This is a genomic window from Dyella flagellata (genome assembly GCF_030160275.1).
Taxonomy (GTDB): Bacteria; Pseudomonadota; Gammaproteobacteria; order Xanthomonadales; family Rhodanobacteraceae; genus Dyella_B; species Dyella_B flagellata.
The window spans coordinates 327,937-383,880 of record NZ_BSOA01000003.1; the positions used below are offsets into that span (position 1 = coordinate 327,937).

Consider the following 55,944-nt stretch of genomic DNA (forward strand, 5'->3'; position numbering starts at 1 on the left):
ACCCCGGCATTAAAATTCAAAATGTTGGGGCCGCACTGTATGCGCGTCTGGCGGAGCGTAGGCTGGGATGATAATCCCAGCTTTCCATACGGTATCCCGGTGCTGGGATTGCTATCCCAGCCTACGCTCCGCCAGACGCGCATACAGTGTGGTGACGGGTACGCAGAATAGGTCAGAGCGTCCCTAATGGCGCAGAAACGAAAACGGCGCCCATGCGGCGCCGTTTTTTTACCGGTTTGGAATATCAGCCCGGCAGCAGTTCCTTCAGCACGGCGATCAGTTCCTCTTCCTTGATCGGCTTGGTGACATAGGCCTTCGCGCCCTGGCGCATGCCCCACACCTTGTCGGTTTCCTGGTCCTTGGTGGTGACCAGCACGATCGGAATATGTGCCGTTTCAGGATCCTTGCTGATGGTGCGCGTGGCCTGGAAGCCATTGAGGTTGGGCATCACCACGTCCATCAGGATCAGGGCGGGCTTTTCCTGCTTGGCCACGGTCACACCCGCGGCACCGTCTTCGGCGGTCAGCGTTTCATGGCCGAGCTTCTCGACGATGCGTTTGATACCGAGAAGCTGCGACGGAGAATCGTCGACGATCAAAATGCGTGCCATAAGGTGGGAATCCCCTAGTCGTTTCGTTAATTCTAAGTCGCCGTGGCGACGCTTCCAAGCATCAGATACTGTCGACGCGCACAATTGTGCGGCCGAACGACTCTCCTGTCAGCATACGCTCGAACACTTCCGGCAGCTGTTCCAGGCCGATTTCACGGGTGGCGATGCGGTCCAGATGGCGGGGCTTCCAAGCGCCGGCCAGCTGGCTCCACACCTGCCCGCGGATGGCGCGGGCCGTGCCGGCGGAGGCAATGCCGAGCAGGCTGACGCCACGAATGATGAATGGCATGACCGTGCTTTCCAGGCCGATGCCGCCGGCATTGCCGCAGACGGCCACGTTGCCGTAGGGCACGGTCAGCGGGAGCAGGCCGGCGAGCATGGCGCCGCCCACGTTGTCGAGCGCACCGCCAAAGCGTGCCGAGTCCATGGGCTTGCCACTGAAGGCCAGCTGGTGCCGGTCAATGCATTCGGTCGCACCGAGGCTGCGCAGGAAATCGAAATGGGCGGCCTTGCCGCTGATGGCATGCACCTCGTAGCCGGCCTGCGTGAAGATGTCGATGGCCAGCATGCCCACGCCACCGCTTGCGCCGCTGACCGCGATGGGGCCGAGCGCCGGTGTTTGACCGTTATCCTGCATGCGCAGCAGCGCCAGCGCAGCCGTAAAGCCGGCCGTTCCCAGGATCATGCTTTCACGCAGGCTCAAGCCATCGGGCAGAGGAATAGCCCATTGCGATGGCAAGCGGATGTATTGGGCGTAACCACCGTCGCGCGTTTCGGAAAGACCGCTGCCGGTGCACAGTACCTTGTCACCTTCCTTGAACAGCGTATCGGAGGAAGCCACTACCACGCCCGCCGCATCGATACCGCCGTTGAGCGGGTACTGGCGAAGGATCTTGCCCTTGCCGGTGCCGGCCAGCGCGTCTTTGTAATTGACCGAGGAATAGGCCACCTTCACCAGCACTTCGCCCTGGCTCAATGCATCGGCATGCATGGTTTCCATGCCGCTGCGATAACCGTTGGCGTCGTTGTGAATGCGAAACGCTTGAAATGTCGTCATGCCTGCCACCTCATGCCTTGATACTGGAGGCGTCGACACCGTGCGGCGCAACACCTGCGTGATACTGATTCATCCAGTCGAATAGTTCGCCGATCGAGTCGCCGAACCACACGCTGTCGCGCCGGCCTTGCGTGACGAAGCCTTCGGCGACCATGTGGTTCATCATGCTGCGCAAATGGCCGTAATAGCCCTGCGTGTCGAGAAACGCGCAAGGATGGCGATGCAGGCCCAGCTGTGCCCAGGTAAGCATCTCGAACATCTCGTCCATGGTGCCGAAACCGCCGGGCAGGGCGACGAAAGCCTGGGCGAGTTCATACATGCGTGTCTTGCGCTGGTGCATGGTATCGACCACCACCAGCTCGGTCAGGCCCGTATGGGCCACTTCACGCTCGACCAGCTGGCGCGGAATCACGCCGATGACCTCGCCGCCGCCGTTCAGGACGGCATTGGCGACTGTCCCCATCAAGCCGACCTTGCCGCCGCCGTACACCAGGGCAATGCCGCGACGCGCTAGTTCCAGGCCGAAGGCGCGGGCGGTCTCGGCGTAGATCGGGTGCTGGCCGCTTTGGGAGCCGCAGTAGACGCAGAGGGCTGAGGGTTGGGGCATGGGGAGTCTGAGTGAGGAGAAGTGAGAGGAAATCAGCATGCCGGCCTCGTAGGCTGGGATGCCAATCCCAGCTTGCCGGCGGCTTGCCGTGCTGGGATTGCCATCCCAGCCTACAACTCGACGCTAAAAACCAAACGGCCCGCTCATGTTGCCGCGAGCGGGCCGTATCTCATGATGGCACGAGGCCTCAATTTCCTTTGTGAATCGCGCGCTTGTCTACTGACAGCGCCGCTTCGTGCACGGCCTCGGAGAGCGTCGGGTGGGCGTGGACGATGCGCGCCAGATCCTCGGCCGAGCCCTTGAACTCCATCGTCACCACGGCCTCGGCGATCAGCTCGGATACGCCCGGGCCAACCATGTGCACGCCCAGCACGCGATCGGTTTCAGCGTGGGCGATCACCTTTACCTGGCCGATGGCCTCGTTCATCGCTACAGCACGGCCGATGGCGGCGAACGGGAAGCTGCCGACCTTGTACGGGACGCCGGCGTCCTTCAGTTCCTTTTCGGTCTTGCCGGCCCAGGCGATTTCCGGCTCGGTGTAGATCACCCACGGCACCGTGTCGAGGTTGATGTGACCGGCCTTGCCGGCGATCCACTCGGCCACCGCCACGCCTTCTTCGGAGCCCTTGTGCGCCAGCATCGGGCCGCGCACGGCATCGCCGATCGCCCATACGCCGTCCACGCCGGTGTGGTTGTGTTCGTCCACCACGATGCGACCGCGCTCGTCCAGCTTCACGCCAGTATCGTCGGCCAGCAGGCCTTCGGTGTAGGCGCGGCGGCCTACGGCCACCAGCAGCTTGTCGACGGTCAGTTCGTGCGCGCCGTCCTTGTCTTCGTAGGTAAGCGCCACTTCATTCTTCTTCACCTCGGCCTTGGTCAGCTTGGCGCCGAGCTTGATGGCGAGGCCCTGCTTCTCGAATTCCTTCTTGGCGACCTTGGCGACGTCTTGATCGGCGACGGCAAGGAAATCAGGCAGTGCTTCGAGGATGGTTACTTGCGCGCCCAGGCGGTTCCACACGCTGCCCAGCTCCAGGCCGATCACGCCGGCACCGATCACGCCCAGGCGCTTGGGTACTTCGTTGATGTCCAGTGCGCCAGCGTTGTCGATGATGTTCTTGCCGTCGAACTTGGCGAACGGCAACTCGATCGGCACCGAGCCGGAGGCGAGGATCACGTTGGTGGCGCTGATCGTCTGCTTGCTGCCGTCGTTACCGGTGATCTCAACGTTATTGCCCTTCAGCAGCTTGCCCTTGCCGAAGAACGGCGTGACCTTGTTGGCCTTGAACAGCTGGCCGATGCCGCCGGTGAACTGCTTGACGATCTTGTCCTTGCGGCCGATGAAGGTGGCCATGTCCACCTTGGCGTTTTCGACGCTGATGCCGTGCGCCGGCAGGTTGTGCGACAGGTTGTAGTACTGCTTGGACGAGTCCAGCAGCGCCTTGGAGGGAATGCAGCCCACGTTGAGGCAGGTGCCGCCGAGGGCCTGCTTGCCGTCCTTGCCGACGAAGGCATCCACGCAAGCGGTCTTCAGGCCGAGCTGCGCAGCTCGGATGGCAGCCACATAACCGGCAGGGCCGGCGCCGATGACGATGACGTCGAATTTGTCGCTCATGGTTCAAAGGTTCCTAGGGAGCGGAAACGTGCCGTATATGGCGGCGCGTGGGGGATTTCGAAAGGGGCATGCCGGCCGGGGCTGCCGCGATGGCGCCCCGGCCGGCGGGCGATTACATGCCCAGCAGCATGCGCTGCGGATTTTCCAGCTGGTTCTTGATGTCGACCAGGAACAGCACCGCGTCCTTGCCGTCGATGATGCGGTGGTCGTACGAGATCGCCAGGTACATCATCGGCGCGGCGATCACCTGGCCGTTCTCGACGATCGCACGCTCCTTGATGGTGTGCATGCCCAGAATCGCGCTTTGCGGCGGATTCACGATCGGCGTCGACAGCAGCGAACCGAAGGTGCCACCGTTGGTGATGGTGAAGGTGCCGCCCTGAAGGTCATCCAGGCCGAGTTTGCCTTCGCGCGCCTTCTTGGCGTAGTTGGCGATGCCCTTTTCGATATCGGCGAAGCTCATGCTCTGCGCGTCGCGCAGCACCGGCGTCACCAGGCCCTTGTCGGTGGCCACGGCGATGGAGATGTCCTGGTAGCCGTGATAGATGATGTCGTTACCGTCAACCGAGGCATTGATGATCGGATGACGCTTCAGCGCCTCGGCGGCTGCCTTGACGAAGAAGCTCATGAAACCGAGCTTCACGCCGTTGGCCTTTTCGAACTGCTCGCCCAGCGTCTTGCGCATCTTGGTGACTTCGGCGAGGTTCACTTCGTTGAACGAGGTGAGCATCGCGATCGAGTTCTTCGACTGCATCAAGCGTTCGGCGATGCGCGCGCGGATGCGCGTCATCGGTACGCGTTCTTCCGGGCGGGCGCCGGGCGTCGGCGCCACCGACGGCGCGGCGGCGGCTGGCGTGCCACCCTTGGAGTAGTTCACCAGGTCTTCCTTGGTGACGCGGCCATCGCGGCCGGTGCCGGCCACCTTGGAGACGTCGATCTTTTCTTCGGTAGCGACACGCAGGCCGGCTGGGGAAAGATTCTCCGTACCCTTGGCCGCAGCTTGCGGAGCCGCAGCGGCAGGCGCCGGGGCGGGAGCAGCAGCGGCGGGTGCAGGAGCCGGCGCAGCGGCCGCGGCGCCTTCTTCGATCACTGCGATCACCTGTTGGCTGGTCACCGTGTCGCCGGCCTGGAATTTCAGTTCTTTCAGCACGCCGTCGACCGGAGCCGGCACTTCGAGCACAACCTTGTCGGTTTCCAGGTCGACCAGGTTCTCGTCACGCTTCACAGCTTCGCCGGCCTTCTTGTGCCAGGTCGCGATGGTGGCGTCGGAGACGGACTCGGGCAGAACGGGGACTTTGACTTCGGTGGACATGATGTAATGAATCCTGGGTAGTTATTCTGCTGAGTGATCGGGGCCGACCGGCGCGACCAGTGCTTGTTCGACCAGCGAGGCCTGCTCGGCGACGTGATCGTTGAGGTGACCGGCTGCGGGCGCGGGCGAACGTGCGCGGCCGGCGTAGGAGAGGCTTTGCTTGGCTCCCACGCAGGCCTGCAGGTGATGGCGGATCTGGAACCAGGCGCCCTGGTTCATCGGCTCTTCCTGGCACCACACCACTTCCTTGACGGAAGGGTATTTCTCCAGTTCGGCCATGACTTCCGGACGCGGGAACGGGTAAAGCTGTTCCACGCGTACGATCGCCACGTCGGTGAGGCCGCGCTTTTCGGATTCTTCCAGCAGGTCGTAGTAGACCTTGCCTGCGCACAGCACCACGCGCTTGACCTTCTTCGCCGGCAGGTCGCGATGCTCGCCCAGCACCAGCTGGAAGCTGCCGTTGGCCAGTTCGTCCAGGGTGGACACGGCCAGCTTGTGGCGCAGCAGCGACTTGGGTGTCATCACGATCAGCGGCTTGCGCGCCGGGCGCAGCATCTGGCGGCGGATCATATGGAAATCCTGCGCCGGCGTGGTCGGTACGCACACTTGCATATTGTCCAGCGCGCACAGCTGCAGGAAGCGTTCCAGACGCGCGGAGGAATGCTCCGGACCCTGGCCTTCGTAGCCGTGCGGCAGGAACAGCGCCAGGCCGCACAGGCGGTCCCACTTCGATTCGCCGGAGCTGATGAACTGGTCGATCACCACCTGCGCCCCGTTGGCGAAGTCGCCGAACTGCGCTTCCCAGATATGCAGCGTATGCGGATCGGTGGTGGCGTGGCCGTACTCGAACGCCATCACCGCTTCTTCGCTGAGCAGCGAATCGATCACCTCGACGTCCGCATCCGGACGCAGCGAAGCCAGCGGCAGATAGCTATGGCCGTCCTTCTGGTCATGCAGCACGGCGTGGCGGTGGAAGAAGGTGCCGCGGCCGGCGTCCTGGCCGACCAGGCGCAGGTTGTGGCCTTCGTCGATCAGCGATGCATAAGCCAGGTTTTCGGCAAAGCCCCAATCACCAGGCTGCTCGCCGGCGGCCATCTTGCGACGGTCGTCGTAGATCTTGGACACGCGCGAATGCAGCGTCAGATCCTGCGGCAGGGACAGGATGCGATTGGCCAGTTCGACCAGCTTGTTCTTGTCCAGATTCGACGGGTAAGGCGTGGACAGCTTGCCGCCGATGAAGCGGCTCCAGTCCACTTCCACGTCCTTGGTCAGCGATGGATGCAAGTCGGTCATCGCCGCACCCGCTTCGAGGCGGTTGCGGTACTCCTCGGACAGCTTCTGCGCGTCGCCTTCGGCAAGCAGGCCTTCCTTCACCAGTTGCTGCGCGTACAGCTCGCGCGTGGTGGGGCGCTTGCGGATGATCTGGTACATCACCGGCTGGGTGGCGGCCGGTTCGTCCGCTTCGTTGTGGCCGTGGCGGCGGTAGCACACCAGGTCGATCATCACGTCCTTGCGGAACGTCTTGCGGAACTCGTAGGCGAGGCGGGTGACCTGGATCACCGCTTCCGGATCGTCGCCATTCACGTGGAACACCGGGCTGTTGATCATCTTGATCACGTCGGTGCAGTACAGCGTGGAGCGGGCGTCCTGGGGGTTGGAGGTGGTGAAACCCACCTGGTTGTTCACCGCGATGTGCAAGGTGCCGCCGATCTTGAAGCCGCGCGCCTGCGACATGTTGAACAGTTCCATGTTCACGCCCTGGCCGGCCAAGGCGGCATCGCCGTGGATCAGCACGGCAAACGACTTGGTGCGCTCGGTGTCGCGGCGGCGCACCTGGCGCGCATGCACGGATCCGGCCACCACCGGGTTGACGATTTCCAGGTGCGAAGGGTTGAACGCCAGCGCCACGTGCACGCCGCCCTTGGGGGTGCGTACATCGGCGGAGAAACCCATGTGGTACTTCACGTCGCCGGAATGGGCCGGGTCTTCGTCATGATGTTCGAAGATGCCTTCGAACTCGTTGAACAGCGTCTTCGGCGGCTTGCCGAGGATATTCACCAGCATATTCAGGCGGCCGCGGTGGGCCATGCCGATGACCATGTCGCGGATGCCGTTGTCGCCCGCGGCCTGCACGATGTCATCGACCATCGGGATCAGGCTGTCACCGCCTTCCAGCGAGAAGCGCTTCTGGCCCACGTACTTGGTGTGCAGGTAGCGTTCCAGACCTTCGGCCCCGGTCAGGCTGCCGAGCAGGCGCTGCTTGCCAGCCTTGTCCAGGCCGGCACTGCCGTTGGCCAGCTCAAGGCGGCTGTAGATCCAGTTGCGCTGCGCGTGATCGGAGATGTGCATGAACTCCACGCCGATCGTGCTGGTGTACACGCGCTTGAGGCGTGCAAACAGCTCGCGCAGCTTCATGCGCTGGCCGCCGCCGGCGAAGTTGCCGCAATCGAACTCGGTGTCCAGGTCGGCGTCGGACAGGCCATGGAAGGCCAGGTCCAGGTCCGGCGCATGGGTCTTGGAGGCAAGGCCCAGCGGGTCCAGGTCGGCGGCAAGGTGGCCGCGCGAACGGTAGGCCGTCAGGAGGCGCAGCACGCCGGCTTGCTTGCGTGCGTGCTCGTCGCTGACCGGAGCCGCCGCGGCGAAGCCGGGGCGCCGTTTTTGTGCCGCCTCAATACGTGCAATGGCCGCGGTATGGGAGGTGTCTCCCGACTCGCGGCCCTTGAAGGTCTGGAAGTAGCTGTTCCACTCGGTGGGTACCGATGCGGGATCGGCCAGCCAGGCGTCATACAACGATTCGACATAATCGGCGTTGCCGCCTGCGAGTTGCGAGGATTCAAAAAACTCGCGGATCAGGTTTGTGCTCACGTCACCACCGGCAGGGAAGGGAAGCTTCAGCGGACCGCCTTGTCGTAGGCCTTGGGTTCGCTGGCGAAAAATCCCGTTAATTATAGCCTGCCGCTTCCGCACTGCGGCAAGCTACAGGCCTCGCTGCGGGGAGCCGGCCGACCCTGACGCAGCTTGTGCTGGAGGCAGTCGGAACAAGGTCTTAGCCGTTTCCGGTCGCCCTATGAGGCGTGGAAGCAGAAGGCTGGCCATGCATGGGTGTTCAGCCCATGGTTTACAAGCCCAGCGCTTGCAGCTGGGTGGCGGGCAGGGCCCGTTGCCAGATTTGTTCGAATTGCAGCAGCAAGGGGGCTTGCCCCGGGCCATCCTTCAGGGCGGCGCGACCTTCCCAGCGCTCTGCATCGGGCAGGAACAAGTAGCCACCAGTGTCGTTGAGCAGCCAGCTGCTTGCGTCCGTCTGTGCGCCTTGATCTTCCTCGGCCAGCGCGCGGATCTGCAGCGCGCTGGGCAGCCGCTGGGCCAGATCCAGCAGGCGGTGTCCCGCGCGCATGGCTGCTGCCGGATCGGCAAGCACGATGCGGATTTCCGCGCCGCGCCCGGCAATGGCGATGCGGCGCAGTTCGGCCAGTTCGTCGGAGCTGCTCAGGATCGATGACGGCAATATCGGCAGATGGAAGGCCAGTTTGTAGCGGGTCGCAACCAGCAGTTGCAGGCGCATTGCGGTCACGGCCTCGGGGCCGCTCACGGCAAAGGCGCCATCGTCCGGTACTGCCGGTAAGGGGGAAAGCGTATTCATGCGTTGCGTCCGCGCAGGCGGCGAAGAATCAGGTGGCCATCGTTGATCAGGGCCAGTAGCAGGGAGATATCGTCTCGCGACCAGTCCAGTGGGGGCGATAGGGTACGTTGGGCGCAAAGTTGCACCACCCAGTGCGACGAAGCTGGGTAGGCATGGCCGTTGGCGTACAGCGTGCAACGCTTGCCGGCTTGCGCCCAGGCCATGCGCGACCACGGATGGCGCAGCAGCGAAGCGCCGCCCTCCAGTTGTTTGATCAGGGCCGCTTCGCCCAGCGGCTTGGCCGGCGGCATGGGCGCCTGCGCGGCGCGATAGCGCGTGATGAAGCGGCCAAACCAGTCGAGCAGGGTGGCATCATCCAGGGCTTGCGCGAACGGTAGGGCAACGCGTAGGCGCTGCAGCGCTGCCTTGTCGATTTCGCCGGCGCGCTTGACGGGGGCAAGATCCGGATCGGCATAGCGCTGGTCTTCGGCCAGATGCTCGGCCAGATAGTCGGCCAGGTCGCCTACCAGTTCACCCTGTGAGGGCGCGCGCATGCCCACCGAAAAGGTCATGCAGGGGCCGCCGAAGGCCACGCCATCGTGGGCAATGCCGGGTGGCAGGTACAGCATGTCGCCCGGATCGAGCAGCCATTCGTGGGTGGGCTCGAAGTGCACGAGCTGCTTGAGTTCGACGTCGTTGCGAAAGTCCTTCGGCGCGTGCGGATCGGTGCTGATCGCCCAGTGCCGTTGCCCCAGGCCTTGCAGCAGAAACACGTCGTACTGGTCAACGTGTGCGCCCACGCCACCGCCGGGTTCGGCATAGGAGATCATCACGTCGTCCACGCGCCAGCTGGGCAGGAACGAGAAGTGATCGAGCAGGGCGGCGACGTCCATGTCCCACTTGTCCACATCCTGCACCAGCAAGGTCCAGTTGGCGTTGCCGGTCTTGGCGAAATCGCTTTCGCTCAAGGGGCCGGTCTTCACCTTCCAGCGCTGGCGATCTTCATCGTGCTGGATGAGGCGTGAGAGCGCTCCTTCCTCGCAGGCCAGGCCGGCCAGGTCTTCTGGCGCGATAGGGGCCTGAAAGTCAGGAAAGGCATTGCGGACCAGCAGGGGCCGCTTCTGCCAGTAGTCGCGGAGGAACTGCGCCGCGGTCATGCCCAGCGGCTGGCTGGTCGAGCCATGCACTTCGATGGGCAGCGGCTTGCGGGAAGTGTGGGAAAGCGTCATGGGGCGGCATTGTATGGAATCGGAGGGTTGATAAGCGTAGGCTCCGCCGAACTGTCTACCCGGGTGACGCCGGAACAGGAGCAAGGCATGGCTGCATGGCGACAGGTTGCACCGCGGTTCCTCATAGGGTTAACGGCTGTGGCAGGGTCTTTCGGCATCGCTTTGCCGGTGGCTGCGGAGCAAGGCGCCGCCAACCCCACCGCAGTACTGGCCGGGCCGCAGCATGACGGCTCGCATGATTTCGACTTCCTGATCGGTGACTGGAAAGCCCATGTCCGCCGCCTGCCGGATCGGCTGGTGGGTTCCAACGCCTGGGTGGAATACGACGGAATCTCCAACCACCACAAGCTGCTGGACACCAACGCCAACTTCGAGCAGTTCGAGGTCACCAGCACCGATAAAAAGCAGCACCTCAGGGCGCAGACCCTGCGCATGTACAAGCCGCAAACGCAGCAATGGATCATTTACGGCCTGGACCTGGACAACGGCGACCTGGATCCCGCCGCGCCCGTGGTCGGTGAATTTCATGGCAATCGCGGCGAGTTCTACAACCGCATCACCTGGCAGGGCCGCGTGGTGCTGGTGCGCTGGATGTGGCTCAACATTTCGCCGCACGCGGCGCGGATGGAGCAATCGTTTTCGCCCGATGGCGGCAGAAACTGGGAAGTGAACTGGATCTGCGAGCTGTCGCGCTAGCCGTCGTCCAGGTACTGCATTGCTTGCAGCGTCATTACTAAGGGCCACTGCATGGCGCGGGCTGCTTTGAGCAAACCGGGTGCTTAGCGAGCGATAAAAGACGACAGGTTTTTCAGTGTTGGACTACGCTGGCGTACAAGGGACTCATCCTATCCTCGTCATCTTGACCGCTGGAAGGAGACTCCGTGCGCACGATCCTGACGCTTCTTCTCTCGTTGGCGCTTGCCGGTTTCGTCCACGCCGCCGATCGGATTCGTTTCTGGGACAAACCGCAGCACGGCGGCAACAGTTTCAATCGGCTGCCGCCCGATCAGGCTTACTTCGACGCGCTGCGGGGCTATGGCGCGACCTGGGTGAGACTTGTCTATGACAAATGGAAACCATCCGGTCGCGATTTCCTGATGGGGAGTGCGGACCATTATCAGGGTTTGGAGCAAAAGGACCTGGCAACGCTCAAGGCTGCGCTCGACAGAGCAGACAAAGCCGGGCTCAAAGTGGTGATCGCCCCACTGTCGCTACCTTATGCGCGGTGGTCACAAAACAATGGCGGCCGGTTTGACGACCGTCTGTGGCAGAGCAAGCAAGCCTGGGACGATGCGGCTCGCTTCTGGCGGGATCTGGCCAAAGCACTGAAAGATCATCCGGCCATCGCCGCCTACGACATCGTCAACGAGCCGGCTCCCGAGAAGAAAGGTGGGCTCGTTGAACATGCCGATCAAGCCGCTATGGCGAAATGGTACGGTGAACAACAGGGAGGCTCGCGCGATCTGAGGGCGTTTTACCAGAAGGTGATTGCCGCCATACGAGAGGTCGATCCTGACACGCCGATCATGGTGGAATCGGGTTGGTATGCCGCCGCCGATGCATTCGGGTACTGGCCGGCGCCGCTTGCCGACGGGCGTATCCTCTACAGTTTCCATATGTACGAGCCCTATTCGGCCACTAGCGCCCCCAACCTGAAGCGCAAGAAGCCTTATAGCTATCCCGGCGTAGTGCCTTTTGCGGACCACCAGGAGCGGTGGGATGCCAAACGCGTCGCGCAATACTTGAGCTTACCGACCCAATGGGCTCAGGTGCATGGCATACCGCCGAACAGAATGGTTGCCGGTGAATTCGGTTGTGTGAGGATGCTGAACAGTTGCACCGCTTATCTCAATGATGTGCTGACCGTTCTTGATCGCCAGGGACTGCACTGGGCCTTCTACAGTTTTCGCGAGGACAGCTGGGACGGGATGGATTACGAATTGGGGAAAGGCAAGGTGCCCTGGGCCTATTGGAAGGCGATGGAAAGGGGGTTGCCCGATCCCCTCAAACGGACAGCGACGCCCGAATTCGAGCTTATTGGCAAGCGCCTGTGAACGGCACATGCCGTGTCGCGCATGAGCCTGATCAGGGTGTTCAGCGCAGCAGGCGATAGAAGTTGTAGATACCCAGCGCCAAAACGGTGAGCCCCGCCATCAGCGTAGACGCGCGAGGCGGCAGGCGACGCACCAGCCAGGCGCCAAATGGCGCGGCGATCACTCCGCCCAGGATCAAGCCCAGCACCACATGTAATTTGCTTTGACCGATGCTGAGCAGAAAAGTGATGCTGGCGGCGAGGCTGACGACACACTTGGCCAGGTGCACGCTGCCGATCACCATGCGCGGTTCCTGTCCGCGCGCAACCATGGTGGTGACAGTGAGGGCACTCCACCCGCCACCCCCCGCCGCATCGAGCACGCCGGCTACGAATCCCAGCACACTGGTGCCACGCGGAACATCCTCCCGCCGATCCTTGCGCCGGGTGGTGCGCAAGACCAGAAACAGGCCCATCGCTAGCAGGTAGGGGGTGAGGAAATAGCGAATCCAGATCGGTGGCATGTGCGACAGCGCGGTGGCGCCAAGCACGGCGCCAATCACCCCAGGGATGACCAGTACCAGGAACAAGCGCCGTTGCACGTTGCCGGCCCACCAGTGGCTGAGTCCGGATGCGCCGCAGGTAAAGGTTTCCGCGTAGTGCACGCTGGCGCTGGCCAGGGCGGGCGGCATGCCGATGCCCAGCAGCATGCCAGCTGAAGTCACGCCGTACGCCATGCCCAATGCGCCGTCTACCAGCTGAGCCAGTGCGCCGATACCGGCGAAGATCAGGAATTGGGAAAGAGGCGCCATGATGCTCGTGCAAGCCGGGCAGATTGCATCATGACAAAAGCGACCCCGATTTGTCCGGCCTGGCGATCAGATCGATTGGGCCAGGTCGGCGGCCAGGCCGATATAGCTGGCCGGCGTAAGCTCAAGCAGGCGCTGCTTGGCCTCTTCCGGCAGCGCCAGGCCCGCAATGAACTGGCGCATGGAGTCGCGTGTGATGCCCTGGCCGCGCGTCAATGCTTTCAACTGTTCGTAAGGTTCGGGCAAACCGTAGCGGCGCATCACCGTCTGCACGGCTTCGGCCAGGACTTCCCAGCTCGCTTCGAGATCGGTGGCGAGGCGGTCGGCATTCACGTTGAGTTTGCCCAGGCCCTTCTGCAGAGACTCCAGTGCCACCAGCGCGTGGCCGAAGGCGGTGCCGAGTGCCCGCAGTACGGTGGAATCGGTGAGGTCGCGCTGCCAGCGACTGATCGGCAGCTTCTCGGCGAAATGGCCGAGCAACGCGTTGGCCAGGCCGAAATTGCCTTCGGCGTTTTCGAAATCGATCGGGTTGACCTTGTGCGGCATGGTGGACGAGCCCACTTCGCCGGCCTTCAGCGCCTGCTTGAAATAGCCGAGCGAAATGTAGCCCCAGACGTCGCGCGCCAGATCGATCAGGATGATGTTGGCGCGGCGCACGGCGTCGCAGTATTCGGCCACACCGTCATGCGGTTCGATCTGGGTGGTATACGGGTTGTAGTCCAGGCCCAGGCTGGTGACGAAACGCTCGGAGAAGCTACGCCAGTCCACTTCCGGATAGGCGATCGCATGCGCGTTGTAGTTGCCTACCGCACCGTTGATCTTGCCGGGAATTTCCACGTTCGCGAGCTGCTTGCGCTGGCGTTCCAGGCGCGCAACGACATTGGCCAGCTCTTTGCCCAGGGTGCTGGGCGAAGCGGTCTGGCCGTGCGTGCGCGAAAGCATCGGCAGCGCGGCATTCGCATGCGCGATTTCGCGCAGTTTGGCGATGATCTTGTCCAGCCAAGGGAGCAGCACTTGCGTGCGGGCGTCGCGCAGCATCAGGGCATAGGAAAGATTGTTGATATCCTCGCTGGTGCAGGCGAAATGCACGAATTCCTTGGCTTGCGCCAGGGCTGCATCGTTGCCGATGCGCTCCTTGATGAAGTACTCGATGGCCTTGACGTCGTGGTTGGTGGTGGCCTCGATGGTCTTGATGCGCGCACCGTCCTCGACGCTGAAATCGCCGGCGATGGCTTTGAGCCTGGCGACCTGTTCCGGCGTAAAGGGCGCCAGTTCGACGATGCCCTGTTCACCGGCCAGCGCCAGCAGCCATTCGATTTCCACCTGCACGCGCCGGTGCATCAGGCCGAATTCGCTGAAGATCGGGCGCAGCGCTTCGGTCTTGCCGGCGTAGCGGCCATCCAATGGCGAGAGGGCGGTGAGGGCGTGGGTGGACATCGGGGGGCTTCCAGGAGGATCAGAACCCGGCATTTTACATTGCCACTAACGTTGGCGGGCTTATAGTCGGCCCGGTCTTTCCATCCCGCATGAGGCGAACCATGGCCGACTTCCGTACCGAGCGCGATAGCATGGGCGAGCTGAAGGTGCCCGCCAAGGCGCTGTATGGCGCGCAGACCCAGCGCGCGATCGACAACTTCCCGATTTCCGGCCTGCACCTGCCCCGGGCCTTCATCCGCGCGCTTGGCCTGATCAAGGCCGCCGCGGCCGAGGCCAATCTCGCGCTGGGACATCTGAAGAAAGCGCAGGCGGCCGCCATTCGCAAGGCGGCGTTGGCCGTGGCCGAAGGGCAGCACGATGACCAGTTCCCGATCGATGTGTTCCAGACCGGCTCGGGCACCAGCACCAACATGAATGCCAATGAGGTGATCGCGCATCTTGCCGCCAAGGCCGGCAACAAGGTGCATCCGAACGATCATGTGAATTACGGGCAAAGCTCCAACGACGTGATCCCTACCGCCATTCACGTCAGCGCTATGCTCACCACGCACGAACAATTGCTGCCGGCGCTGAAGCATCTCAAGCGCATCATCGACCGCCGTGCCAGCGAGCTGCGCAATGTGCCCAAGACCGGACGCACGCACCTGATGGACGCCATGCCGGTGACCTTCGGGCAGGAATTGTCGGGCTGGTCGGCACAGATCGATTCGGCGATCGAACGCATCAACGACAGCTTGAAACGCACGCGGCAATTGCCACTCGGCGGCACGGCCGTGGGTACGGGTATCAATGCCGACCCGAAATTCGGGCCTGCAGTAGCTCGCGAACTGAAGAAGCTCACCGACGTGCGGTTCGACTCGGCGGCCAACTACTTCGAAGGCATGGCCGCGCAGGATGCCGCGGTGGAGCTTTCCGGCCAGCTCAAGACGCTGGCGGTGGCCCTGATGAAGATTGCCAACGACCTGCGCTGGATGAACTCCGGGCCGTTGGCCGGCCTGGGCGAAATCGAGCTGCCTGCCTTGCAGCCGGGTTCTTCGATCATGCCGGGCAAGGTGAATCCGGTAATTCCGGAAGCCACCGCCATGGTGGCGGCGCAAGTCATCGGCAACGATGCGGCGATCACCGTGGCCGGCCAATCCGGCAATTTCCAGCTCAACGTGATGTTGCCGTTGATCGCGTACAACCTGCTGCAGTCGATCCACATACTGGCGAACGTTTCGCGCCTGCTGGCTGACAAATCGCTTGCGGATTTCCGCGTGAATGCCGAACGCGTGAACCAGGCGCTGGCCATGAATCCGATCCTGGTGACCGCCTTGAATCCGGTGATCGGCTACGAGAAGGGCGCCGCCATCGCCAAGCAGGCGTACAAGGAAAAGCGCCCCATCATGGATGTGGCGCTGGAAAAATCCGGGCTATCGAAAGAGGAGTTGAAGAAACTGCTCGACCCGCGCGTACTGACCAAAGGTGGTATTCATGGTGGAGGAGGCGGGGGGTGATGCCTGTGCGTAACTTGGGGTGACAATCCCAGCTGCTTTCATGTTCATGATGGCTGGGATGGGCATCACCAAGCCGTGTTATCGGCTTAGTCCTTCTCGCAATCGGCATGGCTCTTGGTGACGATCTTGGCGAAAGGCTTGAAGGCCGGTAGTTGCGTAGCCAGCTGGTCCTGCACGTCCTTGACGTTCGCCTGGTCCAGGCACATTTTCTTGCCTAATGCCTGCAATTGCTCGCCGCCGGCATCCAGGTCCTTGTCCTTATCCGCCTTCGATTTACCATCGATCGCGTCCTTGAGGGACTTCATACCCATGCCGGCACCGGCTTTGCCCATGGCCAGGCCGGTTTGATGCACATCCATGACTTGCTGGAAGTAGAGCATCAGCAGGCCGTGTTGCGATGGTGAAACCGACACCGCCTTGCCATCGATCTGCAGCGTTCCGTTGGCGTCAATCTGCGCGTCGGGCGCACCTTCGGCGTGCAATGTAACGATATCGTCCTTCAGCGTGACGCCGCCGTTCGCCAAGGTGGTATCGGGCGAGTTGCAGGCGCTGATGGTTGCGCAGAGTGCAAGCAGGGCTATCGTCCGTGCGTAGTTCATGATTCGTCCCCTCACGAGTCCTGTAGTCAGAAAAACATGGCTGGCTATGCTGCCATCAAGCCGGCAGGGTCAGTCGCGCGAATTCATGCCTTCGTGCATTCGTCGGCATGCTTTGCGGGGAAGATATTCCCGTACGGCTTGAAGGCAGGGAGTTGTGCGACGAGCTGGGCTTGAACGCCGGCAAGGTTGACCTCGTCCTGGCACATCTTTACCGACATCTGATGGGCCTGCGATTCCACCGCCTCCTTGAGCTTTTGCTTGGCATCCGGACCAGGCTTTTCGACGAAGGCATTCTTGGCCGCGGTGACCCCCGCCTTTAAGCCGTTGGCCTGGTCCCGGATGTCCGCAACGCCTTGGTAGTAGAGCACCAGCAGGCCGTGTTGCGCCGAAGAGATCGACTCGACTTTGCCGTCGACGATGAAGTCGCCCGAAGATCCGACCGTAGCATCGGGCACATCGTCGACGTGTAGGGTCAGCACGTTGCCATCCAATGAAATCCTGCCGTTTTCGCCCCGGTAGTTGAAGTCCGGCGCGTCGCATGCCGCGAGGGCAGTGCACAAAGCCAACAGCAGAATCGTCCCTTGGTGCTTCATGATGCGTTCCCCTTCAAGCCGTGGATGACTGACGTACAGCGGCTGATCTCAGCTGTCGTCGCGCCAGCGGCGGAACCATACAGCACCCACAAGCATGGCGATACCGGCTGCTACCCCTGCCCAGATCTCCACCGAAGTCAGCACCGCATAGGAGCTGGAGAGGTCGAAGAATCGGTTGAAATTTTCGGGATTGTCGCCCAGGTGCTCAAGGCTATGGGCGGGCAGCCAGTCGCCGGGGACCGCGCTGAACAATACACGTGCCGCAATTTCGTGCCAGTACCAAGTGCTCTCGAATCCGACCGAGCCGAACAGGTTGAACCAGCTGATGATCACACCCAATGCCACCGGAATCACCACGGCCCACAGGAAGGGCTTGGACTTGGCCCAGGATGAGCACAACATCAGCCAGCCCACCGTCGGCAACGCCCATAGCAGATAAAGCGGAATACAGCCGACCAGGAAGCCGACAACGTGTAGCGGATGCGCCAACACCAGCAGCGACCAGACGCTCACGCCATGGAACGACAGGGCAATGGCGAATATCAGCAGCATGATGATGCCGGTGAGCATGCCGCAGACCACGACCGCTATGGGTGCAATCAGCACCGCGGCGATGACCTTGGACAGTACGGTCGCCGTGTCGGAAATCGGCAGTGATTTCCAGAACAGGAAACTGCGGTCACGCCGGTCGTCGTAGAGCGCACCCAGGCAGTAGAAGAACACCACGAAGGCGAACACTATGGCGATCAGGCAGCTGGGGAACAGCATGGCCAGATCCAGATAGGTGCTCACTTGCTGCAACTCGCGCGCATCGAGCGAATGGATCTTGGCGACCAGGTCCTGACTTTCCAGCGGACCAAAATGGAAGCCATGGCGAAAGCCGAATACTTCCCCGCCGACTATGCCCATCAGGTTCAGTACCAGAAACACGATGCCGGTGATCACCGGCGTCCAGATGAAGCCGCCGCGGTGCTCCCAGAATTCGCGCTTCACCAGCCAGTAGAGTGTTTTCGCGTTCATGCGTAGGTCCCCTTCATGGTGGCGACGAACAGGTCGCTGACCGAGGGCCGGCGGATTTCGCCCAGCGCCTTGAGCTGTGCCTGGTCGACGCCGTCGAACAGGAAAATGCTCTTGCCGAATACCTGGCGCTCGTCCAGCGGCTTGAGCTGGCGCGCCGTGGCAGCCATGTCCGCGCTTACCATCACTTCGGCGAAGCGCTCTCCCATGGCGTCCATATCGGTGTTGAGCACGATCCTGCCGTCGCGGATGAACATCAGGTCGGTAAGGATGTGTTCGATTTCCTCGACCTGGTGCGTGGTGACGATGATCGTCTTGTTCTCGTCGAAATAGTCTTCCAGCAGGTTCTGGTAGAACTGCTTGCGATAGAGGATGTCCAGGCCCAGGGTGGGCTCGTCCAGCACCAGCAGCTTGGCGTCGATCGCCATGACCAGGGCCAGGTGCAATTGCACGATCATGCCCTTGGACATCTGCCGCACGCGCTGGCCGGGCGTGAGCTTGGTGCGCGCCAGAAAGCTTTCGCACTTGGCGCGGTTGAAGCGCGGATGGATGTTGGCGACGAAATCGATCGCCTCGCTTACGCGGATCCAGCGCGGCAATACGGCGACGTCGGCAATGAAGCAAACTTCCTCCATCAGCCGGTCGCGCTGGGTGCGCGGATCCAGGCCCAGCACGTTGAGCTGGCCCTGGAAATCGGTCAGGCCCAGGATCGCCTTGAGTGCGGTGGTCTTGCCGGCGCCATTGGGGCCGATCAGGCCCACGATGCGCCCGGCAGGAATCTGGAAGTTGACGTTGTCCAGCGCAAGCGCGTTCTTGTAGCGCTTGCTTAGGTCCTTGGCGGTGACGACCGCGTTCATGGTTGGTTCTCCGTGTCCTTCGGCGCTTCGCGCAGCAGGGTTTTCAGATCCAGCCCCAGGCGTTGCAAGCGTGCGTACAACGCCGGCCATTCTTCGCGCAAAAAGCGCTCACGTTCGGATTTGAGCAGCGCCTCGCGCGCTCCATCGGTGACGAACATGCCTAGCCCCCTCCTTTTTTCCACTAGTTGATCGTCGACCAGTTCCTGGTACGCCTTGGAAACAGTGAGCGGATTGATTTGGAAATCCGCTGCCACCTGGCGTACTGACGGCAGCGGGTCGCCCTCGTTCAAGGCGCCGTCCAGGATCATCGCCACTACGCGTTCGCGTAGTTGGCGATAGATCGGGACGCTGTCGTTCCAGGTGATGGCCATGGATTTATTCCTTGCTGATGCCGGCGAACTTGGTGGAGCCAAACGAATAGTAGGGCATGGCCAGTTGCGCACCGAGCAGGCTGGCCGCGCTTTCGCTCTTGCTGGCGATCGGCGAGTTGGCGATCGTCAGGCTGGCTTCGCTCAGCATCGATGCGGCACGCCTGTCCGCGGCGGTGGGGTGTACCTCGATGCCGGGCAGGGTGAAAACCTTCGCGCCGTCGATCGAGGCGGGGACCTTGGGGGCATTGGGGCTTAGGGCGATCAGGCCGACCGTGGTGAACAGAACCGCGGCTGTGATGGCGATGGGGTTCGGCGCTTTCATGTCTGCTCTCCTTTAGTGCTGTCGTGGACCGGTGTTGTAGTGAACTATAACACTATCTCTGAAACTGTCAACAGCGGGGTGGCTGTGACTGATGGCCTAGGGGCCGTATGGGGGTGCCACCGCGGCTCTTGGGACCGGATCAAGCATGCGTGAGGGCCTGCGGAGCGGGCAGCGGAGGGTGTCAGGGATCGGTTCTGACAGGCATCACCCTGGCTGGCCCGGTCGGCTAAAATCGCCAATTCCTTACGAGGAGCACGACCTATGTGGTACGCCATCACCGGCACCGACCATCCTGAATCGCTGGAACGCCGCTTGTCCGCGCGTCCGGCGCATCTGGCGCGCCTGCAGCAGTTGCAGGCGGAGGGGAGGCTGCTGTTGGCAGGGCCGTTTCCCGCCATCGATGCCCAAAACCCCGGTCCGGCCGGTTTCACCGGCAGCCTGATCGTGGCCGAGTTCTCTTCGCTGGCCGAGGCGGAGCAATGGGCCAAAGCCGACCCCTATGTCGAAGCCGACGTGTACGCCAATGTGAGCGTCAAGCCGTTCCTCAAGGCGCTGCCCGCATGACAGCGGCGATGGTCGAGGAAATCCGCCAGCGCCTGGCCACGGCGCTGCAGCCGGTCGAGTTGGACGTGGTGGACGAGGGCTACAAGCACGTCGGCCATGCCAATGAGGGCAAGGGGCACTTCCACGTACGTATCGTGAGCGCCGCTTTCGCCGGCCAATTGCCGATCAAGCGGCACCGGCTGGTCTACGCGGCGCTGGGCGAGTTGATGGATCACGGCATTCACGCCCTGTCGATAGACGCCAAATCGCCCGATTGATCGAGCAGTTGATTAAGAGTCAATTGCTCTGCCGCGCGCCACGCATTGCGGCGCTGTCCCGCGTTTGGCACAGTGACCCGTCGCCAGCGCCAGCGGGCTATCACTTTTCGAGCATCTGAATCTGCATGCGCCTAACCACCATCAAACTTGCCGGATTCAAGTCCTTCGTCGACCCGACCACCCTGCATCTGCCCACCAATATGACGGGCGTGGTGGGGCCCAACGGCTGCGGCAAGTCCAACATCATCGACGCGATCCGCTGGGTGATGGGCGAAAGCGCAGCCAGTCGCCTGCGTGGCGACTCGCTCACCGACGTGATCTTCTCCGGCTCCAATGCGCGCAAACCGGTGGGGCAGGCGAGTGTCGAGCTGATCTTCGACAACTCCGACGGCACCATCCAGGGCGAGTACGGCCAGTACGCCGAGATCTCGGTGAAGCGCCAGGTGACGCGCGACGGGCAGTCCTCGTATTTCCTCAACGGCGCGCGTTGCCGCCGCCGCGACATCACCGATCTGTTCCTCGGCACGGGCCTGGGGCCGCGCAGCTACTCGATCATCGAGCAGGGCATGATCAGCCAGATCATCGAGGCGCACCCCGAGGAGCTGCGCACGCATCTGGAAGAAGCCGCCGGCATCTCCAAGTACAAGGAGCGTCGCAAGGAAACCGAGAGCCGCATCAAGGCCACGCGCGAAAACCTCGACCGCGTGCGCGACGTGCGCGACGAGGTGGACAAGCAGCTTGAGCACCTGAACCGTCAGGCGCGCGCGGCGGAACGCTGGAAAGGCTATAAGGAAGAGCAGACGCGCAAGGAGGCCGAGCTGCGCGCACTGGAGTATCGCGCGCTCAAGGGCCAGCGCGATGGCGAAGGGCAGGGGCTTTCCGCCGCCGAGATCGAAATCGAAAAGCGGCTGGCCGAACAACGCCAGATCGAATCGCAGATCGAAAGCGTGCGCGAGCGCCATGTCGAGGCCAGCGAGCATTTGAACTCGGTGCAGGCCGAGGTTTACAAAGTCGGCTCGGAAATCGCCCGCGTCGAGCAGCAGGTCAAATACAACAAGGAAACTGCCGAACGTCTGCAGCGCGCGCAGCTGGATGCCGAACGCGAGCATGCCGAATTGGCGGCACACATCGCCACCGACCGCGATCAAGTAGAAACCCTGCGGATGGCCCTGGCCGAAGGCGAGCCCAAGCTGGAAGCCTTGCAGCAAATGCAGGACGACACTTCCGAAAGCCTGCGCCAAACGGAGACCAAGCTAGCGGACTGGCAGCAGCGCTGGGACGCGTACACGCGCACCGCTGGCGAGGCCAGCCGTGCCGCTGAAGTGGAGCGCACCAAGCTCGCCTATCTCGACCGGCAGGCGGTGGACCTGTCCAAGCGCAAGGACGCCCTGGAAGCCGAGCAGAAGGCCACCGACGTCGTTGCGCTGGATGCTGCGGCCGAGCAATTGCACACGGAGCACGACACGCAGCGCGAACGCGTGGAATCACTCGGTGGCATGCTTGACCAGCACAAGCTGGCGTACGAGAAGGTTCTTGACGAAGAGCGCCAGGTACAGAGCGCGCTCAACGATGCGCGGCAGCAGTTGCAGACAGCGCGCGGTCGCCTCGCTTCCTTGGAAGCTTTGCAACATGCCGCGCTGGGGCAGGAAGAAAGCGCCGCCAGCACCTGGCTCGCGCAGTTCGGTCTGGACAAGAAGCGTCGCCTTGGCGAAGTGCTGCAAGTGGAGGCTGGCTGGGAAACGGCAGTGGAAACCGTGCTTTCCGGCTTTATCGACAGCGTGCTGGTCGACGGCGCGCTCGATCTGGCCAAGGAATTCCATGCGCTGAGCAATGCCGATGTGGCATTGCTCGATGCAGCCGAAGGTGGCGCAGCCACGGCCGGTACGCTGGCCGCGCACGTGCGTGGTCCGGCTGCGGCCATGGCGATCCTGGGCCATGTGCTCATTGCCGAAACCATTGGCGAAGCGCATCAGCGGGTTTCCGGCCTCGCGGCGTTGGCGCCGTACCAGTCGGTGATTACGCGCACGGGCGAGTGGCTGGGGCCGGGCTGGGCCAGCGTGCGCCGCGCGCAAGGCAATCAGCTGGGCGTGCTGGCGCGCGAGCGGGAGATCCGCACGCTCAATGAGCAGGTCGAGTCTTTGGAAGCGCGCATCGAGGAAGCCGGCGTGCGCCTGGATGCTTTGCGCACCAGCAAGTTCGAAGCCGAACGCGCTCGTGATGACGCCCAGCGCGAGCTTTACAACGCGCATCGCCGCCAGTCGGAATTGGCCGGCCAGTTGCAAAGCCACCGCGGCAAGGTGGAAACCGCGCGGGCGCGTGCGGAAAAGGTTGCCGGTGAACTGTCGACGCTGCTGGAACAGATGGATGAGTTGCAGGCGCAAACACGCGAAGCCCGCGCGCGCCTGGACGAATCGGTCAACAACATGGGCGATCTGGAAGACCAGCGCCGCGAACTCGAAAACGAGCGGCGCGCCCTGCTGGAAGCCCGTGAAGAGGCGCGCATGAACGCGCGGGAAGCCGCCGACCAGGCGCACGCGCTCGCGCTCAGCATGGAATCGAAACGCTCCTCGCTCGCTTCGTTGGATCAGGCGCTGGCGCGCATGGACAATCAGATCCGCCAGATCGAAGCGCGCCGCAGCGAAATCACCGAACAATTGGCCGCCGGTTCCGATCCCATCGCTGAGCTCGAAGCCGAGCGCCAGACCTACCTCGACCAGCGCCTGCTGGTGGACAAGCAGCTGGTGGAGGCGCGCCGTGCGCTGGAGGAATGCGATATCGCCCTGCGCAAGCTTGAGCAGCAGCGCCACAACCTGGAGCAGGATCTGTCGGGCTTGCGCGAAAGCCTGTCGGAGAAGAAGCTTGCCGCGCAGGCCTTGCAGATGCGCGCCGAGCAACTGGCTGAAGCCATCGCCGCCTCGGGTCTGGATCTGGAGACCTTGCTCACCGAGCTGGCCGAAGACATCGATGCGGCGCAATGGCGTCAGCAGCTGGCAGATCTTGCGCAGAAGATCGCGCGCCTGGAGCCGGTGAACCTGGCCGCGATCCAGGAACATGCCGAACAGAGCGAGCGCAAGACCTATCTGGACAATCAGCTCACCGACCTGGTCAGCGCGATGGAGACGCTGGAAAACGCGATCAAGAAAATCGACCGCGAAACGCGCCAGCGCTTCAAGGAGACCTTCGATCGCGTGAACGCCGGGGTGCAGGAGCTGTTCCCGCGCCTGTTCGGTGGTGGCCACGCCTATCTCGAGCTGACCGGCGACGACCTGCTCAGCACCGGGGTTTCGATCATGGCGCGTCCGCCGGGCAAGCGCGTTTCCAACATCATGCTGCTGTCCGGTGGTGAGAAAGCGCTGACCGCGGTATCGCTGGTGTTCGCAATCTTCGCGCTCAATCCGGCGCCGTTCTGCTTGCTGGATGAGGTGGACGCGCCGCTCGATGAAGCGAACGTGGGCCGCTTCTCCAACATGGTGCGCGAGATGAGCGAAAAGGTGCAGTTCATCTTCGTCTCGCACAACAAGGCCACGATGGAGGCGGCAAGCCAGCTTTGCGGCGTTACCATGCGCGAAGCGGGCGTTTCCCGACTGGTGCAGGTCGATCTTGCCGAGGCGACCAAACTGGTCGGGGCTGCCTGAGGTTGAGGTCGCTAGAAGTTAAGGATGTTCATCATGCTTGGATCCGAATTGGCTGTTGCGTGGAACCCCTGGGTCGGCATTCCGCTGGCGCTGGTCGGTGTGATCGTGCTGCTGCTGGTGTGGTTGTTTGGCGAGCCGAAGAAAGAGCAGGGCAAGCGGCGTCTGGTTGCCGAACCTGGCAGCGAGCGGCGCGAACCGACACTGGGCGAGCCGGCTGAGGAGGGCGATGCCTTCGCGGGCGATCTGCAGGATCGGATGGACCCCTTGTTCAGGGAGGCGGAGCCACACCAGGGCGAGCTGGACGTAAACCTGCGCGCGGAGCTGGAGAAACTGGGCGCTACACTGGCCGACCAGCGGCATGAGGTTGTGCCTGGCCCCAAACCGACCGGGCAGTCGGCTTCCATCGTGGAAATGCTGCGTTCGCCTTCGCAGCCCGAAGCGGGGCGCGCGGCGCCACCGGTTGAGGTGCCGACGGCAGCACCTGCGCCCGCGCCAGCGCAAACGCCAGCACCTGCGTCGGCTTCAGCGCCATCCCCTCGCGTTCCGCCGCGTTCCGATCTCGGCAGGCGCCCCACGCAAATGCCGGTGGAGCGCATCGTCAGCCTGTTCGTGATGGCGCGCGAAGGCCACGCCTTCAACGGCGCAGATTTGATCGTTGCCGCCGAAAAGGCCGGCCTGGAATACGGCGACATGGGCATCTACCACCGTCTGGTGGATGGCAGGCGCGAAGCGGGGCCGATCTTCAGCGTGGCCAATATGGTCAAGCCAGGCAGTTTCGACCTGACCCGGCTCGATGCTTTGCGCACGCCGGGCCTGAGTTTCTTCATGACCCTGCCGGGGCCGGTCACGGCCCTGGATGCGTGGGATGCCATGCTGCCCACCGCGCAGCGTCTGGCCGAATTGCTCGATGGCCAGGTGCTGGATGAAGAGCGCAACGCCTTGGGGCGCCAGCGCATTGCCCACATTCGCGACGAACTGCGTGGGTGGGATCGCGAGCACGACGGCGGCGAAATCCGTTTTGGCCGTTGAGCCGAAGCTTTGCTGACAAAAAAAGCGCCCGGTTCAGGGCGCTTTTTTTTGGGGCGGGGGAGCCGCTCGATCAGGCGGCTTTGCTGGCCAGGGAGCCGATGGAGTGGCGGGCCGTGGCGATGGCCTTCACCTTGTGCTCGGCGCTCAGGTTCACGCCTTCGGCGCGAATGAACTCAACCTCGTCGATGCCGATGAAGTTGAGCACGGCACGCAGGTAGTTTTCCTGGAAGTCCAGGCCGGCGGCCGGACCGGTGCTGTACACGCCGCCGCGGCTGGACGCGATGATCACGCGTTTGCCGCCGGCCAGCCCTTCCGGACCCGCCTCGGTGTAGCGGAACGTCTTGCCGGCCACCACGACCCGATCGATCCATGCCTTCAGCTGGCTGGGAATGCCGAAGTTGTACATCGGGGCGCCGATCACCAGGATGTCGGCCGCTTGGAATTCGTCCATCACGGCCTGGCTGAGCTGGGCTGCGTCGCTGGCGGCATCCATGACCGGTGTCCAGTGCGGCAGGGGGTGGGCACTCAGGTCGCGGTAGGTGACCTGCAACGAGGGGTTTTCCTGGGCGAGCTGATCGACGATCGCCGCGCTCAGTTCGCGCGAGACGGAATGCTGGCCCAGTGAGCTGGCGTCAAGATGCAAGAGTTTCATGGTGGTATCTCCATCCAAAATCGGCAGGGCCGAGGTTGGAATTAAAGATAGATCTGGAACAAACTGCCGATAAGATAGGGCTTTCGGAACTTATCGTTCCTCAAGGGAAACGACGATGAACGCATTGCCAGGCGCCATGCAGGACCTCAACGACCTGTACTTCTTCGCCTCTGTGGTCGAGCAGGGGGGCTTTTCGGCCGCCGGGCGTGCCCTGGGGGTGCCCAAATCCCGCTTAAGCAAGCGCATCGCGCAGCTGGAGGATCGTCTGGGCGTTCGGCTGTTGCAGCGGACCACGCGGCGCTTTGTAGTCACCGAGGTCGGCGAGCGCTTTTACGGGCATTGCCGCGCGGTGCTGGAAGAGGCGCGGGCCGCGCAGGACGCCGTGGACGAACTGCGGGCCGAGCCGCGTGGTGTGGTGAGGCTGAGCTGTCCGGTGTCGCTGACGCAGACGGTGCTTGCCTATCTGTTGCCGGAATTCATGGCGATGTACCCGAAACTGCAGGTGCGGGTGCTTTCCAGCGATCGCCGCGTGGATCTGATCAACGAAGGCTACGATCTGGCCATTCGAGTGCGAACCAGGCTCGACAGCGATGCCAACATGATCCTGCGCAGCTTCGGCCAGTCGCGTGTCCTGCCGATCGCGAGTCCGTCCTTGCTCAAGACCTATGGCCGTCCTGCCCATCCCGACGACCTAGCGCGCCTGCCCGTCGTATCCATGCATGAACACGAAGGTCCGCAGGTATGGGAGCTGATCGACGGCAAGGGCGAGCGGGTGAGTGTGGAAGTGCAGGCCCGCCTCATCACCGGCGACTTTGCGATGCTGCTGGAAGCGGCGCGTGCCGGCATTGGCGTGGCGCTGCTGCCTGAATTCGTTTGTGCACCAGCCATCCACCGCGGCGATGTCGAGGCTCTGCTGCCCGATTGGAGCGCACCGGAGGGAGTGATGCATTTCGTTTACCCGAGCCGTCGAGGCATGTTGCCGGGCGTGCGTGCCCTGGTGGATTTTTTTGCGGCGCGCTTGCCGGAGGCGACGCGCTTGAGTCATGAAAGATGCAAGACCCGGCCGCTCAACGACTTGAATGTTTCGAAACAGGCATCCCCATAAACCCATGCTGGCGCGTAGGCTGGGATGGCAATCCCGGCATTGGGATGCCGCATAGAAAGCTGGGATTAGCATTCCAGCCTACGCACTGCTTGAATGTTTCGAAACAAGCATCCCCATAAAGCCATGCTAGTCTTCGCGTTTAGCCATCCATACCACCCATCATGACCATCGAAACCAAGCTTCCGAAAGTCGGTACCACCATTTTCAGCGTGATGAGTCATCTGGCCGTGCAGCACAAAGCGGTGAACCTTGGCCAGGGTTTTCCCGATTTCGAACCGCCGCAAGCCCTTCGCGACGCGTTGAGCGAGGCTATGGCAAAAGGGCTCAATCAGTACGCGCCGGGCATCGGCACGCCCGCGTTACGCGAACAGATTGCGCTCAAGACCGAGCGGCTGTATGGACATAAGTTCAGTCCCGATAGCGATATCACGGTGACTTCCGGCGCCACCGAGGCGCTGTTCGCCGCCATTGCCGCCGTAGTGCGTGCTGGCGAGGAAGTGATCGTCTTCGATCCGGCGTACGACTCCTACGAGCCGGCCATTGAATTGCAAGGCGCCCGTGCGGTGCATATCCCGCTCACCGTGCCGAGCTTTTCGATCGACTGGCAGCGCGTGCGCGATGCGATCACGCCACGCACGCGCATGATCCTGATCAATAGTCCGCACAATCCTTCGGGGGCGGTGTTGTCGGCGCAGGATCTGGACGAACTGGCGGCCATCGTGCGCGATACGCCGATCATGGTGCTGTCAGATGAAGTGTACGAACACATCGTCTACGACGGCGCCGAGCATCAGAGCGTACTGCGCCATCCGGAATTGGCCGCGCGCAGCATCGTGGTATCCAGCTTCGGCAAGACCTACCACTGCACCGGCTGGAAAGTCGGTTACGCGGTGGCGCCGACCAAGCTCTCCGCGGAATTCCGCAAGGTGCACCAGTACCTCACGTTCTGCACCTTTCATCCTGCGCAGGTGGCGTTTGCCCAATTCCTGGCCAGCGCGCCCGAGCATTACCTGGAATTGCCGGCCTTCTATCAGGCCAAGCGTGACCGCTTCCGCCAGCTGCTGGCGCCGTCGCGCCTGAAATTGCTGGACGTGCCGGGTGGTTATTTTCAGTTGGTCGACTATTCGAGCATCCGCAACGAGGATGACGTCGCTTTCTGCGAATGGTTGGTCAAGGAGGGCGGCGTGGCCGCCATTCCATTGACCCCGTTCTACGCAAAGGCACCGGGTACGCACTTGGTGCGTCTGTGTTTCGCCAAGAGCGACGCCACCATGGAGGCCGCTGCGGAGCGCTTATGCAAACTCTGAACGTTTCCCTCGTGCAGGGCGCCACGCGCTGGCACGATGCGCCCGGCAATCGCGAGTACTACGGCGAACTGGTCCGGCGCGTAGCAGGGCAGAGCGATCTCGTCGTGCTGCCGGAAACTTTTCTTTCCGGCTTCAGCAATGACACGCGCGCCAGCGCGGAAAGCATGGACGGTGAAGGCGTGGCCTGGATGCGTGCGCTGGCCGGTGAGGTGAGGGCGGTCGTGACCGGCAGCCTTGCCATTCGCGAAGGCGACAAAGTCTATAACCGCCTGATCTGGGCGCGCCCGGACGGCAGCTATGAACAGTACGACAAGCGCCATTTGTTTCGCATGGCCGGCGAGCACACGCGTTATGGCGGTGGATCGCAGCGACTGATCGTCGAGCTGAAGGGCTGGCGCATCCTGCCGCAGGTCTGCTACGACCTGCGTTTCCCGGTGTGGTTGCGCAATCGCCGCCTGGCATCGGCGGGCGGCGGCATGGACTACGACTTGGCGTTGTTCGTCGCCAATTGGCCGGCGCCGCGAAGGCAGCCGTGGCGCACGCTGTTGCGGGCGCGCGCGATCGAAAACCTCGCTTATGTGATCGGCGTGAATCGGGTGGGCGTGGACGGCAATGATCTGCCTTACGCCGGTGATAGCACGGTGATCGATCCGGTGGGCGAGCCGCTGGTCGAATTAGGCTCGCAGGAGCAGGTCATCACGGTAGCGGTGGATCCTGCGCCCTTGCAGCAGCACCGCGAGCGTTTTCCGGCCTGGATGGATGCCGACGAATTCACGCTCGGCGACGCCTAAGCGTTGTTCACTTTCTACGGCGGGCGAATGCTCGCCGTTTCAAAAAAAATTCACGAAGAGTATTGACGGCCGAGCCCCTTACCTGAATAATTCCGCTTCTTGCTTCGGCGCCTTCCGGTTTCGGCGGGTGGTCAGGGCAGAAGAATGCAAACCACGCGCCCGTAGCTCAGTTGGATAGAGTACCAGGCTACGAACTTGGTGGTCGGGAGTTCGAATCTCTCCGGGCGCGCCATATTCAACAGGCACGATTTTGAATTCGTGTCTGCATTGCAGGCAAAACACCGTTTGCAGTGAAACCGGACGAAGAAGTCCGGCGTGTTCGATACGGATTGACGGGCCCGAGTGTCACCCGTAGCATTTCAAGACTAAGGTGTGCGAAAGCCGACCTGGGTTTCGAAAAGGAACGGGGTATAGCTCAGCCTGGTAGAGCGCCAGCTTTGGGAGCTGGATGTCGTGGGTTCGAATCCCTCTGCCCCGACCAGCCGGTGTTCTGCCCAGCAGGTATTAAGCCTGTAGTCAAAGCGCCTGTAGCTCAACCGGATAGAGCATCGGCCTTCTAAGCCGACGGTTGCAGGTTCGATTCCTGTCGGGCGCGCCAGCTTCGTGGTTACGGTGGGCGTAGCTCAGTTGGTTAGAGTACCGGATTGTGATTCCGGTTGTCGTGGGTTCGAGTCCCATCGTCCACCCCAATTCAAGCAGTTCTGGGCCGTTAGCTCAGCTGGTAGAGCAGTTGACTCTTAATCAATTGGTCGTAGGTTCGAATCCTACACGGCCCACCAGCTAAAGAAGCACCTGGAGAATTCCAGGTGCTTTTTTCTTTGCGCGCCTTTTACCCGGGCTGCCCAAACGATTCCCGGGGTGGGTCGTGCGCCTACCTCCGGGGATGGATTTCAACGGCAAGCCCATCGCCGAATACGCGCTTGTGCTGGGCCGCTGCCGAACCGTAAAATGGGTATTCTTTGGCGCAAGGTCGCCATCGCCCCAGGTCGCGGCAGGGCAGGCATTCGAGGGTCGCATTGATCCAAGAAAGTCGTTGAGTATCCGCAGCTTGCAATCCGGCGAACGATGCGAAAGTGGCGGAATTGGTAGACGCACTGGATTTAGGTTCCAGCGGGTAACCCCCGTAAGGGTTCGAGTCCCTTCTTTCGCACCATCGGATACCTTGAGCCTGATTTGTGGGCGGGTCACACCGCCTCGGCGCCGGTACGGGCCATTACAGGACATTCCAGGAGACGTCATGCAGTTTTCGGTTGAAAACGTCGGCAAGCTCGAGCGCAAGCTCACGGTGAAATTTCCCGCGGAGCGCTTTGAGTCGCAGGTCAGCGCACGCATTGCGGAGATGAGCCGCACGGTCCGCCTGAAAGGCTTCCGTCCAGGCAAGGTGCCAGCCAACGTGATCCAGCAGCGCTTCGGCGCCCAGGTGCGCGGTGAAGTGCTGTCCGACCTGATCGGCAGCACGCTGCGTGAAGCCTTCGAGAAGGAAAACCTGCGCCCCGTCGCCAATCCCGCCATCGATACCACCGGCCAGCCGGAAAACGGCGAAATCGCCTATACCGCCACCTTCGAGGTGATGCCGGAATTCCCGGAAATCGATGTGTCCAAGCTGGAAATCAGCCGCCCGGTCGCCGAAGTCACCGATGCCGACATCGAGAAGATGATCGAAACTCTGCGCCAGCAGCGCCGCAGCTTCAATGAAGTCGAGCGTCCGTCCGCGGAAGGCGATTTCGTGATGTTCGAATACGACGCCCTGGCCGGCGACTACCGCTTCCCAACCGAGGGCCAGGAGCGCGCTGGCAGCGTGCTGGGCTCCGGCACCCTGTTCAAAGCGCTGGATGGAGCGCTCACCGGCCGCAAGGCGGATGAGACGTTCGAAAGCGAGATCGAGTTCCCTGCCGACTTCCGCAATCCGCAGCTTGCCGGCAAGTCCGCCAAGGTCAACTTCAAGGTTGTGAAAGTACAGCAACCGACGCTGCCGGAAGTGAATGCCGAGTTCATCCAGCTGTTCGGCATCGACGATGGCGACATGGAGCATTTCCGCAAGGAAGTGCGCGCCAATCTGGAGCGCGAACTGAAGGCCGCCCTGATGGGCCGCCTGAAGTCCCAGGTGGCGGAGAAACTGGCCCAGACGCACAGCGATCTGGAGGTGCCCAACCTGATGGTGCAGGGCGAGGCACGCAACCTGGCGGCAGCCAGCGTCCCGCGTGGCCAGCAGCCTCCGCAGCAGCTGGTCGATTCCGCCGTGCCGGCCGCGCGCCTGCGCGTCATTGCCGGCCTGCTGATGGGTGAAATCGCCCGCAAGACCGAACTCAAGCTGGACCGTACGCGCCTGGCCGAACAGCTCGCCGCGATTGCCTCGACCTACGAGGAGCCGGAGAAGGTCATTGAACTCTACAATGGCGACCCCCAGCTGATGTCAGGACTGCAGAACCGCGTCATGGAGGATCAGGTGGCCGAGTGGGTGGCCGAACACGCCAACACCACCGTGCAGAACCTGAGCTTCGACGAGGTGATGCGCCCGGTCGGCGCCTGAGGCGATTCGTTCAGGCTCGACGTATGGCCAGGGCGTGGCAAGGGTAGGCATTACCTTTGCACGCATCAGGTTCGATCCCTATCGAACGCTGCACCGCGAATCGGGCACATACTTCATGTGCCGGATTCGCGGCCGGTTTTCGCTCCGGTTCGCTGGTGGATGGAATCGCCAACCTGCTAGTCTGGCTTGGACCTACGAATCGATTTTAAGTCCCCATACCCGGAGAGCCGCACGCATGGCCATGGACCCGATCCAGAACCTCAACCTGGTGCCGATCGTTGTTGAGCAGACCGCTCGCGGCGAACGTTCGTATGACATCTACTCGCGCCTGCTGAAGGAACGGGTGATCTTCCTGGTCGGTGAAGTCAACGACCAGGTGGCCAATCTGCTGGTAGCGCAGATGCTGTTCCTTGAATCGGAAAATCCCGACAAGGACATCCATCTGTACATCAATAGTCCCGGCGGCGCCGTCACGGCCGGCCTGGCGATCTACGACACCATGCAATTCGTCAAGCCCGACGTGAGCACGATGTGCGTCGGACAGGCCTGCAGCGCCGCGTCGCTGTTGCTGATGGCCGGAGCCAAGGGCAAGCGCTATTCGCTGCCCAATTCACGCGTGATGATTCACCAGCCCTCGGGCGGTGCACGCGGACAGGCCACCGACATCGAGATTCAGGCCCAGGAAATCCTGTACCTGCGTCGCCGGCTGAACGACATTTACGTTCACCATACCGGCCAGGAGCTGGATAGGATCGAACGTGATATGGAGCGCGATCGCTTCATGAGCGCAGAGCAGGCCAAGGAATACGGCCTCATCGACGCCGTTCTGGACCGCCGGGCCGTAGAAACGGTCAAGTCGGCCTGATTTCGGCCGAAGCCATCACAAAAGTGGCGGTTCCGGGTCCGGGTGCGGACTCGGAACCCTGTGCTATTCTCGACCCGTACCGGGATTTTCTAGCAGGATCAAACGAATGACTGACGAGCGGCAGGGCCGTTCCAACGACAGCGGCAAGATTCTTTACTGCTCCTTCTGCGGCAAGAGTCAGCATGAAGTTCGCAAGCTGATCGCGGGTCCATCCGTGTTCATCTGCGACGAGTGCGTTGAGCTGTGCAACGACATCATCCGCGAGGAGCTGGAAGAGAAGGCCGCCTCCGGGCGCAGCCAGCTGCCTAAGCCCAAGGAGATCATGGAGACTCTCGACCAGTACGTGGTCGGGCAGACTCGTGCCAAGAAGGCATTGGCCGTTGCGGTCTACAACCACTACAAGCGCATGGAGTCGCGCCAGCGCAGCGACGACGTAGAGCTGGGCAAGTCCAACATCCTCCTCATCGGCCCGACCGGTTCGGGCAAGACGCTGCTGGCCGAAACGCTGGCGCGCTTGCTCAATGTGCCGTTCACCATCGCCGACGCGACCACGCTGACCGAAGCCGGTTACGTGGGCGAGGACGTGGAGAACATTATCCAAAAGCTGTTGCAGAAGTGCGACTACGATGTGGAGAAGGCGCAGTCGGGCATCGTCTACATCGACGAAATCGACAAAATCTCGCGCAAGAGCGAGAACCCGTCGATCACGCGCGACGTTTCCGGCGAAGGCGTGCAGCAGGCACTGCTGAAGCTGATCGAGGGCACGCTCGCTTCGGTGCCGCCGCAGGGCGGCCGCAAGCATCCGCAGCAGGAATTTCTGCAGGTCGATACCAAGAACATCCTGTTCATCTGCGGCGGTGCGTTCGCGGGGCTGGAGAAGGTCATCCAGCAGCGTTCCGAAACCACCGGCATCGGCTTCTCCGCGGAAGTGCGTTCCAAGGAACGTACGGAAAACCTCGGCAAGGTGCTGGCTGAAGTGGAGCCCTCCGATCTGGTGCGCTTCGGCCTGATTCCGGAGTTCGTCGGCCGCTTGCCGGTGGTGGCAACCCTGGATGAGCTTGACGAAGCCGCACTGGTGAAGATCCTCACCGAGCCGCGTAACGCGGTCACCAAGCAGTTCCGCAAGTTGTTCGAGATGGAAGGCGTGGAGCTGGAGTTCCGCCCGGAAGCGCTGCAGGCGATCGCGCGCAAGGCGCTCAAGCGCAAGACAGGCGCCCGCGGCCTGCGCACCATTCTGGAGCAGGTCTTGCTGGATACGATGTACGAACTGCCGTCGCTGGAGCATGTCAGCAAAGTCGTGGTTGACGATGCTGTCATCGAAGGCCAGGCAGAGCCGTATCTCATCTATCGCGGGAACCTGCAACAGCAGGCACGCATCGGCAGCGAGAAGAGCGGCGACGCCGCTGCCTGATCGCAGTCCATACGGTGCATGAACGACGGCCTCGGCGGCATCCGCCGGGGCCGTGTTTTTTCCGTTATTGCGTCGGTACTTGTGTGCGTCGTTCAGCGCCTCCACTTGACGACTCAATGGCCACGGCGCAGTGTCGGGGTCGTCAGCCGTAGTGGTGCCGGATGCGCCGCATGAGCTTGGATGTACCGAGCCGGCTGATGCCGTAAAGATGGCCTGGATGGCTGTTCCAAGGTTTTCACCCTTTTTTCGCGAGAGATCTCCTGCGATGGCAAAAAGTGCCGCAATCCCCACTGTTACTGGCGCCGCCCTAGACGTACTGCCCGTACTTCCGCTGCGTGACGTGGTCGTGTACCCGCACATGGTGATTCCGCTGTTCGTGGGGCGCGACAAATCCATGCGCGCGCTGGAGCGCGCGATGGAAGGCGAGCGTCAGATCCTGTTGGTAGCGCAGAAGAGCCCGGATATCGACGATCCGGCGATCAAGGACCTGCACCAGATCGGCACGCTTGCCGGCGTGCTGCAATTGTTGAAGCTACCCGACGGTACCGTGAAGGTGCTGGTCGAGGGCCAGTCGCGCGTAACCATTGATGAGTACCAGGATGAATCGGGCATGCTCGTCGCGCGCTCGCATGTCATCGAGCCCGTGTACAGCATCAAGGATCGCGAACTGGACGTGGTTTCGCGCACGCTGGTTTCGCTGTTCGAGCAATTGGTGAAGCAGAGCCGCAAGCTGCCGCCGGAAGTGCTGGCCACGCTTTCGGGCATTGATGATCCCTCACGCCTTGCCGACTCGATCGCCGCGCATCTTTCCGTGCGCATGGCGGACAAGCAGAAAGTGCTGGAAACCTCGGACGTTGCCCAGCGCCTGGAATTGCTGATCGGTCTGGTCGATGGCGAAATCGACCTGCAGCAAGTGGAAAAGCGCATCCGCGGCCGCGTGAAGTCGCAGATGGAAAAGAGCCAGCGCGAGTACTACCTCAACGAGCAGATGAAGGCGATCCAGAAGGAGCTGGGCGAAAGCGAGGAAGGTCCGAACGAAATCGAGGAACTGCAAAAGAAGATTGAAGAAGCCGGCATGCCCAAGCCCGTGCTGGCCAAGGCACGGCAGGAATTCGGCAAGTTGCGCCAGATGTCGCCGATGTCGGCCGAGGCCACTGTGGTGCGCAACTATCTGGATTGGCTGATCGGCGTGCCGTGGAAGAAGCGCAGCAAGGTCCGCAAGGACCTCGCGTTGGCGCAGCAGGTGCTGGATGCCGATCACTTCGGCCTGGAGAAGGTGAAGGAACGCATCCTCGAATACCTCGCCGTGCAGCAGCGCGTGAGCAGCATGAAAGGCCCGATCCTGTGCCTCGTCGGTCCGCCCGGCGTGGGCAAGACCTCGCTCGGCCAATCGATCGCCAAGGCGACCAACCGCAAGTTTGTCCGCATGAGCCTGGGCGGCGTGCGCGACGAAGCGGAAATCCGCGGTCACCGTCGCACCTACATCGGTTCGATGCCTGGCCGCATCGTGCAGAACATGAACAAGGTCGGCAGCAAAAATCCGCTGTTCGTGCTCGACGAAATCGACAAGATGTCGATGGACTTCCGTGGCGACCCGTCATCGGCGCTGCTGGAAGTGCTCGATCCGGAGCAAAACCACACCTTCAACGATCACTATCTGGAAGTCGATCTCGATCTTTCGGAGGTGATGTGGATTGCCACCGCCAATTCGCTGAATATCCCGGGGCCCTTGTTGGATCGCATGGAAGTCATCCGCATTCCCGGTTACACCGAGGATGAAAAACTTGCGATCGCGCAGAAGTACCTGCTGCCCAAGCAGATCAAGGCCAATGGCCTGAAGCCCGACGAGGTCGCGGTGGATGCAGAGGCTTTGCGCGATATCGTGCGCTATTACACACGCGAATCGGGCGTGCGCAATCTCGAGCGCGAGATCTCCAAGATCTGCCGCAAGGTGGTCAAGCAGCTCACCCTGGGCGAACTCAAGGAGGGCGCGGAGCCTGCCAAGCCGAAGAAGTCGGCCAAGGCGGCGGCCGGCAAGGTCAAGGTCAATTCCGACAATCTCGAGAAGTATCTCGGTGTGCGTCGCTTTGATTTCGGCCGCAAGGAATTGCAGAACGAAATCGGCCTGGTCACGGGCCTGGCGTGGACGCAGGTCGGCGGCGATCTGCTCAGCATCGAAGCATCGATCGTGCCGGGCAAGGGGCGCCAGGTGCATACCGGCCAGCTCGGCGACGTGATGAAGGAATCGATCCAGGCGGCCTTGTCGGTGGTGCGCGCGCGTGCCAATCGGTTTGGCATCGATCCGGATTTCCACGAGAAAATCGACCTGCACATTCATGTGCCCGAAGGCGCCACCCCGAAGGATGGGCCGAGCGCGGGCATCGCCATGTGCACGGCGCTGGTGTCGGCGCTGACCAAGGTGCCGGTGCGCTCCGAAGTGGCGATGACCGGTGAAATCACGCTGCGCGGTCGCGTGCTGCCGATCGGGGGCTTGAAGGAAAAATTGCTGGCGGCGCATCGCGGCGGCATCACCACCGTGATCATTCCGGACGAGAACCGCAAGGATCTGGCGGATATTCCGGAAAACATCACCGGTTCGCTGGACATCCATCCGGTGCGCTGGATCGACGAAGTGCTCGATATTGCGCTGGAGCATGCGTTGCGGCCGTTGCCGGCCAAGGAGCCGGCCGAGGCAGGTGCGGGTGGCAGCGAAGCCGTGCCGCACGACGATGCTGCCGAGACACCCGCACGGCCGCACTGACTTTAGTCGTTCCGAAGCTGTCCTTGGGACGGGCGGCACGTGTAACGTGCCACCCGTTTCGCAAGGCGCCATAGCACAGCCGGATGACGTTTGCATAGCGTTTGCCTATGCGTAACGCCCCTGCTGAACCACCGCAATGCCTTGGTAGCACTCGTATTGCGGACCTTTAGGGGCGCTGGTATAAAGTCTCACCTCATCCTGACGTCTCATTCCGATGCACAGCGATGCGGGGCTGCCTGGCAGCGCCCGGCTCGAATCGACTCTTTCCCGCCTTAGTCCCGTCCCAATTTTCCGCGGGCCGAATACCTGTTCAAGGGAGTAACTCAATGAATAAAACCGATCTGATCAATGCCGTCGCCGAAAAAGCCGAACTGACCAAGGCTGATGCGGGCCGTGCCCTCGAAGCATTCTTCGAGACCGTGCAAAAGGCGCTGCAAAACGGCGATGACGTCGCGGTCGTCGGCTTTGGCACCTTTACCGTACGCAGCCGTGCTGCCCGTACCGGCCGCAATCCCCGTACCAACGAGGAGATCAAGATCGCCGCCTCCAAGGTTCCGGCGTTCAAGGCTGGCAAGACGCTCAAGGACGCCCTAAACTAAGCGGCCCGCTAGGGTCCGGGGGTGCTTAGCTCAGCGGTAGAGCGTCGCCCTTACAAGGCGAGGGTCGTAGGTTCGATCCCTACAGCACCCACCAGTTAAGTGGAGCGGTAGTTCAGTCGGTTAGAATGCTGGCCTGTCACGCCGGAGGTCGCGGGTTCGAGTCCCGTCCGCTCCGCCACGGTTTGCAAGGGCGCCCCGGTGGCGCCCTTGTTGTTTAGGTCACGCGCGGCGACGCGCAAACTTACATCGCGGGAAGAACCATGCTGCAGTCACTACGCGACAAGATGCAAGGATGGCCGGCCATCATTGTGCTGGGCGTTGCCGTCTTCGCCATGTCGTTCTTCGGTATCGAAGGCTACTTCAACTCTCACGTTGAAACCTTTGTCGCCAAAGTCGGCAAGCGCGAAGTCAGCCAACAGCAATTCCAGGACACGATCAATCGCATCCGTCAGCAGCAGCGTGCGCAACTGGGTGACCAGTTCGATCCGACGGTGTTCGACAAGCCCGAATTCAAGCAACAGATCGTCGACGGGCTGATCAGCCAGCAGCTGATGTTGCAGGCCAATGAGGATCTGGGCATGCGCGTGTCGGACGTAGCGCTGCGCGACACCATCGCTGCGAACCCGGCATTCCAGGTCGACGGCAAATTCAACGGCGACATGTATCGCGCGCAATTGGCCGGAGCCGGCATGACGCCGGAGATGTACCAGGACAACATGCGCAACTCGATGGAGAGCAGCCTGCTGCAGGATGCGATCAGCGGCAGCACCGTCATTACGCCCGCCGATATCGATCGCTACCTCGACATCAGGTTGCAGCGTCGCGACATCCGTTATTTCGTGCTGCCGCGTCCGGCGCCCCAGGACAGCCAGGTGACGGACGCGCAAGTGCAGGATTACTACAAGGCGCACCAGGCGGATTTCATGAATCCGGAGCAAGTGTCGCTGAAGTACATCGAAGTCAATGGCGCGGATCTGAAAGCCGATACGCAGCCGACCGATGAAGAGTTGAAAAAGCGTTACCAGAGCGAGATCGCGCGTTTCGGCATGCCGGAAGAGCGCGAGGTCTCGCATATCCTGATCAACGTGCCGAAGAACGCAACGCCTGCACAGCAGAAGGCGGCGCTGGACAAGGCTGAAAAAATCGCTGCTGAAGCCACTCCGGCCAATTTCACCAAGCTCGCGCAGCAGGATTCGGACGACCTTGGCTCGAAGCTGCAGGGCGGCGACCTGGGCTGGCTGCAAAAGGGCGTGACCAACGCCGCCTTCGACGCGGCGATGTTTGCGCTGCAGAAGGGCCAGATCTCCAAGCCCGTGCTGTCCGACGAGGGCTACCACATCATCTACCTGCGCGATGTTCGCAGCGGCCAGACCAAGCCGTTCGAGCAGGTGCGGGGCGAACTTTTGAAAGAAGCCACGGCCGGTGACCGCGACCGCGTGTACAACGAAACCGCGGGCAAGATGACCGATCTCACTTCGCAGAATCCCGGTTCGCTGGAGCCGGCGGCGCAGGCGTTGCATCTTGAGATCAAGCAAACGCCGCTGTTCAGTCGCGCCGGCGGGCAGGGGATCGCTGCCAATCCCAAACTGATCGCCGCCGCGTTCTCCAATGACGTGCTCGCCTCCGGCAACAACTCGCCCTTGGTCAACCTCGACAAGACCGACTCGGTGGTGGTGCGCATGGACAAGCACATTCCGGCATCCGCCAAACCGGTTGCGGAAGTCCACGACACGATCGTGCAGAAGATCCTCGACCAGCGTATTGCCGAGGCCGCGCACCAGAAGGCGGACGTATTAGTCCAGCGCCTGGCCAAGGGCGAAGACATCGCTGCGCTCGCCCAGGCCGAGCACGCCGACCTGAAGACTTCCAACCAGGCCGAGCGCGTCCAGCAGGGCGTGCCGCAGCCGGTGCTTGAACAGGCCTTCAAGACGCCTCATCCGGGCGCCGATGGCAAACCGCAATACGCGAGCATCGAGCTGGATCAGGGTACGTACGCCGTGCTGGCCGTCGACAAGGTGGAGGCGGCCGATCTCTCCAAGCTGACCGCCGAGGAGCGCCAGCAGCTCTATCGCCAGATGGTGCAGGTTTACGGCGGCGTGGAAAGCCAGGGCTTCGTCGATATGCTCAAGACGAAGGTCAAGATCGAAATTGCCAAGGATCGCATGTAGTCCAAACGCATGAAATTTCGCGTAAAAAAAGGCGGCTTTGAACAGCCGCCTTTTTTTGTGCGCTTGAGACGCCGCGCTCATCCATCGCGGGGCGTATGAAGTCTTGCGGGCGTGGACCGGCCGATGCGCTCAGGGCTGATCCGGCGAGTCGAGCTTGAGCACTTGGCCTGGCTTCAGCGCCTTGCCATGCAAATGATTCAAGCGTTCGAGCGTGCTCATGCTGATCGAATAGTGGTGCGCGATCTGCCACAGGCTTTCGCCGGACTTCACCACGTGCGTGCGCGGTGCATCTGAGTGCGCGCTGTCGGCCTGGTCGGCATAGATCGCCGGCAAAGGCGTGTTGTTGGAGGTGCTGGCCACCATGCCCTGGTCGTTGGCGATTTGCATCGCGTTGCGCAGCAGTTCGGCATTGCGATGCGGCATCAACAAGTGCGCTTGCGTTTCCGTGTCCAGAAAATTGCTCTGCAATGCGGGATTCAGGCGCTTGAGCGCGTCGGTTCCCATGCCCGCATGATCGGCTGCGATGGACAGGGGCATGCCGTGGTCGATTTGCACCGTTTCAAGATGCTGATCGGCCGGAAGGGTTGGCAGCTCAACATTGAAACGCGAGGGGTCGCGCACCACGCAGGAAATCGCCAGCAACTTGGTGAGATGTTCGCGCGTCACCTTCGGTACCGGCCACTTGGGAATGGCCGGCTCGTCCGGCGGTAAACCATGTTGCTGCACCATCCGTTGCACACCGAATTCGCCGCGATTGAATGCATAGTCGACCAGGCGCCAGTCATGCAGCTGGTCGTGGTAATCGTGCAACAAGTGCATCACGCCATTCGTCGCGGCGGAGGTGTCCAGGCGGCCGTCATAACGGCGATCCATGTGCAAGCCCATGTGGTGCGCAGTGCTTTGCACCAGCTGCCACATGCCGGCCGGCAAATTGCGATGGCCGGGGATGGGGTGATACTCGCTTTCAACCCACGGCAACAGCACGAACTCACCGGCCACGTCGTTTTTCTCGGCCGCCTGCTGCACGTAGATCAGCTGTGGTAGCGCATCGCTCATCTGTTGCTCGAAGCGCTGCGGATTTTGCGTGTAACGATGCGCCCATACCATGATCTGCGGGTCCGCATCGCAATCTGCCATCGCAAAGCTGCCGCGCAATTTGTCCCATACGTTCGCGCCGGTCTCTTCGTAGGGAGCGGGCGAGGGCGCTGCTTGTGGTGCAGGCGAGGATGCGGTGGGCGGCAGGCCGGAGGGAGGAGGAATCGTAGCCGGTGCCGGCGATGCTGGCCTGGTCGCCGGAGGAGGTGCGCACGCGGCCAGCAAGGAGGCCAGGGCAAGCGGTAGAAGTCGTCGTGTGTGCTTCATGCCGTGAAGACGTCCTTGGCGGAGCGCAAGGCAGCGAAGCGTGCGACCGGATCATTGGCTGCGCCATGCCGGCGGCACCAATCGATCACGCCTTCGCTGTTCACGCGCAGGAAAGGATTGCAGGCAAGTTCGCTGGAGAGCGTCGCCGGCACGCTGGGCTGATGTTTGGCACGCAACTGCGCTACCTCTTCCAGCCGCTGTCTGAGCGCCGCGTTGTCGGGCTCCACCGTTTGTGCAAAGCGTCCATTCGCAGCGGTGTATTCATGGCCGCAACAAACCAGCAAATTGCCCGGCAACGAAGCGAGACGCTGCAGCGAGGCAAGCATTTGCGCAGGCGTGCCTTCAAACAGGCGGCCACAGCCCAGGCTGAACAGCGTATCGCCGCACAGCAGGACACCTTCGCCCGCATACACGATATGGCTGAGCGTGTGCCCTGGCACGGCCATCACCTGAAAGCGGGCAGACGGTTGTGCGAGCGCAATCGCATCGCCATCCCGCACGCGATGCGTGGCGATGGTAATGCGCTCGTCATCAGGGGCGTAAACCGGAACGTCGTGCACGTTGCGCAAAGTGCCGGCGCCATCGATGTGATCGTTGTGGTGATGCGTCAACAGGATCGCGCACAGCTTCAGTTTGCGCGCGTGCAGGGCTGCTTCCACCGGAACAGCTTCGCCGGGGTCGACCACCAGGGCGTGGCCGCTGTCATCGTGCAGCAGCCAGATGTAGTTGTCGGCAAGCGCCGGTAACGGTACGACGTGCAAGGGCGTTCTCCGCTCTGTTGCGTTGCCCGGGCCGAATGGGCAGTACATCGCCCATGCAAAACCGTCAGCGCATCCTTCGTATCGACTGGCGCAGGAGTCCCTATCTTGCGCGAGATCGCCGACTATATAGCCCGTGGCCTCCTAGATCGTTAGATATGTGTTAACCGGCGAGGTTCGACGCTGTAGTGTGCGACCGGTTCGTCTTTGTAAAGCCAGCCGTTAAACTGTCCTACATGCTTCCGACAGGCCTCCGGCAGATGCCCCAGCGCGCCCACGATATTTACGCAAGTGCGCCCATGCGTAGTCTGCTGGCTGATGAGACGATGGCCTACATGCCCGATGTGCGCCGCTGCGCCGGCAGCCGGGCCCTGCTGCTATCCGCGGCGCCGGACGACCAGCCGCCGAATCCGCCTTATCTGGGGCAGTGGGTGACACTGCACCTTGCCGAGGGCCGTCTTCGGGGTGACGTCTGCGCGAACGCCGAGGAACCGTTGCCGTTCATGGATGAGACTTTCGATCTGATCCTGCTACGCCACGCGCTGGAGCTGCCCCCGCTGTCGCTGGACGAGGTCGTGCGTGTGCTGGCGCCGGGTGGAATGCTGGTCCTTACCGGGGTCAATCCGCTGAGCGGATGGACCCCTTGGTGGCTGTGGCGAACGCGCGGTAGCGCCACGCAGGCCAGGTCGCCCATTCAGCTCGCCGCACGCCTGCGCCGCGCGGAAGTGCAGGTGGAGCGGGTGCAACGGGTGGGGCAAGTACTGCCGCTTTCTTCGACAGCGTCTGGCGGGGCGCCCGGCTGGCTGGGCGGTGGCTATGTGTTGATCGCGCGCAAGCGCGGCCCCGCCAATGCCCCGACCCGGCTGCGCCCCAAGCCGGTGACTGCACCGGTAAGAGCTGGCCTGGCGCCCGGTGCCCGGCGCAGCTCGGTGAGCTGAACAACCTTGATCAAACCAGACAACGGAGCGGAACGAGTGGCGGAAGTGGAAGCGTTTACCGATGGCGCATGCCTGGGCAATCCTGGCCCCGGTGGATGGGCGGCCTTGTTGAGAGCGAAGGGCGCCGAGCGCCTGCTGAGCGGCGGCGAAGCGCAGACCACCAACAATCGCATGGAACTGCTGGCCGCTATTGAAGCGCTCGAAGCGCTCAAGCGTCCCTGCCAGGTAGTGCTCACTACCGACTCCCGTTATGTGATGCAAGGCATCGAAGAATGGGTGCCGCGTTGGATCAGCAACGGCTGGCGCACTGCCGACAAGAAGCCGGTCAAGAACCAGGATTTGTGGCAGCGGCTGGCGAGTGCTGCAGCACCCCACAAAATTCGTTGGCAATGGGTGCGCGGCCATAGCGGGCACGAAGAAAACGAACGTGTGGATCAGGCAGCCCGGCAACAGGCGGAACTCTTTCGGAAGACAGCATGAGACAGATCGTCCTCGACACGGAAACCACTGGCCTGGAAGTTCGCCAAGGCCATCGCCTGATCGAAATCGCCTGTGTGGAACTGGTGGAGCGCCGAATCACCGGGCGTCATTACCAGACCTACCTCAATCCCGATCGAGCCATCGACGAAGGTGCGCGCGCAGTCACCGGCATCGAAGATGAATTTCTGCTCGACAAGCCACGTTTTGCTGAAATCGTGGATGAGTTCCTGGCCTTTATCGGCGACGCCGAGTTGATCATCCACAACGCGGCGTTCGACGTGGCGTTCCTCAATGCCGAACTTGCACGCGTTGGCGATCGTTACGGTCGCATCGCGGATCGCTGCAACGTGCTGGACACACTCCTGATGGCGAGGGAGCGCTACCCGGGACAGCGCAACAGCCTGGATGCGCTATGTAAACGACTTGGCGTCGACAATTCAGCGCGCGACCTGCACGGTGGTCTGATCGACGCGCAGCTGCTGGCGGACGTCTATCTTGCGATGACCTCCGGCCAGGTCGTGCTGGATCTGGGCTTTGAGGGCGGGGCGGAAACCGGTGCACATGCGGTGATCGCGCCTGTGATACTTGCGCTCCGGCCGCGCGTATTGCGGGCCAGCGAGGAAGAAGTCGATACACATTTGAAGCGCCTGGACGCGCTGGACAAGAGCGCGGGTGGCCAGTCTGTGTGGCGCAAACAGGAAGCATGATTTGTAGGCTGGGATGACAATCCCAGCTTTCTCCATGGCTTCCGAATGCTGGGATTGTCATCCCAGCCTACGCGGGTGTACGCCATCCAGCCGAGGATTCCCTAGTGGATGCGCGCCAATATCGCTGTGACATTGTCGCTGCCGCCACCTTCGAGCGCGGCGAGCAGCAGGTGATCAAGGCATTCTTGTGCGGCCAGGTTACGCCGGCCGATGATTTCCTCGATGCGGCTGTCGCTTACTTCCTCCGTAAGCCCGTCGCTGCACACCAGAAAGTTCATGCCCGGCTCAAGCCGGCCCTTGGCCATGCTTATATGCAGTTGTTCGAGCGCGGTAATGCCTAGCGCCTGCGTGAGGATATTGCGCTGGGGATGACGCCTGGCCTGGGCCTCATCGATGGCACCGGCCTCGACCAGACGCTGTACCAGCGAATGATCATGACTGATCTGCCGCAAGCCGTCTTTCCACAAATAGATGCGGCTGTCGCCCACCCAGGCCACCTCATAGTCCTGCTCGGTAAAACGAATCGCGGCCACCGTAGTACCCATTGGCAATGCGTCGTCATAGCGCTGCGCATGTTTGAGCAATTGCGCGGCGGCGCTGTGCACGGCCTCGGCCAACGACTTTCCTTGGCGTACGCACTCGACAATGGCATCACGCGCCATCGCCGAGGCCACTTCGCCATGCTGGTGCCCGCCCATGCCGTCGGCGACCAGGAACAGGCCAAGCGCCGCGTCGGCGAAATAGGTGTCTTCGTTGCGCGCGCGGCGCAAGCCGACATGGGTTCCGTGTCCGAATTCGATCATGAGTTTCAGCTGGGTGGATGCGTGCAGCATGCCGGATGTGAGTGTGTAGCGCAAAAGTCAGTCAGGGTCTGTCGGGCAGATTTTTCCGTGTCGTCATGCTGGCGGGGTGAGCTTGCCGTAAGCTCTTCAAGCGGCATGAGATGCCGGCCAGGGTTCGATCTTGGCCAGCTCGTCGCCGATCTGATCTTTGGTCATCGCGCGATCGTAGTCATCCTGCAGGCCGGTCCAGAAGCCCTCGCTGGTCCCGAAGAACTTCGCCAGGCGCAGTCCCGTATCCGCGGTGATCGAACGGCGCCTCGCAAGGATCTCGCTGACGCGGGTTTGCGCAATCCCGATCGACTTCGCCAGCCGGTAGGGAGTGATCTCCATGGGCTTGAGGAATTCCTCAAGCAGGATTTCGCCAGGATGGGGGTAGGGTACGATGCGCATGCTAGACAACCTCGATACTGCGTAACCTGATCAGTGGTAATCGATGATCTGAACGTCGTAAGCGTCACCGTCTTTCCACTTGAAGCACACCCGGAACTGATCGTTGATCCGAATGCTGTGTTGTCCCTTGCGATCGCCTTTGAGCACTTCCAGCCGATTGGCCGATGGAATAGCAAGTCTTCCAACGTCATGGCTCGGTTAAGCATCGCCAGCTTGCGCATGGCCACAGCTTCGATGTTGACCCATCGCTTCACCCGTTTACCTTCAAAGAGGTCTTTGGTCTCGGTACCGCGATAGGTTTTGATCATAAATTGCGCAGAATACTAACGCGTGACGATACTAACGTAAAACGGTAGTATTACCCTTCTGCTTGGGCGCACGATTGTCGGGTTTAGGCCAGCGGGATAGAACAGGAAAAAGGCTCGCATTGCTGCAGGCCTTCGTAGCGATGAGCCTGGGAAGCCGCGCTGTCCTGTTGTCACGGCAGCGCTTAGTCCGTATCATGCTCGGCTCACGCGACCCAAGACGCACCCTATTCGGAGAGGTGGCAGAGTGGTCGAATGTACCTGACTCGAAATCAGGCGTACGTGTAAGCGTACCGTGGGTTCGAATCCCACCCTCTCCGCCACCCATAAAAAGACGCCCGCATGGGCGTTTTTTTATGGGTGGCGGAGAGGGTGGCGTTGATGAGGACCCATACGGTTCGACAAATTTGTCTGGAACAAATTTGGACAGCCAAAGGCTGGCCCTGCCGCGTTGACGCGGCAGGGTTCGGCCCACGGATGGGCCGAACAATCCCACCCTCTCCGCCATCATAGAAGGCCTGCAGCGATGCAAGGCTTTTGCACAAAAAAACGCCCCATATGGGCGTTTTTTTTGTGGGGTGTTTATTCAGTGCGGAGAAATTGAGCGGCCGTCCAGGCGAGCCCCCAGCCTCTTCACGCGAGGTAGATAGTAGTGGTTCGGATCCAGTGACAACGCCACATAGCGAGAGCGCCCGACGATTTCGTGCCGCGGGAAGAACCCGAGATAGCGCGAATCCAGGCTGTTGTCGCGGTTGTCGCCCAGCAGCAGGTACTGGCCCGTGGGTATGCTGACCGGGCCGAAATCGCGTGCCGCGTCGGGGCGGTAGAGCGAAAGCCGGATGAGGTGCTGGATCTTGCCCAACTGCTCCACTTCGTAGCGGGCCGGGTCCTGCACGTCGTCATGGATGCCAGAGACAGTGGTCGGCGAATAGTGGGCGGCGACGCCGTTGATGTAGAGCACGTTGTCGCGCATGGCCACTTCGTCGCCTGGAATGCCGATCACGCGTTTCACCAGCTTCTCGTTGGCCGCATGCGAGTCGAGTACGACGATGTCTCCGCGCTGAGGATCGGCCAGGTGGATCAGCGACAAGTGGGTAAACGGCACACGGATGTCATAGGCCGCCTTGTCTACCAGGATGCGGTCACCGATCTGGATGGTGGGCTGCATCGAACCGGTGGGCACCACGTTCCAGTCGGCGAGGGCGCTGCGAAACATCAGCATGCCGAGCATGAAGGCGAAGAAGCCTTTGTTCCGGTGCAGGAAGGACAGTGCTTGGCGCATGGCATACCCCTTGGCTGGCGGGGCTTGAGTGCCCCACGAATGGACATCGGGAATGCGATCGGAGTTTCGGTACTTCCCAAAGCAAACGGGGCGATGTCGCCATCGCCCCGTTGCTTAGGTTCAAGCCGCCGCTTTTTTCTTTGCCAGGCGCAACCAGGTATCGACCACGGTATCGGGATTGAGCGATACCGATTCGATGCCCTGGTCCATCAACCATTCGGCCAGGTCCGGATGATCGGATGGGCCTTGGCCGCAGATGCCGACGTACTTGCCACGCGCGCGGGCGGTCTTGATCGCCATGGCCAGCAGCTTCTTCACTGCCGGATCGCGCTCGTCGAACAAATGCGCGACCACGCTGGAATCGCGATCCAGGCCGAGCGTGAGCTGGGTAAGGTCGTTGGAGCCGATCGAGAAGCCGTCAAAGATATCGAGGAATTCATCCGCGAGCAGGGCATTGGACGGCAGTTCGCACATCATGATGATCTTCAGCTCATGCTCGCCCTGCTTGAGCCCATTGCTGGCGAGTACTTCGACCACTTTGCGGCCTTCGTCGAGCGTGCGCACGAAGGGGATCATCACCCATACGTTGGTCAGGCCCATCACTTCGCGCACGTGCTTGACGGCCTTGCATTCCAGGCCGAACGACTCGGCAAAGTCCGCGTCGACGTAACGGCTGGCACCGCGATAGCCGATCATCGGGTTTTCTTCGTGCGGCTCGTAGCGTTGGCCGCCGAGCAGGTTCGCGTATTCGTTGGACTTGAAATCCGACAAGCGCACGATTACCGGCTTGGGATAGACCGAGGCGGCGATGGTGGCGATGCCTTCGGCCAGGCGGTCGACGTAGAAGCTCACCGGGCCCTTGTAGCCGGCGATGCGTGCATCGATCTTCGCCTGGGTTTGCGCGTCCTGGTGCGAGTATTCGAGCAAGGCCTTCGGATGCACGCCGATGTGGCTGGCGATGATCATCTCCAGGCGTGCCAGGCCGATGCCTGCATTGGGCAGCATGCCGAAGTCGAAGGCGCGCTCCGGGTTGGCGACGTTCATCATGATCTTCAGCGGTGCCTCCGGCATCGCGCCGAGGTCGGCGGTGACGCGGTCGAACTTCAGCTGGCCTTCGTAGATCACGCCGGTGTCGCCTTCGGCGCAGGAGACGGTCACTTCATGGCCGTCGGGGATGGTATCCAGCGCATGGCCGGTGCCGACCACGGCAGGCACGCCCAATTCGCGTGCGATGATCGCGGCGTGGCAGGTGCGCCCACCGCGATTGGTCACGATGGCAGAGGCGCGCTTCATTACCGGCTCCCAGTCGGGATCGGTCATGTCGGCGACCAGTACGTCACCGGGCTGCACTTTGTTCATGTCCGCGAGCGAGCGAATCACGCGTGCCTTGCCGGAGCCGATCTTCTGGCCGATGGCGCGGCCTTCGGCCAGTACCTTGCCTTTTTCGTTGAGATGGAAGCGCTCCAGCTGCGTGGCATGGGCGCGCGACTTCACGGTTTCCGGGCGAGCCTGCACGATGTACAGCTTGCCGGTGTTGCCGTCCTTCGCCCACTCGATGTCCATTGGGCGCTGGTAGTGCTGCTCGATCACCAGTGCTTGCTTGGCCAGTTCCTGCACGTCTTCGTCGGTGATGCAGAAACGGTTGCGATCGGTGGCTGGCGTTTCTTCGATCCGCACGCGCTCGCCGGGCTGGTTCGAATAAACCATGCGCTGCTGCTTGGCGCCGAGGCTGCGCCGCAGCACGGCCGGTTTGCCCGTCTTCAAGGTGGGCTTGAACACATAGAACTCATCCGGGTTCACCGCGCCCTGCACGACCATTTCGCCCAGGCCGTAGCTGCCGGTGACGAACACTACGTCGCGAAAGCCCGATTCGGTGTCGAGCGTGAACAACACGCCCGAGGCACCCACATCCGAGCGCACCATCAGTTGCACGCCGGCGGAAAGAAACACGTCTTCGTGCTTGAAGCCCTGGTGTACGCGGTAGGCGATGGCGCGGTCGTTGTACAGCGAGGCGAACACTTCCTTCACCTTGTGCAGCACGTCATCGATGCCGACCACGTTGAGGAAGGTTTCCTGCTGGCCGGCGAAGGAGGCGTCCGGCAGGTCTTCTGCGGTGGCCGAGGAGCGCACCGCAACGGCGATGTTGTCGGCGCCAGCATCCTTGCACAGTTTGACGTAGGCATCGCGGATCGCTTGTTCCAACTCGGCGGGCAGGGCGGTGTCGACGATCCAGCCGCGGATTTCCTTGCCGCCGGCGACCAGCGCATCCACGTCATCGACGTCCAGCGAGGTCAGTCGCTGGGCGATCCGCTTGGACAGGCCGCTCTTCTCCAGATACTGCTGGAAAGCCTGGGCCGTGGTGGCGAATCCGCCGGGCACGGATACCCCCAGCTGGGCCAGGTTGCCGATCATCTCGCCAAGCGACGCATTCTTGCCGCCGACTTTGCCAAGGTCGGTCATGCGCAGTTGGTCGAGCCAAAGCACCAGATCGTTCAAAGGGGTCTCCTCAAGAGCTCTAATGGAAAAAGCGGGCTGCCATGCCGGACGAAACCGGCCACATAAGACTGGTATTGTCCGATGCAGATGGTGCGCGGCACAAGAAGACCATTGCCGGTTGGCGGCGCGCCACCTGCATACCAGTCAGCTCGAAGTCAAGCAAAGACAAGGATTCGAGCTTGGGTTATGGTGCAAAGCAAGGATCCAAGCCGCCCACGGAAAACGCATGCAACGCTCGGTTTTTTTCATCTCCGATTCCACTGGTATTACGGCCGAGACCATCGGGAACAGCATTCTTGCCCAGTTTGAGGGGGTGCAGTTCGAAAAGCACCGTTTGCCGTTCATCGACAACGCCCAGAAAGCGGAGAATGCCGCGCTGCGCATCAAGACCCGGTATGCACAGAGCGGGCACCGGCCGATCGTCGTCAACACCATGGCCGACCCTGCACTGTGCGAGATCGTGGCCACCAGCGGGGCACTGATGCTGGACGTGTTCGCGCCGTTTATCGGCCCTTTGGAAGACGAACTGGGCACAAGGCATTCGGGCGCGGTGAACCGTTCGCACGGCCTGGTGGATTTTGCCAAGTACGAAGCGCGCATCAACGCCACCAACTATGCCCTGAGCCACGATGACGGCATGGCGGTGGATTATGCCCAGGCCGACCTGATCCTGGTCGGGGTATCGCGCTCGGGCAAAACCCCCACCTGCCTGTACATGGCCTTGCATTATGGGGTCTGCGCCGCCAACTACCCCCTGACCGAGGAAGATCTGGACAAACTCGAACTCCCGTCCCGGTTGCGTACCAACAAGCACCGCCTGTTCGGCCTCACCATCGAAGCGCAGCGTCTGGCGCAGATTCGCGAAGAGCGGCGCCCGGGCAGCCGGTACGCCGAGCTGAAGCAGTGTCGCTGGGAGCTGGAGCAGGCCCAAAGGCTGATGCGCCAGGCCGGTATTCCGTATCTCAACACCACGCACGTTTCTATCGAAGAGATTGCGAGCAAAATTCTCGATCAATTCGGTATTGAAAAAACCATGTATTGAGGGAGATCACCGCAAGCCTATGAGTGCCGTACTCGACCGCCGTGCCGCATTGCTGCCAGGACGCTTCGAGTTCCTGATGGGACTGTATGCCGAAAACTACCATCGGCTGACGCGCCTGTTCGCTCCCGAGCAGCTGGAGCTTGGCGATTACGTGTCGGACGTCGACGACGGCCTTCCTGTGCATCTGGTGCTGCAGGAGCGCCATCCCTATACGTTGGAGCTTGAGCTGACCTACGGATTCGTCGATGCGCAGACCGGTCGGCGCACGCCATCGGCGCAGTTGCGCATGTATAGCGACGCTCATGTCGCCGAGGCTTTGCATTGCCATCCCGGCCGCCACCTGTGGCAGGTGCTGGGGCCGTTTCCGCCCGCGCATTCGGTGTTCCAGCATCGGCTGCAGATGAACAGCTTCCTGACCCGTTGGCTCGAGTACCTGGCGGAGCAGGGGCATTCGGCGGGGACGCTGGAGCGTGTGGCCAAATAGCGGCAGAGCCCCCAAGGGGCTAACGAGATTGTTACACGGCATTACAGCCGGGTTGGTCTGGCCCGTCCACGTGCGTATTCTCCAGCCTCGGAAGCAAAACCAGGTTGTTCAGGACGATGCGAAACGAAAGGACGCGAAGCTGCAAATTCGCAAGCATGATGGTTGCTTTGCTAGGCATGACCTCATCGACCGCTTTTGCGCTTGATCTCTCGGCGGGCGGCGGTGATGGCGCGGCAGGAGGAAGCTTGGGCGGGCGGGTGATCCCAGGGTTGGTGCGCGCCGACCTCGGCTATCTGCACACCGGCCGGGATCGCGGCGACGCTGATCTGTACTCGGGCGATCTTCTGTTCGCGCCCACCTTGCCGATTGTCCATCCCCAGGTGGGCATTCGCTACCAGTACCAGGATGCTCGCTATGGAAGCGGCAGCGGCTTGGGCTTGGGTGGTTCACTTTTCGTGGACGTCTTCCCCAGGTTCCAGGTCGGGGTCTTTGGGTTCTACACCCCGGACAAGACGACCACTGGCGACCTTCGCAGCAGCACCGACTATGGCGCGCAAGCGAAGTTGCACGTTTTGGGGAGTCTGTCCGTCTCTGGTGGCTATCGCATTATGCGTAGCCATTTCGAGCATGGCGGCGACCATGATTTGTATCGTGGACCGATGTTCAGCGTAGATCTTGGGCTGTAGGTCGGGGTGCAAGCCTGCAGTGCCGAGACGGCGCCCCGTCTGTCAGCCGCAGTGAAAGCCGTTTTTCGCAGGCAACAAAAAACCCGCGGGACGCGGGCTTCTTGGAAAGGTGGCGGAGCGGACGGGACTCGAACCCGCGACCTCCGGCGTGACAGGCCAGCATTCTAACCGACTGAACTACCGCTCCACATTTTTGTACGTTTGTACTTACCTTACCTACCAGCGGCCAAATACTAAGTCCTTTTCCATTCCGCCTGCTGATCAGGTGAAATGGCGTCCCCACGGGGATTCGAACCCCGGTCGCCACCGTGAAAGGGTGATGTCCTAGGCCTCTAGACGATGGGGACGTGTATGTTGGTGGAGCCAGCCGGGATCGAACCGGCGACCTCTTGCATGCCATGCAAGCGCTCTCCCAGCTGAGCTATGGCCCCGCCGCTGGAAGCAAAAAAGAATAGGGTGGGTTCTGAATTCCGTCAAGCTTTTTTTAGAAAAAAGTTCATGGCGAGTGAACGTCACGCGCAAGCGTGACGGGATGAACTGTAGGCTGGGATGACAATCCCAGCATTGCCATGCATGCCGTCCAAGCCATGCTGGGATTGTCATCCCAACCTACTGGATCGTTGCATCGGGTTAAGCTGTGCGCCGGGCATCTTCGTGGGTACGGCATGCACGATATCGGCTTCATTCGCGATCTGGCACTGGTGATGCTGGTGGCCGGCGCCACCACCATTCTGTTCCAGCGCTTGCGGCTGCCGGTGCTTCCCGGCTACATCCTTGCCGGCGTGGTGATCGGTCCGCATACGCCCGGAGTGCTGGTCGCCGATCCGCGCGCCATTACCGATATTTCCAATCTGGGCGTCGTGCTGCTGATGTTCACGCTGGGGCTGGAATTCAGCGTACGCAAGCTGCGCCAGGTTGGTGGCATGGTCTTGCTGGTCACCGTGATCGAAGTGGGTTTCATGCTGTGGCTGGGGTATCAGATCGGCTTGCTGTTCGGCTGGGGCGGCCGCAACGCGCTTTTTCTCGGCGCCATCGTGGCCTTGTCTTCCACCATGGTGGCGATGCGCGCGCTGGAAGAAAGCGGTTTTCGCCAATGGCCGTTTGCGCGCCTGGTGATCGGCATGCTGGTGGCCGAGGACATGCTTACCATCGTGCTGCTCACCTTGCTGTCGGCGATCGCCATCAGCGGCACGGTGGAGACGGGAACCGCCTTCGCGCTGGTGGGGCATCTGGGTTTGTTTGTCGTGGCCGGCATGATCGTGGGCTTGTTGCTGTTGCCGCGGCTGGTGGATTACGTAGCGCGTTTCGATCGTGACGAAACCCTGCTGGTCAGTGTGCTGGGCATTTGTTTCGGCACCAGCCTGCTGGCCGCATGGCTGGGTTTCAGCGTGGCGCTCGGCGCTTTCCTGGCCGGTGCGGTGGTGGCTGAAGCGCACAGTGCTTCGCGCATCGTGCATTTGGTCGAGCCGCTGCGTGACATGTTTGCCGCACTGTTTTTCGTGGCGATCGGCTTGAAGATCGATCCGGCCCAGCTCGTGCACTATGCGCTGCCCGCCCTGCTGATCGCCTTGACGGTGATGCTAGGTAAAAGCATGGTTTGCAGCGCGGGCATGTTCTTGATTGGCCATGATCTGCGCACTTCGCTACGCGCAGGCCTTTGCATGGCGCAGATCGGCGAATTCTCGTTCGTGATCGCCACGCTTGGACTCACGCTGCACGCGGTGGACGATTTCATTTATCCGACCGCGGTGGCGACCGCATTGATCTGCATGGTGACTTCGCCATATCTGTTGCGTTGCGCTGATCTGCTGGCCAACGCAGGCAAGCGCGTGCTGCCGCGACCGTTGCAGCTGGTGATCACCAGCTACAGCGGCTGGCTGGAAAATTTGCGTCCTGTCGACGAGAACGCGGTGCTGGCGCACATGTTTCGCCGGCTGCTTTGGCATATCGCGGTAAACATTGCGCTCGTCGTGACGCTGTTCGTGATCGGTGCCTACGTCAACGCGCACAACGCTGCCTGGTTCGAACACTGGGGACTTGATCGCGACACGCGCCACTCGGTGATCTGGGCCTGCGCACTGTTTCTGTCGCTGCCTTTATTGATCGCGGTGTATCGCAAGGCCGAGGCCTTGGGGATGCTGTTGGCGGAACTGGGCATACGAGAGCGGTTCGCCGGCTCGTATACGCAGGCGATCCGGCAGGTTCTTGCGAAGCTGATTCCACTGGCGACGCTGCTGGTCCTGGCCCTGCTGGTTGGCATCTTGGGCTCGACCATTTTGCCACCGCGCGGCGTGGCGCTTTCGCTGGTCGCGGTATGCGTGTTTCTTGCCGTCATTCTTTGGCGAGGTCTGGTGAAGATGCATGCAAGACTGCAGGCGGCGCTACGGGAAACGCTGGAAAAGCCTTCATCTTCTCCTAACGAACCGAGCTGAATGAGGCGCTGCGCACAGGCCGGCCTGAACTTTTCGGGGGGTGGGCGGTCAACTACGAATCGTCGTTGCCAAGACCGGACTGGACACCGCACAATGCGGGGCCAGCCTCCATGTGGGGGGAGGTCCGGCGTGGCACGCCGGCAAATCCAAAGACTTAGGGAGTTCCGAATGAAGCATTTTCTGCGACCCACGCTGACTGCGGCCGCGCTGGCCGTTGCGCTGGGCATCACCGCTGGCGCGCAGGCCCAGACGTCCAGTACCGCAGCCACCGGTACGGTCGACAAGGCCAAGGCCAGCGAGATCATGGGCTATCAGCTGGCCGGCCAGATCCCCGGACCGATGCGCGAGCTGGTGGACCCGGCGACCGTGGGTCGCGCGGTGACCGCCGCACTGAGCGGCCAGAAGCCGAGCATGTCCGAAGCGGAAGCCTCCACGGTGTGGAAGGGCTTCATCGCGCAGGCCGAAGCCAAGGGCAAAGCGGAATTTGACGCCCAGTCGGCCAAGAACAAGGCTGAAGGCGATGCTTTCCTGGCCAAGAACAAGAGCGCCGCGGGTGTGAAGACGACCGCTTCCGGCCTGCAGTACCAGGTGGTCTCCCAGGGCACCGGCGCCCGTCCGGGTCCGAATGACACCGTGAAGGTGAACTACAAGGGCACCCTGGTGAACGGCGAAGTGTTCGACAGCTCCGAGAAGAACAACCCGCCGGGGCCGACCGCGATTCCGCTTGCCCGCGTGATCCCGGGCTTCCGCGAAGGCCTGCAGCTGATGCAAGTGGGCGGCCACTACAAGCTCTTCATCCCGCCGAACCTCGCCTACGGTTCGGAGCCGCGTGGCCCGATGCCGCCGAACGCCACGCTGATCTTCGACGTGACCCTGGTGAGCACCGGCCCGACGCCGGCCAGTGCCAGCGCCCCGCAGGGCGGCGGCGAAGGCGAGGGCAGCGGCAAGTAATTGCCTGGCTGCACGCGTGTGTTGCATGAACGGGGCGCGAACGATCGCGCCCCGTTTGCGTTACAGAGCGACAAGCGCTTGTGTCTTTGACACGGGCGTTTCTTTTGACACTGTTAGAATTCACGCCCCTCAACAAGGCGTTGACCCGATACGATGAAAGTCACCATTTTTGGTACCGGCTATGTGGGCCTGGTTACCGGAGCCTGCCTGGCCGAGATGGGTAACCATGTCGTTTGCGTCGATATCGATGAAGGCAAGGTTGCTCGCCTTGGCCGTGGCGAGATACCGATCTTCGAACCAGGCCTCGAGCCGATCGTGCGACGCAATCACGCCAACGGGCAGCTCGAGTTCACCACCGATGCGGCATCAGCGGTCGCGCATGCGCAAATCATCTTCATCGCCGTGGGTACGCCGCCGGACGAAGACGGCAGCGCGGACCTGCAATATGTGTTGAGCGTGGCCCGTTCCGTCGGGCGGCATCTGGATCGTTATGCGGTGATCGTCAACAAGTCCACGGTTCCCGTAGGCACCGCCGATCGCGTGCGCGACGCGGTGGCCGGGGAACTGGCCGCGCGTGGCTCGTCCGTGGAATTCGACGTGGCGTCCAACCCTGAATTCCTGAAGGAAGGCGACGCGGTGGAAGACTGCCTGCGCCCCGATCGCATCGTGATCGGCAGCTCCAGCGAACGCGCCATCGGCTTGCTGCGCAAGTTGTATGCGCCGTTCAATCGCAGCCACGATCGCACCGTGGTCATGGATGTGCGTTCGGCCGAGCTTACCAAGTACGCGGCCAATGCCATGCTGGCCACCAAGATCAGCTTCATGAACGAGATCGCCAACATCGCCGAGCGCGTTGGCGCCGATGTCGAATGGGTGCGCCAGGGCATCGGCTCGGATCCGCGCATCGGCTATCACTTCATCTATCCGGGCGCCGGCTACGGTGGATCGTGCTTTCCCAAGGACGTCCAGGCGCTGGAGCGCACCGCGCGCGCGGTGGGCTACAACGCGCGCCTGCTTGGGGCAGTCGAGGCAGTCAATGGCGACCAGAAGGTCAAGCTGTTCGATTTCATCCAGCGGCATTTCGACGGCAACGTGCGCGGGCGAACGATCGCCTTGTGGGGACTGGCGTTCAAGCCCAACACGGACGACATGCGCGAGGCTTCCAGCCGGCGCTTGATGGAGACGCTGTGGGAAGCCGGTGCCATGGTGCGTGCGTTCGATCCGGAGGCGCGCGAGGAGACCCGGCGCCTGTACGGTGAACGCGGTGATTTGGTGCTGTGCGACAGTGCGTATCAGACCCTGGACGGCGCCGATGCGCTGGCGATCATCACCGAATGGAAAGCGTTTCGAAGCCCCGATTTCGCGCGCATCCGTAGCATGCTGAAAGAGCCGGTCATTTTCGACGGGCGTAACATGTACGAGCCCGCCGTAGTGGAAGATGCTGGTTTGGCGTACTACGGCATCGGCCGCGGGCGCAGTGTGCTACGCCCGGAAGTGTCATGAGCCATACTGAGCAGCGTCTTACGGAGCTGGAAG

Annotated in this window: 49 protein-coding genes, 12 tRNA genes and 1 pseudogene (1 of these 62 only partly in view); 35 read left to right on the plus strand and 27 right to left on the minus strand. The window is 62.0% G+C overall.

Annotation, left to right across the window (positions count from 1 at the left end):
- Positions 1–244: 244 nt before the first annotated feature.
- From pilH to QQJ96_RS03095, 8 genes are all read right to left on the minus strand, one after another.
- On the minus strand, positions 245–610 hold the full coding sequence (gene pilH / locus QQJ96_RS03060; protein ID WP_284330469.1) for a twitching motility response regulator PilH: 366 nt from the start codon (positions 608–610) through the stop codon (positions 245–247).
- Positions 611–671: 61 nt separating this feature from the next.
- Positions 672–1,667: an oxidoreductase gene (locus QQJ96_RS03065; protein WP_284330471.1), complete on the minus strand. Its 996-nt coding sequence runs from the start codon at positions 1,665–1,667 to the stop codon at positions 672–674.
- Positions 1,668–1,677: 10 nt separating this feature from the next.
- Positions 1,678–2,274: an LOG family protein gene (locus QQJ96_RS03070; RefSeq protein WP_284330472.1), complete on the minus strand. Its 597-nt coding sequence runs from the start codon at positions 2,272–2,274 to the stop codon at positions 1,678–1,680.
- A 187-nt stretch (positions 2,275–2,461) separates the two neighbouring features.
- Positions 2,462–3,886 carry a dihydrolipoyl dehydrogenase gene (gene lpdA, locus QQJ96_RS03075; protein ID WP_284330473.1) on the minus strand — a complete coding sequence of 475 codons (1,425 nt, stop codon included), beginning with the start codon at positions 3,884–3,886 and terminating at the stop codon, positions 2,462–2,464.
- 112 nt (positions 3,887–3,998) lie between these two features.
- Positions 3,999–5,198, minus strand: coding sequence for a 2-oxoglutarate dehydrogenase complex dihydrolipoyllysine-residue succinyltransferase (gene odhB / locus QQJ96_RS03080; RefSeq protein ID WP_284330474.1), 1,200 nt, complete (start codon positions 5,196–5,198; stop codon positions 3,999–4,001).
- Positions 5,199–5,219: 21 nt separating this feature from the next.
- Positions 5,220–8,063, minus strand: coding sequence for a 2-oxoglutarate dehydrogenase E1 component (locus QQJ96_RS03085; RefSeq protein ID WP_284330475.1), 2,844 nt, complete (start codon positions 8,061–8,063; stop codon positions 5,220–5,222).
- 253 nt (positions 8,064–8,316) lie between these two features.
- Positions 8,317–8,838 carry a DUF7931 domain-containing protein gene (locus QQJ96_RS03090; protein WP_284330476.1) on the minus strand — a complete coding sequence of 174 codons (522 nt, stop codon included), beginning with the start codon at positions 8,836–8,838 and terminating at the stop codon, positions 8,317–8,319.
- Positions 8,835–10,046 carry a cupin domain-containing protein gene (locus tag QQJ96_RS03095; RefSeq protein ID WP_284330477.1) on the minus strand — a complete coding sequence of 404 codons (1,212 nt, stop codon included), beginning with the start codon at positions 10,044–10,046 and terminating at the stop codon, positions 8,835–8,837. Before QQJ96_RS03095 ends, QQJ96_RS03090 begins: the two co-directional genes overlap by 4 nt.
- An 87-nt stretch (positions 10,047–10,133) precedes the next feature.
- Between QQJ96_RS03095 and QQJ96_RS03100 the strand changes: the two genes are divergently transcribed.
- Positions 10,134–10,742 (plus strand): hypothetical protein, encoded by a 609-nt coding sequence (locus tag QQJ96_RS03100; RefSeq protein ID WP_284330478.1) that lies wholly within the window; start codon positions 10,134–10,136, stop codon positions 10,740–10,742.
- A gap of 185 nt (positions 10,743–10,927) precedes the next feature.
- Positions 10,928–12,100 (plus strand): glycoside hydrolase family 5 protein, encoded by a 1,173-nt coding sequence (locus tag QQJ96_RS03105; RefSeq protein ID WP_284330479.1) that lies wholly within the window; start codon positions 10,928–10,930, stop codon positions 12,098–12,100.
- 40 nt (positions 12,101–12,140) lie between these two features.
- Here QQJ96_RS03105 and QQJ96_RS03110 read toward each other — a convergent pair whose 3' ends face one another.
- A complete protein-coding gene (locus QQJ96_RS03110; protein WP_284330480.1) occupies positions 12,141–12,890 on the minus strand; it encodes a sulfite exporter TauE/SafE family protein in 750 nt (249 codons plus the stop codon).
- Positions 12,891–12,956: 66 nt separating this feature from the next.
- Complete coding sequence (gene purB / locus QQJ96_RS03115; RefSeq protein ID WP_284330481.1) at positions 12,957–14,324, minus strand: adenylosuccinate lyase; 1,368 nt, start codon at positions 14,322–14,324, stop codon at positions 12,957–12,959.
- A gap of 101 nt (positions 14,325–14,425) precedes the next feature.
- On the opposite strand from purB, the gene QQJ96_RS03120 reads away from it, so the two are divergent.
- Complete coding sequence (locus QQJ96_RS03120) at positions 14,426–15,820, plus strand: class II fumarate hydratase (RefSeq protein WP_284330482.1); 1,395 nt, start codon at positions 14,426–14,428, stop codon at positions 15,818–15,820.
- 86 nt (positions 15,821–15,906) lie between these two features.
- On the opposite strand, the gene QQJ96_RS03125 is transcribed toward QQJ96_RS03120, so the two are convergent.
- The 6 genes from QQJ96_RS03125 to QQJ96_RS03150 all read right to left on the minus strand — a co-directional run bounded on the left by QQJ96_RS03125 (position 15,907) and on the right by QQJ96_RS03150 (position 19,579).
- Positions 15,907–16,419, minus strand: a complete 513-nt coding sequence (locus QQJ96_RS03125; RefSeq protein ID WP_284330483.1) for a YggN family protein — start codon at positions 16,417–16,419, stop codon at positions 15,907–15,909.
- An 83-nt stretch (positions 16,420–16,502) separates the two neighbouring features.
- On the minus strand, positions 16,503–17,012 hold the full coding sequence (locus tag QQJ96_RS03130; protein ID WP_284330484.1) for a hypothetical protein: 510 nt from the start codon (positions 17,010–17,012) through the stop codon (positions 16,503–16,505).
- Between the two features lie 48 nt (positions 17,013–17,060).
- Positions 17,061–18,032, minus strand: a complete 972-nt coding sequence (locus tag QQJ96_RS03135; protein WP_284330486.1) for a hypothetical protein — start codon at positions 18,030–18,032, stop codon at positions 17,061–17,063.
- Positions 18,029–18,886, minus strand: a complete 858-nt coding sequence (locus tag QQJ96_RS03140) for an ABC transporter ATP-binding protein (RefSeq protein ID WP_284330487.1) — start codon at positions 18,884–18,886, stop codon at positions 18,029–18,031. Before QQJ96_RS03140 ends, QQJ96_RS03135 begins: the two co-directional genes overlap by 4 nt.
- Entirely contained in the window at positions 18,883–19,257 is a 375-nt protein-coding gene (locus tag QQJ96_RS03145; protein WP_284330489.1) for a GntR family transcriptional regulator, read from the minus strand. Before QQJ96_RS03145 ends, QQJ96_RS03140 begins: the two co-directional genes overlap by 4 nt.
- 4 nt (positions 19,258–19,261) lie before the next feature.
- Entirely contained in the window at positions 19,262–19,579 is a 318-nt protein-coding gene (locus QQJ96_RS03150) for a hypothetical protein (RefSeq protein ID WP_284330490.1), read from the minus strand.
- A 261-nt stretch (positions 19,580–19,840) separates the two neighbouring features.
- Between QQJ96_RS03150 and QQJ96_RS03155 the strand changes: the two genes are divergently transcribed.
- The 4 genes from QQJ96_RS03155 (at position 19,841) to zipA (ending at position 25,064) form a co-directional block, all read left to right on the plus strand.
- Complete coding sequence (locus QQJ96_RS03155) at positions 19,841–20,143, plus strand: YciI family protein (RefSeq protein WP_284330491.1); 303 nt, start codon at positions 19,841–19,843, stop codon at positions 20,141–20,143.
- On the plus strand, positions 20,140–20,400 hold the full coding sequence (locus tag QQJ96_RS03160; RefSeq protein WP_284330492.1) for a BolA family protein: 261 nt from the start codon (positions 20,140–20,142) through the stop codon (positions 20,398–20,400). The genes QQJ96_RS03155 and QQJ96_RS03160 overlap by 4 nt, the downstream gene beginning before the upstream one ends.
- Before the next feature lie 125 nt (positions 20,401–20,525).
- Positions 20,526–24,035: a chromosome segregation protein SMC gene (smc, locus tag QQJ96_RS03165; RefSeq protein ID WP_284330493.1), complete on the plus strand. Its 3,510-nt coding sequence runs from the start codon at positions 20,526–20,528 to the stop codon at positions 24,033–24,035.
- Between the two features lie 33 nt (positions 24,036–24,068).
- Positions 24,069–25,064 carry a cell division protein ZipA gene (gene zipA / locus QQJ96_RS03170; RefSeq protein WP_284330494.1) on the plus strand — a complete coding sequence of 332 codons (996 nt, stop codon included), beginning with the start codon at positions 24,069–24,071 and terminating at the stop codon, positions 25,062–25,064.
- Positions 25,065–25,134: 70 nt separating this feature from the next.
- Here the strand turns inward: zipA and QQJ96_RS03175 are convergent, their stop codons facing one another.
- The gene (locus QQJ96_RS03175; RefSeq protein WP_284330495.1) at positions 25,135–25,716 is read right to left on the minus strand and encodes an FMN-dependent NADH-azoreductase; all 582 of its coding nucleotides are present in this window, start codon (positions 25,714–25,716) and stop codon (positions 25,135–25,137) included.
- A 115-nt stretch (positions 25,717–25,831) separates the two neighbouring features.
- On the opposite strand from QQJ96_RS03175, the gene QQJ96_RS03180 reads away from it, so the two are divergent.
- The 17 genes from QQJ96_RS03180 (at position 25,832) to QQJ96_RS03260 (ending at position 39,253) form a co-directional block, all read left to right on the plus strand.
- Positions 25,832–26,821: a LysR substrate-binding domain-containing protein gene (locus QQJ96_RS03180; protein ID WP_284330497.1), complete on the plus strand. Its 990-nt coding sequence runs from the start codon at positions 25,832–25,834 to the stop codon at positions 26,819–26,821.
- A 161-nt stretch (positions 26,822–26,982) separates the two neighbouring features.
- Positions 26,983–28,128 (plus strand): pyridoxal phosphate-dependent aminotransferase, encoded by a 1,146-nt coding sequence (locus tag QQJ96_RS03185; protein WP_284330499.1) that lies wholly within the window; start codon positions 26,983–26,985, stop codon positions 28,126–28,128.
- Positions 28,116–28,919 carry an amidohydrolase gene (locus tag QQJ96_RS03190; protein ID WP_284330500.1) on the plus strand — a complete coding sequence of 268 codons (804 nt, stop codon included), beginning with the start codon at positions 28,116–28,118 and terminating at the stop codon, positions 28,917–28,919. Before QQJ96_RS03185 ends, QQJ96_RS03190 begins: the two co-directional genes overlap by 13 nt.
- Positions 28,920–29,074: 155 nt before the next feature.
- Positions 29,075–29,151 (plus strand) — tRNA-Arg (locus tag QQJ96_RS03195).
- A gap of 172 nt (positions 29,152–29,323) precedes the next feature.
- Positions 29,324–29,400, plus strand: a tRNA-Pro gene (locus QQJ96_RS03200).
- Positions 29,401–29,440: 40 nt separating this feature from the next.
- Positions 29,441–29,517 (plus strand) — tRNA-Arg (locus tag QQJ96_RS03205).
- 14 nt (positions 29,518–29,531) lie between these two features.
- Positions 29,532–29,608 (plus strand) — tRNA-His (locus QQJ96_RS03210).
- Between the two features lie 14 nt (positions 29,609–29,622).
- Positions 29,623–29,698: transfer RNA gene (locus QQJ96_RS03215), tRNA-Lys, on the plus strand.
- Between the two features lie 288 nt (positions 29,699–29,986).
- A tRNA-Leu gene (locus tag QQJ96_RS03220) sits at positions 29,987–30,072 on the plus strand.
- An 84-nt stretch (positions 30,073–30,156) separates the two neighbouring features.
- Positions 30,157–31,449, plus strand: a complete 1,293-nt coding sequence (gene tig, locus QQJ96_RS03225) for a trigger factor (protein WP_284330501.1) — start codon at positions 30,157–30,159, stop codon at positions 31,447–31,449.
- Positions 31,450–31,684: 235 nt separating this feature from the next.
- Positions 31,685–32,314 carry an ATP-dependent Clp endopeptidase proteolytic subunit ClpP gene (gene clpP, locus QQJ96_RS03230; RefSeq protein ID WP_284330502.1) on the plus strand — a complete coding sequence of 210 codons (630 nt, stop codon included), beginning with the start codon at positions 31,685–31,687 and terminating at the stop codon, positions 32,312–32,314.
- 106 nt (positions 32,315–32,420) lie between these two features.
- Positions 32,421–33,725 carry an ATP-dependent Clp protease ATP-binding subunit ClpX gene (gene clpX, locus QQJ96_RS03235; protein ID WP_126682755.1) on the plus strand — a complete coding sequence of 435 codons (1,305 nt, stop codon included), beginning with the start codon at positions 32,421–32,423 and terminating at the stop codon, positions 33,723–33,725.
- Between the two features lie 265 nt (positions 33,726–33,990).
- Positions 33,991–36,486 (plus strand): endopeptidase La, encoded by a 2,496-nt coding sequence (gene lon / locus QQJ96_RS03240; protein ID WP_284330503.1) that lies wholly within the window; start codon positions 33,991–33,993, stop codon positions 36,484–36,486.
- 224 nt (positions 36,487–36,710) lie between these two features.
- Complete coding sequence (locus QQJ96_RS03245; protein ID WP_486599108.1) at positions 36,711–37,085, plus strand: HU family DNA-binding protein; 375 nt, start codon at positions 36,711–36,713, stop codon at positions 37,083–37,085.
- A gap of 19 nt (positions 37,086–37,104) precedes the next feature.
- Positions 37,105–37,179, plus strand: a tRNA-Val gene (locus tag QQJ96_RS03250).
- A gap of 7 nt (positions 37,180–37,186) precedes the next feature.
- Positions 37,187–37,263: transfer RNA gene (locus tag QQJ96_RS03255), tRNA-Asp, on the plus strand.
- An 82-nt stretch (positions 37,264–37,345) separates the two neighbouring features.
- The gene (locus QQJ96_RS03260; protein ID WP_284330504.1) at positions 37,346–39,253 is read left to right on the plus strand and encodes a SurA N-terminal domain-containing protein; all 1,908 of its coding nucleotides are present in this window, start codon (positions 37,346–37,348) and stop codon (positions 39,251–39,253) included.
- Between the two features lie 129 nt (positions 39,254–39,382).
- Here QQJ96_RS03260 and QQJ96_RS03265 read toward each other — a convergent pair whose 3' ends face one another.
- Both QQJ96_RS03265 and gloB read right to left on the minus strand, forming a co-directional pair.
- The gene (locus QQJ96_RS03265) at positions 39,383–40,615 is read right to left on the minus strand and encodes a LysM peptidoglycan-binding domain-containing protein (RefSeq protein WP_345782677.1); all 1,233 of its coding nucleotides are present in this window, start codon (positions 40,613–40,615) and stop codon (positions 39,383–39,385) included.
- Positions 40,612–41,376, minus strand: a complete 765-nt coding sequence (gloB, locus tag QQJ96_RS03270) for a hydroxyacylglutathione hydrolase (RefSeq protein ID WP_284330505.1) — start codon at positions 41,374–41,376, stop codon at positions 40,612–40,614. Before gloB ends, QQJ96_RS03265 begins: the two co-directional genes overlap by 4 nt.
- Before the next feature lie 296 nt (positions 41,377–41,672).
- On the opposite strand from gloB, the gene QQJ96_RS03275 reads away from it, so the two are divergent.
- The 3 genes from QQJ96_RS03275 to dnaQ are packed head-to-tail and all read left to right on the plus strand — an operon-like array spanning position 41,673 to position 43,498.
- Complete coding sequence (locus QQJ96_RS03275) at positions 41,673–42,311, plus strand: methyltransferase domain-containing protein (protein ID WP_284330506.1); 639 nt, start codon at positions 41,673–41,675, stop codon at positions 42,309–42,311.
- A gap of 36 nt (positions 42,312–42,347) precedes the next feature.
- Positions 42,348–42,791, plus strand: coding sequence for a ribonuclease HI (gene rnhA / locus QQJ96_RS03280; protein WP_284330760.1), 444 nt, complete (start codon positions 42,348–42,350; stop codon positions 42,789–42,791).
- A complete protein-coding gene (gene dnaQ, locus QQJ96_RS03285; protein ID WP_284330507.1) occupies positions 42,788–43,498 on the plus strand; it encodes a DNA polymerase III subunit epsilon in 711 nt (236 codons plus the stop codon). Before rnhA ends, dnaQ begins: the two co-directional genes overlap by 4 nt.
- 101 nt (positions 43,499–43,599) lie before the next feature.
- Here dnaQ and QQJ96_RS03290 read toward each other — a convergent pair whose 3' ends face one another.
- The 3 genes and pseudogenes from QQJ96_RS03290 to QQJ96_RS03300 all read right to left on the minus strand — a co-directional run bounded on the left by QQJ96_RS03290 (position 43,600) and on the right by QQJ96_RS03300 (position 45,038).
- Positions 43,600–44,301 (minus strand): PP2C family protein-serine/threonine phosphatase, encoded by a 702-nt coding sequence (locus QQJ96_RS03290; protein WP_284330761.1) that lies wholly within the window; start codon positions 44,299–44,301, stop codon positions 43,600–43,602.
- Positions 44,302–44,427: 126 nt separating this feature from the next.
- The gene (locus tag QQJ96_RS03295) at positions 44,428–44,730 is read right to left on the minus strand and encodes a HigA family addiction module antitoxin (protein WP_284330508.1); all 303 of its coding nucleotides are present in this window, start codon (positions 44,728–44,730) and stop codon (positions 44,428–44,430) included.
- A 30-nt stretch (positions 44,731–44,760) separates the two neighbouring features.
- Positions 44,761–45,038, minus strand: a pseudogene (locus tag QQJ96_RS03300) (type II toxin-antitoxin system RelE/ParE family toxin).
- A gap of 230 nt (positions 45,039–45,268) precedes the next feature.
- Here QQJ96_RS03300 and QQJ96_RS03305 point away from each other — a divergent pair.
- A tRNA-Ser gene (locus tag QQJ96_RS03305) sits at positions 45,269–45,358 on the plus strand.
- 263 nt (positions 45,359–45,621) lie between these two features.
- On the opposite strand, the gene lepB is transcribed toward QQJ96_RS03305, so the two are convergent.
- Both lepB and ppsA read right to left on the minus strand, forming a co-directional pair.
- Positions 45,622–46,317 (minus strand): signal peptidase I, encoded by a 696-nt coding sequence (gene lepB / locus QQJ96_RS03310; RefSeq protein WP_284330510.1) that lies wholly within the window; start codon positions 46,315–46,317, stop codon positions 45,622–45,624.
- A 120-nt stretch (positions 46,318–46,437) separates the two neighbouring features.
- A complete protein-coding gene (gene ppsA / locus QQJ96_RS03315) occupies positions 46,438–48,813 on the minus strand; it encodes a phosphoenolpyruvate synthase (RefSeq protein ID WP_284330512.1) in 2,376 nt (791 codons plus the stop codon).
- Positions 48,814–49,039: 226 nt separating this feature from the next.
- Here ppsA and ppsR point away from each other — a divergent pair, with 226 nt between their 5' ends.
- The 3 genes from ppsR (at position 49,040) to QQJ96_RS03330 (ending at position 51,025) form a co-directional block, all read left to right on the plus strand.
- Positions 49,040–49,855: a posphoenolpyruvate synthetase regulatory kinase/phosphorylase PpsR gene (gene ppsR, locus QQJ96_RS03320; RefSeq protein WP_284330762.1), complete on the plus strand. Its 816-nt coding sequence runs from the start codon at positions 49,040–49,042 to the stop codon at positions 49,853–49,855.
- 19 nt (positions 49,856–49,874) lie between these two features.
- Entirely contained in the window at positions 49,875–50,339 is a 465-nt protein-coding gene (locus QQJ96_RS03325) for a DUF1249 domain-containing protein (protein ID WP_284330513.1), read from the plus strand.
- 176 nt (positions 50,340–50,515) lie between these two features.
- Complete coding sequence (locus QQJ96_RS03330) at positions 50,516–51,025, plus strand: YfaZ family outer membrane protein (RefSeq protein ID WP_284330515.1); 510 nt, start codon at positions 50,516–50,518, stop codon at positions 51,023–51,025.
- A 110-nt stretch (positions 51,026–51,135) separates the two neighbouring features.
- Here the strand turns inward: QQJ96_RS03330 and QQJ96_RS03335 are convergent.
- The 3 genes from QQJ96_RS03335 to QQJ96_RS03345 all read right to left on the minus strand — a co-directional run bounded on the left by QQJ96_RS03335 (position 51,136) and on the right by QQJ96_RS03345 (position 51,456).
- Positions 51,136–51,212, minus strand: a tRNA-Asp gene (locus QQJ96_RS03335).
- 84 nt (positions 51,213–51,296) lie between these two features.
- Positions 51,297–51,372 (minus strand) — tRNA-Glu (locus tag QQJ96_RS03340).
- Between the two features lie 8 nt (positions 51,373–51,380).
- A tRNA-Ala gene (locus QQJ96_RS03345) sits at positions 51,381–51,456 on the minus strand.
- 234 nt (positions 51,457–51,690) lie between these two features.
- Between QQJ96_RS03345 and QQJ96_RS03350 the strand changes: the two genes are divergently transcribed.
- From QQJ96_RS03350 to QQJ96_RS03365, 4 genes are all read left to right on the plus strand, one after another.
- Positions 51,691–53,457, plus strand: coding sequence for a cation:proton antiporter (locus QQJ96_RS03350; RefSeq protein WP_284330516.1), 1,767 nt, complete (start codon positions 51,691–51,693; stop codon positions 53,455–53,457).
- Between the two features lie 168 nt (positions 53,458–53,625).
- Positions 53,626–54,408 (plus strand): FKBP-type peptidyl-prolyl cis-trans isomerase, encoded by a 783-nt coding sequence (locus tag QQJ96_RS03355; RefSeq protein ID WP_284330517.1) that lies wholly within the window; start codon positions 53,626–53,628, stop codon positions 54,406–54,408.
- A gap of 153 nt (positions 54,409–54,561) precedes the next feature.
- The gene (locus tag QQJ96_RS03360; protein WP_284330518.1) at positions 54,562–55,911 is read left to right on the plus strand and encodes a UDP-glucose dehydrogenase family protein; all 1,350 of its coding nucleotides are present in this window, start codon (positions 54,562–54,564) and stop codon (positions 55,909–55,911) included.
- Positions 55,908–55,944: the start of a SlyX family protein gene (locus QQJ96_RS03365; RefSeq protein ID WP_284330519.1), read on the plus strand. It continues 176 nt past the right edge of the window; 37 of the gene's 213 nt are visible here — the first part of the coding sequence; it begins with the start codon at positions 55,908–55,910; its stop codon lies off the right edge, out of view. Before QQJ96_RS03360 ends, QQJ96_RS03365 begins: the two co-directional genes overlap by 4 nt.

Excerpts from the sequence above, each read along its gene's own strand:
- QQJ96_RS03190 (WP_284330500.1), top strand. The coding sequence starts at position 28,116 with ATGCAAACTCTGAACGTTTCCCTCGTGCAGGGCGCCACGCGCTGGCAC.
- QQJ96_RS03245 (WP_486599108.1), top strand. The coding sequence starts at position 36,711 with ATGCGGGGCTGCCTGGCAGCGCCCGGCTCGAATCGACTCTTTCCCGCC.
- clpX (WP_126682755.1), top strand. The coding sequence starts at position 32,421 with ATGACTGACGAGCGGCAGGGCCGTTCCAACGACAGCGGCAAGATTCTT.
- QQJ96_RS03135 (WP_284330486.1), bottom strand. The coding sequence starts at position 18,032 with ATGAACGCGAAAACACTCTACTGGCTGGTGAAGCGCGAATTCTGGGAG.
- QQJ96_RS03120 (WP_284330482.1), top strand. The coding sequence starts at position 14,426 with ATGGCCGACTTCCGTACCGAGCGCGATAGCATGGGCGAGCTGAAGGTG.
- QQJ96_RS03160 (WP_284330492.1), top strand. The coding sequence starts at position 20,140 with ATGACAGCGGCGATGGTCGAGGAAATCCGCCAGCGCCTGGCCACGGCG.
- QQJ96_RS03090 (WP_284330476.1), bottom strand. The coding sequence starts at position 8,838 with ATGAATACGCTTTCCCCCTTACCGGCAGTACCGGACGATGGCGCCTTT.
- lepB (WP_284330510.1), bottom strand. The coding sequence starts at position 46,317 with ATGCGCCAAGCACTGTCCTTCCTGCACCGGAACAAAGGCTTCTTCGCC.
- ppsR (WP_284330762.1), top strand. The coding sequence starts at position 49,040 with ATGCAACGCTCGGTTTTTTTCATCTCCGATTCCACTGGTATTACGGCC.
- QQJ96_RS03330 (WP_284330515.1), top strand. The coding sequence starts at position 50,516 with ATGACCTCATCGACCGCTTTTGCGCTTGATCTCTCGGCGGGCGGCGGT.
- zipA (WP_284330494.1), top strand. The coding sequence starts at position 24,069 with ATGCTTGGATCCGAATTGGCTGTTGCGTGGAACCCCTGGGTCGGCATT.
- lon (WP_284330503.1), top strand. The coding sequence starts at position 33,991 with ATGGCAAAAAGTGCCGCAATCCCCACTGTTACTGGCGCCGCCCTAGAC.
- purB (WP_284330481.1), bottom strand. The coding sequence starts at position 14,324 with ATGTCCACCCACGCCCTCACCGCCCTCTCGCCATTGGATGGCCGCTAC.
- QQJ96_RS03070 (WP_284330472.1), bottom strand. The coding sequence starts at position 2,274 with ATGCCCCAACCCTCAGCCCTCTGCGTCTACTGCGGCTCCCAAAGCGGC.
- QQJ96_RS03185 (WP_284330499.1), top strand. The coding sequence starts at position 26,983 with ATGACCATCGAAACCAAGCTTCCGAAAGTCGGTACCACCATTTTCAGC.
- QQJ96_RS03065 (WP_284330471.1), bottom strand. The coding sequence starts at position 1,667 with ATGACGACATTTCAAGCGTTTCGCATTCACAACGACGCCAACGGTTAT.
- QQJ96_RS03290 (WP_284330761.1), bottom strand. The coding sequence starts at position 44,301 with ATGATCGAATTCGGACACGGAACCCATGTCGGCTTGCGCCGCGCGCGC.
- QQJ96_RS03295 (WP_284330508.1), bottom strand. The coding sequence starts at position 44,730 with ATGCGCATCGTACCCTACCCCCATCCTGGCGAAATCCTGCTTGAGGAA.
- smc (WP_284330493.1), top strand. The coding sequence starts at position 20,526 with ATGCGCCTAACCACCATCAAACTTGCCGGATTCAAGTCCTTCGTCGAC.
- QQJ96_RS03350 (WP_284330516.1), top strand. The coding sequence starts at position 51,691 with ATGCACGATATCGGCTTCATTCGCGATCTGGCACTGGTGATGCTGGTG.
- dnaQ (WP_284330507.1), top strand. The coding sequence starts at position 42,788 with ATGAGACAGATCGTCCTCGACACGGAAACCACTGGCCTGGAAGTTCGC.
- QQJ96_RS03145 (WP_284330489.1), bottom strand. The coding sequence starts at position 19,257 with ATGGCCATCACCTGGAACGACAGCGTCCCGATCTATCGCCAACTACGC.
- tig (WP_284330501.1), top strand. The coding sequence starts at position 30,157 with ATGCAGTTTTCGGTTGAAAACGTCGGCAAGCTCGAGCGCAAGCTCACG.
- lpdA (WP_284330473.1), bottom strand. The coding sequence starts at position 3,886 with ATGAGCGACAAATTCGACGTCATCGTCATCGGCGCCGGCCCTGCCGGT.
- QQJ96_RS03125 (WP_284330483.1), bottom strand. The coding sequence starts at position 16,419 with ATGAACTACGCACGGACGATAGCCCTGCTTGCACTCTGCGCAACCATC.
- odhB (WP_284330474.1), bottom strand. The coding sequence starts at position 5,198 with ATGTCCACCGAAGTCAAAGTCCCCGTTCTGCCCGAGTCCGTCTCCGAC.
- clpP (WP_284330502.1), top strand. The coding sequence starts at position 31,685 with ATGGCCATGGACCCGATCCAGAACCTCAACCTGGTGCCGATCGTTGTT.
- QQJ96_RS03265 (WP_345782677.1), bottom strand. The coding sequence starts at position 40,615 with ATGAAGCACACACGACGACTTCTACCGCTTGCCCTGGCCTCCTTGCTG.
- QQJ96_RS03180 (WP_284330497.1), top strand. The coding sequence starts at position 25,832 with ATGAACGCATTGCCAGGCGCCATGCAGGACCTCAACGACCTGTACTTC.
- QQJ96_RS03360 (WP_284330518.1), top strand. The coding sequence starts at position 54,562 with ATGAAAGTCACCATTTTTGGTACCGGCTATGTGGGCCTGGTTACCGGA.
- QQJ96_RS03175 (WP_284330495.1), bottom strand. The coding sequence starts at position 25,716 with ATGAAACTCTTGCATCTTGACGCCAGCTCACTGGGCCAGCATTCCGTC.
- QQJ96_RS03355 (WP_284330517.1), top strand. The coding sequence starts at position 53,626 with ATGAAGCATTTTCTGCGACCCACGCTGACTGCGGCCGCGCTGGCCGTT.
- QQJ96_RS03140 (WP_284330487.1), bottom strand. The coding sequence starts at position 18,886 with ATGAACGCGGTCGTCACCGCCAAGGACCTAAGCAAGCGCTACAAGAAC.
- QQJ96_RS03150 (WP_284330490.1), bottom strand. The coding sequence starts at position 19,579 with ATGAAAGCGCCGAACCCCATCGCCATCACAGCCGCGGTTCTGTTCACC.
- pilH (WP_284330469.1), bottom strand. The coding sequence starts at position 610 with ATGGCACGCATTTTGATCGTCGACGATTCTCCGTCGCAGCTTCTCGGT.
- QQJ96_RS03110 (WP_284330480.1), bottom strand. The coding sequence starts at position 12,890 with ATGGCGCCTCTTTCCCAATTCCTGATCTTCGCCGGTATCGGCGCACTG.
- QQJ96_RS03275 (WP_284330506.1), top strand. The coding sequence starts at position 41,673 with ATGCGTAGTCTGCTGGCTGATGAGACGATGGCCTACATGCCCGATGTG.
- QQJ96_RS03325 (WP_284330513.1), top strand. The coding sequence starts at position 49,875 with ATGAGTGCCGTACTCGACCGCCGTGCCGCATTGCTGCCAGGACGCTTC.
- QQJ96_RS03100 (WP_284330478.1), top strand. The coding sequence starts at position 10,134 with ATGGCTGCATGGCGACAGGTTGCACCGCGGTTCCTCATAGGGTTAACG.
- QQJ96_RS03260 (WP_284330504.1), top strand. The coding sequence starts at position 37,346 with ATGCTGCAGTCACTACGCGACAAGATGCAAGGATGGCCGGCCATCATT.
- QQJ96_RS03130 (WP_284330484.1), bottom strand. The coding sequence starts at position 17,012 with ATGAAGCACCAAGGGACGATTCTGCTGTTGGCTTTGTGCACTGCCCTC.
- QQJ96_RS03095 (WP_284330477.1), bottom strand. The coding sequence starts at position 10,046 with ATGACGCTTTCCCACACTTCCCGCAAGCCGCTGCCCATCGAAGTGCAT.
- QQJ96_RS03155 (WP_284330491.1), top strand. The coding sequence starts at position 19,841 with ATGTGGTACGCCATCACCGGCACCGACCATCCTGAATCGCTGGAACGC.